At 44.4% G+C, this 57,671-nt stretch carries 59 protein-coding genes and 1 tRNA gene (1 of these 60 running past the window's edge); 47 read left to right on the top strand and 13 right to left on the bottom strand.

The window, feature by feature from the left end; translation table 11 throughout:
• Positions 1-55: 55 nt before the first annotated feature.
• The 8 genes from ACSQ8O_RS01245 to dnaA form a co-directional block, all read right to left on the bottom strand.
• Complete coding sequence (locus tag ACSQ8O_RS01245) at positions 56-1,123, bottom strand: HD-GYP domain-containing protein (RefSeq protein WP_436241918.1); 1,068 nt, start codon at positions 1,121-1,123, stop codon at positions 56-58.
• Between the two features lie 81 nt (positions 1,124-1,204).
• Entirely contained in the window at positions 1,205-3,697 is a 2,493-nt protein-coding gene (gene gyrA, locus ACSQ8O_RS01250; RefSeq protein ID WP_436240144.1) for a DNA gyrase subunit A, read from the bottom strand.
• A gap of 48 nt (positions 3,698-3,745) precedes the next feature.
• Positions 3,746-5,662, bottom strand: coding sequence for a DNA topoisomerase (ATP-hydrolyzing) subunit B (gene gyrB / locus ACSQ8O_RS01255; protein ID WP_236293043.1), 1,917 nt, complete (start codon positions 5,660-5,662; stop codon positions 3,746-3,748).
• A gap of 35 nt (positions 5,663-5,697) precedes the next feature.
• Positions 5,698-5,946, bottom strand: coding sequence for an extracellular matrix regulator RemB (gene remB, locus ACSQ8O_RS01260; RefSeq protein WP_056622698.1), 249 nt, complete (start codon positions 5,944-5,946; stop codon positions 5,698-5,700).
• Positions 5,947-5,951: 5 nt separating this feature from the next.
• Positions 5,952-7,070 carry a DNA replication/repair protein RecF gene (gene recF, locus ACSQ8O_RS01265; protein ID WP_436240145.1) on the bottom strand — a complete coding sequence of 373 codons (1,119 nt, stop codon included), beginning with the start codon at positions 7,068-7,070 and terminating at the stop codon, positions 5,952-5,954.
• Positions 7,071-7,097: 27 nt separating this feature from the next.
• On the bottom strand, positions 7,098-7,313 hold the full coding sequence (gene yaaA / locus ACSQ8O_RS01270; protein ID WP_056622694.1) for a S4 domain-containing protein YaaA: 216 nt from the start codon (positions 7,311-7,313) through the stop codon (positions 7,098-7,100).
• A 12-nt stretch (positions 7,314-7,325) separates the two neighbouring features.
• Positions 7,326-8,468, bottom strand: coding sequence for a DNA polymerase III subunit beta (dnaN, locus tag ACSQ8O_RS01275; protein WP_056622692.1), 1,143 nt, complete (start codon positions 8,466-8,468; stop codon positions 7,326-7,328).
• A gap of 180 nt (positions 8,469-8,648) precedes the next feature.
• On the bottom strand, positions 8,649-10,016 hold the full coding sequence (dnaA, locus tag ACSQ8O_RS01280) for a chromosomal replication initiator protein DnaA (RefSeq protein WP_056622690.1): 1,368 nt from the start codon (positions 10,014-10,016) through the stop codon (positions 8,649-8,651).
• A gap of 623 nt (positions 10,017-10,639) precedes the next feature.
• On the opposite strand from dnaA, the gene rpmH reads away from it, so the two are divergent.
• The 12 genes from rpmH (at position 10,640) to ACSQ8O_RS01340 (ending at position 21,567) form a co-directional block, all read left to right on the top strand.
• Positions 10,640-10,774 (top strand): 50S ribosomal protein L34, encoded by a 135-nt coding sequence (gene rpmH, locus ACSQ8O_RS01285; RefSeq protein WP_028557239.1) that lies wholly within the window; start codon positions 10,640-10,642, stop codon positions 10,772-10,774.
• 135 nt (positions 10,775-10,909) lie between these two features.
• Complete coding sequence (gene rnpA / locus ACSQ8O_RS01290; RefSeq protein WP_056622830.1) at positions 10,910-11,269, top strand: ribonuclease P protein component; 360 nt, start codon at positions 10,910-10,912, stop codon at positions 11,267-11,269.
• 71 nt (positions 11,270-11,340) lie between these two features.
• Entirely contained in the window at positions 11,341-12,114 is a 774-nt protein-coding gene (gene yidC / locus ACSQ8O_RS01295; protein WP_056622684.1) for a membrane protein insertase YidC, read from the top strand.
• The gene (gene jag, locus ACSQ8O_RS01300) at positions 12,111-12,728 is read left to right on the top strand and encodes an RNA-binding cell elongation regulator Jag/EloR (RefSeq protein ID WP_056622682.1); all 618 of its coding nucleotides are present in this window, start codon (positions 12,111-12,113) and stop codon (positions 12,726-12,728) included. Before yidC ends, jag begins: the two co-directional genes overlap by 4 nt.
• Positions 12,729-12,802: 74 nt before the next feature.
• Positions 12,803-14,179, top strand: a complete 1,377-nt coding sequence (gene mnmE / locus ACSQ8O_RS01305; RefSeq protein ID WP_436240146.1) for a tRNA uridine-5-carboxymethylaminomethyl(34) synthesis GTPase MnmE — start codon at positions 12,803-12,805, stop codon at positions 14,177-14,179.
• Between the two features lie 46 nt (positions 14,180-14,225).
• A complete protein-coding gene (gene mnmG / locus ACSQ8O_RS01310; RefSeq protein WP_436240147.1) occupies positions 14,226-16,121 on the top strand; it encodes a tRNA uridine-5-carboxymethylaminomethyl(34) synthesis enzyme MnmG in 1,896 nt (631 codons plus the stop codon).
• 4 nt (positions 16,122-16,125) lie between these two features.
• Positions 16,126-16,851, top strand: a complete 726-nt coding sequence (gene rsmG, locus ACSQ8O_RS01315) for a 16S rRNA (guanine(527)-N(7))-methyltransferase RsmG (RefSeq protein WP_436240148.1) — start codon at positions 16,126-16,128, stop codon at positions 16,849-16,851.
• 304 nt (positions 16,852-17,155) lie between these two features.
• On the top strand, positions 17,156-17,971 hold the full coding sequence (gene noc / locus ACSQ8O_RS01320) for a nucleoid occlusion protein (RefSeq protein ID WP_436239409.1): 816 nt from the start codon (positions 17,156-17,158) through the stop codon (positions 17,969-17,971).
• 164 nt (positions 17,972-18,135) lie between these two features.
• Complete coding sequence (locus ACSQ8O_RS01325) at positions 18,136-18,894, top strand: ParA family protein (RefSeq protein WP_056622827.1); 759 nt, start codon at positions 18,136-18,138, stop codon at positions 18,892-18,894.
• Positions 18,891-19,763, top strand: coding sequence for a ParB/RepB/Spo0J family partition protein (locus ACSQ8O_RS01330; RefSeq protein WP_056622671.1), 873 nt, complete (start codon positions 18,891-18,893; stop codon positions 19,761-19,763). The genes ACSQ8O_RS01325 and ACSQ8O_RS01330 overlap by 4 nt, the downstream gene beginning before the upstream one ends.
• Before the next feature lie 136 nt (positions 19,764-19,899).
• On the top strand, positions 19,900-21,060 hold the full coding sequence (locus tag ACSQ8O_RS01335; RefSeq protein ID WP_436240149.1) for an aminotransferase class V-fold PLP-dependent enzyme: 1,161 nt from the start codon (positions 19,900-19,902) through the stop codon (positions 21,058-21,060).
• 15 nt (positions 21,061-21,075) lie between these two features.
• Positions 21,076-21,567, top strand: a complete 492-nt coding sequence (locus ACSQ8O_RS01340; RefSeq protein ID WP_436240150.1) for a DUF4446 family protein — start codon at positions 21,076-21,078, stop codon at positions 21,565-21,567.
• Here the strand turns inward: ACSQ8O_RS01340 and yyaC are convergent.
• On the bottom strand, positions 21,542-22,165 hold the full coding sequence (gene yyaC / locus ACSQ8O_RS01345) for a spore protease YyaC (RefSeq protein WP_056622658.1): 624 nt from the start codon (positions 22,163-22,165) through the stop codon (positions 21,542-21,544). The two genes, ACSQ8O_RS01340 and yyaC, sit on opposite strands and share 26 nt — an antisense overlap.
• A gap of 96 nt (positions 22,166-22,261) precedes the next feature.
• On the opposite strand from yyaC, the gene ACSQ8O_RS01350 reads away from it, so the two are divergent.
• The 5 genes from ACSQ8O_RS01350 (at position 22,262) to ACSQ8O_RS01370 (ending at position 24,371) form a co-directional block, all read left to right on the top strand.
• Positions 22,262-22,504 (top strand): DUF3343 domain-containing protein, encoded by a 243-nt coding sequence (locus ACSQ8O_RS01350; RefSeq protein WP_436240151.1) that lies wholly within the window; start codon positions 22,262-22,264, stop codon positions 22,502-22,504.
• Between the two features lie 12 nt (positions 22,505-22,516).
• The gene (locus ACSQ8O_RS01355) at positions 22,517-23,371 is read left to right on the top strand and encodes a mechanosensitive ion channel family protein (protein ID WP_436240152.1); all 855 of its coding nucleotides are present in this window, start codon (positions 22,517-22,519) and stop codon (positions 23,369-23,371) included.
• 1 nt (position 23,372) lies between these two features.
• Entirely contained in the window at positions 23,373-23,588 is a 216-nt protein-coding gene (locus ACSQ8O_RS01360; RefSeq protein ID WP_436240153.1) for a DUF951 domain-containing protein, read from the top strand.
• A gap of 76 nt (positions 23,589-23,664) precedes the next feature.
• Positions 23,665-23,752: transfer RNA gene (locus ACSQ8O_RS01365), tRNA-Ser, on the top strand.
• Positions 23,753-23,930: 178 nt separating this feature from the next.
• The gene (locus ACSQ8O_RS01370) at positions 23,931-24,371 is read left to right on the top strand and encodes a hypothetical protein (RefSeq protein WP_436240154.1); all 441 of its coding nucleotides are present in this window, start codon (positions 23,931-23,933) and stop codon (positions 24,369-24,371) included.
• Between the two features lie 94 nt (positions 24,372-24,465).
• Here the strand turns inward: ACSQ8O_RS01370 and ACSQ8O_RS01375 are convergent, their stop codons facing one another.
• Entirely contained in the window at positions 24,466-24,657 is a 192-nt protein-coding gene (locus ACSQ8O_RS01375; protein ID WP_028557224.1) for a YjzC family protein, read from the bottom strand.
• 242 nt (positions 24,658-24,899) lie between these two features.
• Here ACSQ8O_RS01375 and rpsF point away from each other — a divergent pair, with 242 nt between their 5' ends.
• The 24 genes from rpsF to ACSQ8O_RS01495 all read left to right on the top strand — a co-directional run bounded on the left by rpsF (position 24,900) and on the right by ACSQ8O_RS01495 (position 49,480).
• On the top strand, positions 24,900-25,187 hold the full coding sequence (rpsF, locus tag ACSQ8O_RS01380) for a 30S ribosomal protein S6 (protein WP_056622648.1): 288 nt from the start codon (positions 24,900-24,902) through the stop codon (positions 25,185-25,187).
• A gap of 34 nt (positions 25,188-25,221) precedes the next feature.
• On the top strand, positions 25,222-25,704 hold the full coding sequence (ssb, locus tag ACSQ8O_RS01385) for a single-stranded DNA-binding protein (protein WP_056622646.1): 483 nt from the start codon (positions 25,222-25,224) through the stop codon (positions 25,702-25,704).
• Positions 25,705-25,729: 25 nt separating this feature from the next.
• Positions 25,730-26,017, top strand: coding sequence for a 30S ribosomal protein S18 (gene rpsR / locus ACSQ8O_RS01390; RefSeq protein ID WP_028557221.1), 288 nt, complete (start codon positions 25,730-25,732; stop codon positions 26,015-26,017).
• A gap of 224 nt (positions 26,018-26,241) precedes the next feature.
• Complete coding sequence (locus ACSQ8O_RS01395) at positions 26,242-27,249, top strand: metallophosphoesterase family protein (RefSeq protein ID WP_436240156.1); 1,008 nt, start codon at positions 26,242-26,244, stop codon at positions 27,247-27,249.
• Between the two features lies 1 nt (position 27,250).
• Positions 27,251-28,081 (top strand): metallophosphoesterase family protein, encoded by an 831-nt coding sequence (locus tag ACSQ8O_RS01400; protein WP_436240157.1) that lies wholly within the window; start codon positions 27,251-27,253, stop codon positions 28,079-28,081.
• Between the two features lie 37 nt (positions 28,082-28,118).
• The gene (locus ACSQ8O_RS01405) at positions 28,119-29,411 is read left to right on the top strand and encodes an ABC transporter substrate-binding protein (protein ID WP_436240158.1); all 1,293 of its coding nucleotides are present in this window, start codon (positions 28,119-28,121) and stop codon (positions 29,409-29,411) included.
• Positions 29,412-29,513: 102 nt separating this feature from the next.
• Complete coding sequence (locus ACSQ8O_RS01410; RefSeq protein ID WP_436240159.1) at positions 29,514-30,473, top strand: carbohydrate ABC transporter permease; 960 nt, start codon at positions 29,514-29,516, stop codon at positions 30,471-30,473.
• Between the two features lie 12 nt (positions 30,474-30,485).
• Positions 30,486-30,638: a hypothetical protein gene (locus ACSQ8O_RS01415; RefSeq protein WP_436240160.1), complete on the top strand. Its 153-nt coding sequence runs from the start codon at positions 30,486-30,488 to the stop codon at positions 30,636-30,638.
• Between the two features lie 12 nt (positions 30,639-30,650).
• Positions 30,651-31,481, top strand: a complete 831-nt coding sequence (locus ACSQ8O_RS01420; protein WP_171636283.1) for a carbohydrate ABC transporter permease — start codon at positions 30,651-30,653, stop codon at positions 31,479-31,481.
• Complete coding sequence (locus ACSQ8O_RS01425) at positions 31,481-32,179, top strand: GntR family transcriptional regulator (RefSeq protein WP_436240161.1); 699 nt, start codon at positions 31,481-31,483, stop codon at positions 32,177-32,179. Before ACSQ8O_RS01420 ends, ACSQ8O_RS01425 begins: the two co-directional genes overlap by 1 nt.
• Positions 32,180-32,215: 36 nt before the next feature.
• Positions 32,216-32,956 (top strand): tyrosine-protein phosphatase, encoded by a 741-nt coding sequence (locus ACSQ8O_RS01430; protein ID WP_436240162.1) that lies wholly within the window; start codon positions 32,216-32,218, stop codon positions 32,954-32,956.
• A gap of 190 nt (positions 32,957-33,146) precedes the next feature.
• Positions 33,147-33,458 (top strand): MazG-like family protein, encoded by a 312-nt coding sequence (locus ACSQ8O_RS01435; protein ID WP_056622632.1) that lies wholly within the window; start codon positions 33,147-33,149, stop codon positions 33,456-33,458.
• A gap of 6 nt (positions 33,459-33,464) precedes the next feature.
• Positions 33,465-34,379, top strand: coding sequence for a DUF2232 domain-containing protein (locus ACSQ8O_RS01440; protein WP_056622629.1), 915 nt, complete (start codon positions 33,465-33,467; stop codon positions 34,377-34,379).
• A gap of 18 nt (positions 34,380-34,397) precedes the next feature.
• On the top strand, positions 34,398-36,359 hold the full coding sequence (locus ACSQ8O_RS01445; RefSeq protein WP_056622626.1) for a DHH family phosphoesterase: 1,962 nt from the start codon (positions 34,398-34,400) through the stop codon (positions 36,357-36,359).
• Positions 36,356-36,805 (top strand): 50S ribosomal protein L9, encoded by a 450-nt coding sequence (gene rplI, locus ACSQ8O_RS01450; RefSeq protein ID WP_056622624.1) that lies wholly within the window; start codon positions 36,356-36,358, stop codon positions 36,803-36,805. The genes ACSQ8O_RS01445 and rplI overlap by 4 nt, the downstream gene beginning before the upstream one ends.
• A 134-nt stretch (positions 36,806-36,939) precedes the next feature.
• Positions 36,940-38,313 (top strand): replicative DNA helicase, encoded by a 1,374-nt coding sequence (gene dnaB, locus ACSQ8O_RS01455; protein ID WP_056622622.1) that lies wholly within the window; start codon positions 36,940-36,942, stop codon positions 38,311-38,313.
• 1,448 nt (positions 38,314-39,761) lie between these two features.
• The gene (locus ACSQ8O_RS01460; RefSeq protein ID WP_028557210.1) at positions 39,762-41,048 is read left to right on the top strand and encodes an adenylosuccinate synthase; all 1,287 of its coding nucleotides are present in this window, start codon (positions 39,762-39,764) and stop codon (positions 41,046-41,048) included.
• A gap of 151 nt (positions 41,049-41,199) precedes the next feature.
• Positions 41,200-41,877: a hypothetical protein gene (locus ACSQ8O_RS01465; RefSeq protein WP_436240163.1), complete on the top strand. Its 678-nt coding sequence runs from the start codon at positions 41,200-41,202 to the stop codon at positions 41,875-41,877.
• Positions 41,878-42,194: 317 nt separating this feature from the next.
• The gene (locus ACSQ8O_RS01470; protein WP_436240164.1) at positions 42,195-43,754 is read left to right on the top strand and encodes a peptidoglycan DD-metalloendopeptidase family protein; all 1,560 of its coding nucleotides are present in this window, start codon (positions 42,195-42,197) and stop codon (positions 43,752-43,754) included.
• A 184-nt stretch (positions 43,755-43,938) separates the two neighbouring features.
• On the top strand, positions 43,939-44,658 hold the full coding sequence (yycF, locus tag ACSQ8O_RS01475; RefSeq protein WP_056622616.1) for a response regulator YycF: 720 nt from the start codon (positions 43,939-43,941) through the stop codon (positions 44,656-44,658).
• A 2-nt stretch (positions 44,659-44,660) separates the two neighbouring features.
• Complete coding sequence (walK, locus tag ACSQ8O_RS01480) at positions 44,661-46,496, top strand: cell wall metabolism sensor histidine kinase WalK (RefSeq protein WP_056622614.1); 1,836 nt, start codon at positions 44,661-44,663, stop codon at positions 46,494-46,496.
• On the top strand, positions 46,493-47,779 hold the full coding sequence (locus tag ACSQ8O_RS01485; RefSeq protein ID WP_436240165.1) for a YycH family regulatory protein: 1,287 nt from the start codon (positions 46,493-46,495) through the stop codon (positions 47,777-47,779). The genes walK and ACSQ8O_RS01485 overlap by 4 nt, the downstream gene beginning before the upstream one ends.
• A 30-nt stretch (positions 47,780-47,809) precedes the next feature.
• Positions 47,810-48,625: a two-component system regulatory protein YycI gene (gene yycI / locus ACSQ8O_RS01490; protein ID WP_236292254.1), complete on the top strand. Its 816-nt coding sequence runs from the start codon at positions 47,810-47,812 to the stop codon at positions 48,623-48,625.
• Positions 48,626-48,679: 54 nt separating this feature from the next.
• The gene (locus tag ACSQ8O_RS01495; protein WP_436240166.1) at positions 48,680-49,480 is read left to right on the top strand and encodes an MBL fold metallo-hydrolase; all 801 of its coding nucleotides are present in this window, start codon (positions 48,680-48,682) and stop codon (positions 49,478-49,480) included.
• Here the strand turns inward: ACSQ8O_RS01495 and ACSQ8O_RS01500 are convergent.
• The gene (locus tag ACSQ8O_RS01500; protein ID WP_056622608.1) at positions 49,449-49,658 is read right to left on the bottom strand and encodes a hypothetical protein; all 210 of its coding nucleotides are present in this window, start codon (positions 49,656-49,658) and stop codon (positions 49,449-49,451) included. The genes ACSQ8O_RS01495 and ACSQ8O_RS01500 overlap by 32 nt on opposite strands.
• A gap of 221 nt (positions 49,659-49,879) precedes the next feature.
• On the opposite strand from ACSQ8O_RS01500, the gene ACSQ8O_RS01505 reads away from it, so the two are divergent.
• Entirely contained in the window at positions 49,880-51,109 is a 1,230-nt protein-coding gene (locus ACSQ8O_RS01505; RefSeq protein WP_436240167.1) for a S1C family serine protease, read from the top strand.
• Positions 51,110-51,239: 130 nt separating this feature from the next.
• Positions 51,240-51,407 (top strand): CxxH/CxxC protein, encoded by a 168-nt coding sequence (locus ACSQ8O_RS01510; protein ID WP_063795715.1) that lies wholly within the window; start codon positions 51,240-51,242, stop codon positions 51,405-51,407.
• 128 nt (positions 51,408-51,535) lie between these two features.
• Here ACSQ8O_RS01510 and ACSQ8O_RS01515 read toward each other — a convergent pair whose 3' ends face one another.
• Positions 51,536-52,411: a LysR family transcriptional regulator gene (locus ACSQ8O_RS01515; RefSeq protein ID WP_436240168.1), complete on the bottom strand. Its 876-nt coding sequence runs from the start codon at positions 52,409-52,411 to the stop codon at positions 51,536-51,538.
• A gap of 114 nt (positions 52,412-52,525) precedes the next feature.
• On the opposite strand from ACSQ8O_RS01515, the gene ACSQ8O_RS01520 reads away from it, so the two are divergent.
• A complete protein-coding gene (locus ACSQ8O_RS01520) occupies positions 52,526-53,839 on the top strand; it encodes a purine/pyrimidine permease (protein WP_436240169.1) in 1,314 nt (437 codons plus the stop codon).
• A 47-nt stretch (positions 53,840-53,886) separates the two neighbouring features.
• Here the strand turns inward: ACSQ8O_RS01520 and ACSQ8O_RS01525 are convergent, their stop codons facing one another.
• Entirely contained in the window at positions 53,887-54,531 is a 645-nt protein-coding gene (locus tag ACSQ8O_RS01525) for a TetR/AcrR family transcriptional regulator (RefSeq protein WP_436240170.1), read from the bottom strand.
• Between the two features lie 181 nt (positions 54,532-54,712).
• On the opposite strand from ACSQ8O_RS01525, the gene ACSQ8O_RS01530 reads away from it, so the two are divergent.
• The 3 genes from ACSQ8O_RS01530 to ACSQ8O_RS01540 all read left to right on the top strand — a co-directional run.
• Entirely contained in the window at positions 54,713-55,465 is a 753-nt protein-coding gene (locus tag ACSQ8O_RS01530) for an SDR family NAD(P)-dependent oxidoreductase (RefSeq protein ID WP_436240171.1), read from the top strand.
• A gap of 329 nt (positions 55,466-55,794) precedes the next feature.
• Positions 55,795-56,274 (top strand): 23S rRNA (pseudouridine(1915)-N(3))-methyltransferase RlmH, encoded by a 480-nt coding sequence (rlmH, locus tag ACSQ8O_RS01535; protein ID WP_056622595.1) that lies wholly within the window; start codon positions 55,795-55,797, stop codon positions 56,272-56,274.
• Positions 56,275-56,502: 228 nt separating this feature from the next.
• On the top strand, positions 56,503-57,671 hold the 5' portion of the coding sequence (locus tag ACSQ8O_RS01540; RefSeq protein WP_436240172.1) for an asparagine synthase-related protein. The gene runs 784 nt beyond the window's last position; the window shows 1,169 of its 1,953 coding nt (coding positions 1-1,169); the start codon lies at positions 56,503-56,505; the stop codon falls past the right edge of the window.

Genomic DNA, 57,671 nt, shown 5'->3' on the forward strand with positions numbered 1-57,671 from the left:
TTTTACACTTAAAAAAAACCTTCACTCTCGGCGAGTGAAGGTTGATTATAGCATTTTAAATATGGCCAATCACATCTTGAATAAATAGATTTCTTTCAACGGTTAAGTTAACAATTGTACCATTGACATTAACCCATGGTCTTGTAGGATGTGAGCGATCAGAGAACACGATCTCACCGACGCGGTTGTCACTTAGTTTCACAAGCGTTCCGTTACTAATTTGCGTAGATTTGTTCATAAAGACTTGAACGAGTGTAGGATCTACTTTACCGAAGGATTCGTTCAACAATTGCTCTAATACTGCATAAGGCGATATAGCAGGTTTGTAGTAGCGCTCATTCGTCATCGCATTATAGATATCAGCAATAGCAATAATTTTGGCATACACATGAATTTTGTCAGACTTTACGCCGAGCGGATAGCCTGAACCATCTTCTCTTTCATGATGTTGAAGAGCTGTTAATTTAACCCCTTCATTAATGCCAGACATATTCTTAAGAATCTGATAGCCAATCAGTGTATGTTGCTTAATCTCGTCCATTTCAGAAGCATTTAAAGGCGTCTTCTTCTCCAGCAGTGTGCGATCCACTTTGCTAGTACCAATATCGTGAAGTAAACCTGCCATTGCGATTTGAAGTAAATCCTTCTGCGGAAGACCTGCCCATCTGGCTAAGGAGTACGAGGTTAAGCTTACTAAAATACTTTTATGATAAATATACTCATGTAAATTCCGATTCTTAGGTGTGAAGGTGAGCACTTTATAAGCATCAATATGTCGAATAAGCGTTTCGAGGCCTGTCCGAATTTCTAAGATAGGAAGCTGTTGTCCGCCATTCGCAAGAAGAAATACTCTCTTGAGCAGTTTCACCATATTGTGATACTCCGCATAAAACGGATGAACAGCCTCAACTTCTTTCACTTTTGGCTCTTCACTCACTTGCTCCATTTCATTGCCGTTCTTGACTTCAATATAAACAGAAGGAATGAGAAATGCTTTCAGAATTTCGACTTCCCTCTCCTGAATGATTCTTCCTTTGTGAAAAAGCGTATTCCCCATCTTGGTTATTACAATATCGCCTAATCTTTCACCATATTTTAATTGCGAAACGGCTACTGTCGGCACGGTCATTCACTCACCTTACTATTTCGTATACTTCATATTGTAAAGTAAAAGGGATGGGTTTGTAAGCCCCATCCCTAGAATTTATTCTTCTGACTCTGTCGCTTCTGCTGACTCTTCCCAGTCGCCGTCTTCCTCAGACTCGTTCTGTTCTTCATTCTTCTGAACGCGAGCCAACGTCCCTACTTCGTCATCTTCACGTATGTTAATCAGACGAACACCTTGCGTATTACGCCCCATGACAGAAATGCCGTCCATACTAGTACGGATGACAGTACCCGATGCTGAAATAATCATCAGATCCTCATCTTCTTGCACCACTTTAAGACCGACAATCGGACCGTTCTTCTCCGTGACATTTAAAGTTTTGATCCCTTTACCGCCTCGTGATTGAATCCGATACTCGGAAACAGGAGTCCGCTTACCAAAGCCTTTGGAGGTTACGATTAGTACACTATTATCTTCATGAACAACGTCCATATCAATAACAGCATCCTCATCATCTAAGTGAATACCTTTTACTCCCGTAGCCGATCTGCCCATTGAACGCACATCACTCTCTGGGAAGTGAATGGACATCCCTAGCTTAGTCCCCATGATAATACCCTGGTTACCATCCGTAAGCTTCACACCAATGAGATCATCATCTTCTCGTAAATTAATGGCGATTAAACCACCTTTACGAATGTTTGAATAATCATCAATTGGTGTTTTCTTAACAACCCCTTGCTTGGTTGCAAAGAAAAGATATTGCTCTGTTTCAAAGCTTTCAACAGGAATGACCGCATTTACGGTTTCCCCTTGTTCGATTTGAATCAAGTTAATAATTGGTGTTCCACGAGCTGTACGGCTCAAATCTGGAATCTCATAAGCTTTCAAACGGTAGACTTTCCCTTTATTCGTAAAGAACATGAGATAATGATGTGTATTCGTTACGAACAAATGTTCCACGAAGTCATTATCTTTTGTATCCATACCGACGACACCGCGTCCTCCACGCTTCTGGTTCCGATACGTCGTAACCGGTAGGCGCTTAATATAGCCAGTGTGCGTTATCGTTATAACGACATCTTCACGTGGGATTAGGTCTTCATCCTCAATGCTTTCTTCACCAACTGTAATCTCAGAACGTCGGTCATCACCGAACTTTTCTTTAATTTCATTTAGTTCTTCACTAATGATCGCAAGAATCAACTGCTCATCGGCAAGAATCGCTCTAAGCTCAGCAATTCTCTTCATGAGTTCCGCATATTCCGCTTCAATCTTCTCACGTTCCAAACCAGTCAAACGCTGTAAACGCATATCGAGAATGGCTTGTGCTTGATCCAGACTCAGACTAAATGTCGTCATGAGTCCTTCTCTCGCCTCATCCGTTGTACGAGAAGAGCGAATTAGTGCAATGACTTGATCCAAGTGATCAAGTGCAATACGTAAACCTTCTAAAATATGCGCTCTAGCTTCCGCTTTACGCAGATCAAATTCGGTTCTACGACGAATAACTTCTTGCTGATGTTTCAGATAATAATGCAGCATCTCACGAAGATTCAAAACTTTTGGTTCTCCGTTGACGAGAGCGAGCATAATGATTCCAAAATTAGATTGCATAGCGGTCTGTTTGAACAAGTTATTCAGAACGACGTTAGGATTAACATCGCGTCGCAGCTCAATAACTACACGCATCCCGTTGCGGTCTGACTCATCTCGAAGATCCGTGATGCCATCGATCTTCTTCTCACGCACAAGCTCAGCAATTTTCTCTACTAATCTTGCTTTATTTACTTGATAAGGCAGCTCATTCACAATGATTCTAGCCTTATTATTATTTTCTTCAATGACAGTTCTAGCTCTCATCGTAACGGAGCCTCTACCTGTGGTATAGGCTGATCTGATCCCTTCGCGTCCAAGAATGAATCCAGCCGTTGGGAAATCCGGTCCTTTGATCGCTTGCATTAATTCCATAGACGTGACATCTGGATTCTCGATCATCATCTGAATACCCTCGATAACCTCTCTTAGGTTATGTGGAGGAATATTCGTTGCCATACCTACGGCAATCCCTGAACTACCGTTAACGAGTAAGTTCGGGAAACGAGAAGGGAGAACGACGGGTTCATTTTCTTCGCCATCGTAGTTTGGTTTATAATCGATTGTCTCTCGGTTAATATCACGAAGAAGCTCCATAGCAATCTTTGATAAACGAGCCTCGGTATAACGCATGGCTGCTGCCATATCACCGTCGATGGATCCAAAGTTCCCATGCCCATCAACAAGCATATAACGCAGGGAGAAATCTTGTGCCATCCGAACCATAGTTTCGTACACAGCGGTATCACCGTGTGGATGATACTTACCGATAACTTCACCAACGATTCTCGCTGATTTCTTATGTGGCTTATCTGGAGACATACCTAGTTCAGACATCGCAAACAAGATACGACGATGAACCGGCTTCAGACCGTCTCTAACATCTGGCAGTGCGCGACTGACAATGATACTCATCGCATAGTCTAAGAAGGATGTACGCATTTCGGTCGAAATGTCAATTTCTTTGACTTGCGAATGTAATTCTTCGCTCATGAATGTTCCTCCTGAAAGCTTACATCGTTTGCAACGTCTCGGACGACGTTAGATATCTAAATTTTTCACGTATTTCGCATGTTCCTCGATAAAATCACGTCTAGGCTCTACATTATCGCCCATCAATGAATCAAAGAGTGTATCCGCTTCTATAGCATCTTCGATCGTCACTTGGAGTAGTGTACGGCTTTCCGGATCCATGGTTGTTTCCCATAACTGGCCCGGATTCATCTCGCCAAGTCCTTTGTAACGTTGGACATTGACTTTCACGCCTTCACCAAACTCTTGCATAATGACTTCACGTTGCTTCTCGTTATACGCATATCGAATCGTTTTATTACGCTCAAGCTTAAAGAGTGGTGGTTGTGCAATATACACATAGCCAGTCTCAATTAGTTTTTTCATGTAACGGTATAAGAAGGTAAGCAGCAAGGTACGAATATGCGCACCATCCACATCGGCATCCGTCATGAGGATAATTTTGTGATAACGTGCCTTGGAAATGTCGAAATCATCGCTGATTCCTGTACCGAAAGCTGTAATCATAGCACGGATTTCGGTATTGGATAAGATACGATCCAAGCGTGCTTTCTCTACATTCAAAATTTTACCGCGCAGAGGCAGAATCGCTTGGAAGTGACGATCACGTCCTTGCTTAGCTGAACCACCTGCAGAATCACCTTCTACAATGTAAATCTCACTGATTGAAGCGTCTTTGGAAGAGCAATCTGCTAGTTTACCTGGCAGGGCACTAACTTCAAGCGCACTTTTGCGGCGAGTCAATTCTCTGGCTTTACGCGCAGCTTCTCTTGCTCTAGCAGCTTGAATACCTTTTTCAAGGATTTTGCGAGCTACAGCTGGGTTCTCTTCAAGGAATTCTTGCAGTTTCTCTGCGAAAAGGGATTCCACAATACCACGAACTTCGCTGTTACCAAGTTTCGTTTTTGTTTGACCTTCGAACTGAGGCTCTGGAATTTTCACAGAAATAATCGCAGCAAGACCCTCGCGCACGTCATCTCCAGATAGATTCGAGTCGCTTTCTTTGATCGAATTATTTTTACGGGCGTAGTCATTCAGAATCCGCGTCAGTGCGCTTTTGAATCCTGATTCATGTGTTCCACCCTCGTGTGTGTTGATATTATTGGCAAAAGAGTAAATGTTCTCGGTATAGCTATCGTTATACTGGAGAGCAATCTCGATCGAAATGTTATCTTTCGCACCTTCTACATAGATCGGGACTTCATTGACGACCTCACGGTTGCGATTTAAATGCTGCACAAATGACACAATACCGCCCTCATACATATGCGTTGCTACAGTATCCGTACGCTCGTCAATCAAGTTAATTTCGATGCCTTTATTCAAGAAAGCAAGCTCTCGAATTCTGGATTGCAGCGTATCGAAATCGTATTCGGTCGTTTCTTTAAAAATCTCCGGATCCGGATGGAACGTAACCGTGGTGCCCGTTTCTTCGGTTTCACCTATGACTTTCACATCATATTGCGGCGTTCCGCGGCGGTATTCTTGTTGATGAATTTGACCTTTATTCTTTACTTGCACAGTTAAGTGCTCAGACAGCGCATTAACCACGGAAATACCTACACCGTGCAAACCACCGGATACTTTGTAACCGGAATCCTCGCCACCGAATTTACCACCTGCGTGGAGTACGGTAAGTACAACCTCGAGTGTTGGTCTTTTCAGTTTTGCATTTTCACCGACAGGAATTCCGCGCCCGTTATCAATAACAGTAATGCCATTATCTTTATGAACGATTACATCAATTTTCGTACAAAATCCGGCCAAAGCCTCATCGATACTATTATCTACAACTTCCCAAACGAGATGGTGCAGTCCTCGGGCACTAGTAGAACCAATATACATACCCGGTCTTTTGCGAACGGCTTCTAAACCTTCCAGAACCTGAATCTGACTGTCATCGTACGCATTTTGATTCACAGACATGCTACTCTTCACCTGCTTTTTTATATTAAAAGAAGTTAATTCGTCAATAACTGATTAGCTCTTTTTTTGAGCGTTGTTGAGGAGATAGGGGAATAATACACCTTACTTTTCGTCACGACCAGTGATTTGCAATCTTCCTCACCGATTTGCTCGGTTCTCTTATCTTTGACTGCTTGCCCAATGAACTGCTTTGATATTTTAGATGACTTCTCAATCGAAATATCAAATATAGCAATCAATTCAGACGCTCTAATGATTTTCTCTCCACCCAAATGAATAAACATGCTTCTCAGCTCCTGCCGTTTACATTTCCTTTCAAAACATGAAACACGGAAGCATGATCCAGTTGATCCAAATGAACACTCTCTAGACCTGTTGTCGTAATAAACGTTTGGACTTTCTGCTGAAACGTGCGAATTAACTGTGTCTGTCTATATTCATCCAGTTCCGATAGGACATCATCTAGTAATAGCAGAGGATACTCGCCGACTTCTTCATGAATGAGCTCAATTTCTGCTAGCTTGAGTGATAGCGCGGTTGTACGCTGCTGACCTTGGGAACCGTACGTTTGGACTTCTTTGTCATTTATGAAAAAGAGAAGATCGTCACGATGAGGGCCTACTAAAGTTACACCTCTTCGGAATTCCTGATCTTTCACCAAAGATAACTTTATCATAAATTGGTTTAATAAAACAGATTCATCTTCAAATGGCTCCATGTCAAAAGAAGGGGAGTAGCGAATCACTAACGATTCACTGTCGTTCGTTATCCCTCTGTGGATATTCTCCGCCCATTTTTGAAGCTTCTTTATGAAGTTTTGACGCTTTTTCATAATTTTAACACCATACTGTGCTAATTGTTCATTCCAGATGTCCAACATGGCGTCAGGTGTGCTTTTTCCTGGGTAATTTTGCTTTAAATAATTATTCCGTTGCACCAAGATTTTCTGATATTGAGATAAGTCGTGAATATAGGAGGGCTGTACTTGGCCGATTTCCATATCAAGAAAACGTCGTCTTATGCCAGGCGTTCCTTTGACAATCTCTAAATCCTCTGGAGCAAACATGACAACGTTCAATGCACCAATAAAATTACTGAGCTTTTTTTGCTCAAGACCATTAATCTTCGCTTTTTTCCCCTTGGAAGAGATGGAGAGATCCAGCTTACAGTTCCCGTACAATTTCTGAATCTCTGCATGCAGCAGCGTTTGCTCACCGTTCCAGCCAATCAGTTCTTTGTCCTGGTGGGTACGATGCGATTTGGTCATGGCCATCACATAGATGGATTCCAGCAAATTTGTTTTACCTTGTGCGTTGGGTCCAACGAAAATATTCACGTTATTCGATGTTGTTAATTCAACATGATCGTAATTTCTATAATGACTGAGTACGAGTTTATTTAGAAACATTGCCGATCATCCCCCTGGGTATTCCGATCAGGAGCTTATGACCTCGAATTGTCCAAAACCTTCTACCTTGACGATATCCTGCGGCACAAGTTTCCGACCTCTGCGATTTTCAGCTTGCCCGTTCACTTCGATTTTGGTTTCCACAACAAAAAATTTAGCTTGTCCACCTGTGGATATGCAGTCCGATAACTTCAAAAATTGCCCAAGTGTAATATATGCAGTGTTGATAACTATTTGTTTCATACGAGCGCTCCCTTAATTCGTTGTTCGGTATGGCAAAATTAACTGCAAAATATTCGTCGAATCTTGCGGTTTCATAATGATCGGTTGCATAGCTCCCGTAAATCCAATTTGAATAAATTCGGAGTCGAGTACCTTCAGTGCATCCAACATATATTTGGAGTTAAACGAAATCTTAAGTAAGTCACCAACAATATGCTGCAGGGCAATTTGTTCAGTTACTTTACCTAGCTCGGAGGAACTCGACGAAATTTCGATGGTTTTGTCTTCAAGCATCATCATTTTAACAATATTCGTTTTGTCCTCTTTGGAGAGAAGGTAGGCACGGTCGATCGCTTCAGCCAATTCCTTTGTTGGAACAACCATTTCCGTTTGAAATGATTGCGGAATGAGCTTAGACGTATCTGGGTAAGTCCCATCTAAAATACGCGAATAAAATAAAATCGATTGAATTTTGAATAAAACTTGGTTGTCCGCAATAACTATATCTATAAGGGTGTTTTGATCAGGCAAAATTTTGCTTAACTCATTCAGTGTACGTCCTGAAATAACGATATTAGGCAGGTTTTGTGCTTGTTCGTTATCAACTGTGACTTCTCTACTTGCCAGGCGATGACGATCACATGCGATAAATTTCAACTTATCACCTGAAATGTTCCAAAGAACTCCTGTAAGAATAGGCGTTGATTCATTGGTGGATACAGCATAAGACGTTTGTTTAATCATTGTTTTAAGCAAATCACTTGGAAGGCGAAGCATTTTGCTTTCTTCGATTTCAGGAAGCAGTGGATACTCATCTGGATCTAGGCCCATGATTTGAATTTCGGAAGAACCTGAACGAATAATCGTTTGGAAGTTAGCTTTTACTTCAATTTCGATTAGTTGTGCTGGCAGCTTACGAATGATTTCAACGAAAAATTTAGCGGGAAGTACAACACTCCCAGCTTGAATAAGTTCAATAATTTTAATGGTGCTGTTTTCACTTGCTGTAAAGCTTTGAATGGAAATGTCGGTATCACTAGCTGTTAGCGTAACACCGCTTAAGGTTGCATCTATTTTGATCCCTGTAAGAATGGGTATCGTTGTTCGAGAGGATATGGCTTTGGAAACGTGACCAATGGATTCGATTAAATGGTCTTTTAGGATAGTTAATTTCATGACTTCACTCCTGCAGTTCTTTTTTTACGGTGCGTTAGCATAATCATTATATAATAACATTCTTTATTAGTAATAGCAGTAGGGGCTCTGGATATGTGGATATGTGGATGAACCTGAGATAGAGCAAGCCTATCCACATGTGAATAGATTGTGCATAGGCTTATGGAAAAAGTGATGTTATTAAGAGGGGTTTTTGATGCGTTCCGTTAAGTTATGGACAATCTTATATAATTCTTGATCCACTTTGAGCTGCTGCACAATTTTCTCATGCGCATGTATGACGGTCGTATGATCGCGACCTCCAAAATTATCTCCGATTTTCGGCAAAGAGAAGTCTGTGAGTTCCCGTGCAAGGTACATCGCTACTTGCCTTGGGAATGCCACGGCTTTTGTTCGTTTACGCGCTTTGAAATCCTCGAGCTTTAAACCATAGAATTCTCCAACTCTTGCTTGAATATCCTGTATCGTAATGACTCTTGGTCGGTTCGATGGGATGATATCCTTCAACGCTTCAGCCGTTAAATGAACACTAATATCTTGATTAATAAGGGACGAGTACGCAACAACACGTATTAACGCACCCTCCAGCTCTCGGATATTCGTATCAATTTGGTTCGCGATATAGATCATAGCTTCATTCGGAATCTCAAGATTCTCAGCTTTAGCCTTTTTGCGTAAAATAGCGATTCGTGTTTCTAAATCTGGCGGTTGAATATCTGTGATAAGTCCCCATTCAAATCGTGAACGTAACCGATCTTCCAGGGTTGGAATCTCTTTAGGCGGACGGTCACTTGAGATAATAATTTGTTTTCCTTCCTCATGAAGCGCGTTAAATGTGTGGAAGAACTCTTCCTGCGTTCCTTCTTTCCCCGCAAGGAATTGAATATCATCGATGAGCAGTACATCAATGGTTCGATACTTGTTACGAAAGCCTTCCCCGCGGTTATCACGGACTGCATTGATAAATTCATTCGTGAACTTTTCGGAGGATATATATAGAACCCGAGAGCCAGGGTTATGTTCAAGTACATAATGTCCGATCGCATGCATGAGATGTGTTTTACCTAGTCCAACGCCCCCGTATAAAAAGAGGGGATTATACGCTTTGGCCGGCGCTTCAGCTACGGCGAGAGAAGCAGCGTGAGCAAAACGGTTACCAGATCCAATGACGAAGGTATCAAATGTATACCTAGCGTTCATCATACTTGTAAAGTTTTCTTCACCAGCAACAATGGCTGGACCTTTGGGTGGAATGACAACGGGTTGAATGGCTTGCATCGATTGTGACTTCTGATCTTCGGTTTCGATAATGAATTTAACGGATACATGCTTTCCCGTAAAATCGTAGATCGTTCCTTCGATTAGCTTCGTGTATCTACTCTCAAGCCACTCCTGCGCAAAATTATTAGGAGCGCAAATAATGACTGTTGAATCGTTGAATACAGTAGCTTTCGTCGATTTGAGCCAGGTGTCGAAACTTGGTTTACTGAGCTTCGTTTGAATAATCGTTAAAATTTGTTGCCAAAGGTCCGTAGAATGGCCTTCCACAGTACTTCACTCCTTTTGAATCAAACATGTGGCATAGGCCAGGAGAACATGGTTATGATTTATGGATAAAACGTGAAACAAATAACTCACGTTGGAATCTCGATGAATTGGTAGTTAGCATTTAGTATGCCCAAATACCGTCTAAAAGAATCTAGTGTCTGGTGGGGTCAAAAAAGGATGACTTTTGTCGGTTTTATCCACATTACTAAGGATCCGCAGAAATGACTTATTCTTGTAGAGGGAAGTTTGTGCACATTATTATCCACAGGTTGTTGATAACTCGGAGGATTAGTGGTGTATATCCACAGCAGAAACATTACTATCTTAACAAAAGATACCTTGTTAATCAACGGATTGTTTCGCATTATCCACAATAACAACAACTTGTGGGTAGAAATTGTTCACAACACTAGATATTGTTGATATTCTGTTGATTTTCGACAAAGTTTGTTCTTTCTCGTCAAAACTTTATACACAGCTTGTTCTTTTTGCCGTTATCGAGGTTTTCCGCCATCCAAATACTGCACACTTGGGTAGGTTGACTTTCTTCTGTGAAAATGATTTAATGAGTAGTAGAAATTTTGTAGGATGGATATCCTCAGCCAGGTAGGGAGGTGCTATAGATGGGTCCAACATTTAACCCGAATACGAGAAAGCGTAAGAAGAACCATGGTTTCCGTAAAAGAATGAGCACGAAGAACGGTCGTAAAGTTCTACAAGCTCGTCGTCTTAAAGGAAGAAAAGTTCTTAGCGCGTAAGAAGAGGCTCCGAAAGGGGCTTTTTTTTTTGCATTTGGAACGTCGGTTTACATTGAACTGGTTTTGTTAAAACTAGATTAGATATGTAGTGTCCTTTCAACTAATGAATGTGATCTGTCTGGAGTGTACATGGCTGTGGAGAAACTATATCGGTTAGCAAAAAGAGAAGACTTTAGTAAGGTGTATCGCTATGGGAAATCGATGGCCAATCAGCAATTCGTTCTATACTATTTGCCGCAGCCGAAAGCAGAAGCGTTTCGTTTCGGTGTATCGGTTTCCAAGAAAATAGGAAATGCAGTTGTACGTAATCGTTTGAGACGAATGATGAAAGAAATTATTCGGTTGAAAAAAGAAAACATGACGCCTCAATATGACTACATTCTGCTGGCTAGAAAACCGGTTGTTGATATGGCTTACGCAGACATGGAGAAGAGCATCTGGCATGTCATTCGTAAAGCTTCTTTATATAAAAAAAATGACGCATTAAAAAAGTGACGCAATATTTCCTTGCGGACTGAAGATGTGTTATAGTTTATCTTGGAAAAGACATTTAGGAGGATCTCATTTTGACTCGTCGAATTTATATGCTAGTAGCACTGTCTTCGGTGATTTTACTTTTGTCCGGATGTAGCCCGTCAAGTGCAGCATCAGCGCCAATCGATCCGAACACGGCTAATTTTTTCACTAAGTACTTTACGTACCCGCTTTCACAAACGCTTGACTGGTTCGCCGATCATCTATGGGGTCAATATGGATTATCCATCTTGGTTGTTACATTGATTATTCGATTGATTATTTTGCCGCTTACGCTTAAGCAATACAAAAGTTCTAAACGGATGCAGGATCTGCAGCCTGAAATGAAAAAGCTTAAAGAGAAATATAAAGATGATGCGAAAAAGCAACAAGAAGAAACGATGAAACTATTTCAACAAAATGGTGTAAATCCGTTAGCTGGTTGTTTTCCTATCATTGTTCAAATGCCAATTCTAATCGCTCTTTATCAAGCGATTATGCGTAACCAAGAAATTCATGAGCACACGTTCCTGTGGTTGAATCTTGGTAAGCCGGATCACCTATACATCTTACCGTTGATTGCCGCGGCTACGACGTTCATTCAACAAATGTTTATGTCTTCCCAAATGAATCAACAAATGAAAAGCTTAATGTACATTTTCCCGGTCATGATTTTTGTAATGTCCATGAATTTTGCATCAGCGCTTCCGTTATACTGGATTTACGGTAACATTTTCACAATCGTTCAGTCTTATTTCATCTATGGTGCTCCTGGTTCACAAAAAAAGCCTGGATCTCAAAATAATAAGGGTGGCCTGTCGAAATGAAGAAAATCGTGGTGACTGGAAAGACAATTGAACTAGCAGTTAAATCTGGTCTAGATCAATGGCAAGTTTCGGAGGATCGAGTACAAATTCATATTTTGGAACAGCCCTCACGAGGGTTGTTCGGGTTTATTGGATCCAGAGTTGCGAAGGTTGAGCTCGAATTGATACCCGATCCACTTGAGGAAGCGATAGCTTTCTTACAAGATATGTTCGAAGCGATGCAAATTTCCATCACCATAGATACACATAAAGATCGTGAAGGCTATATCTTAAACATGAGTGGCTCGGAATTAGGTATTTTGATCGGAAAAAGAGGACAAACACTTGATGCGCTTCAGTATTTAGTTAATATTGTTGGTAATCGGTATGCGAATTCTCATTTCCGTATCATCTTAGATGCGGAAAATTTCCGTGATCGACGGAAGAAAACGTTGGAAGAGCTGGCGTTGAGACTGGCTAATCGCGTGATTAAGTCGAAAAAAGAAGTTATTTTGGAGCCGATGAATTCGCAAGAACGTAAAATCATTCATGCGGAATTACAAGGGCATCCGGTTATCAAAACATACAGTAAAGGCGAAGAACCGAATCGTCGGGTTGTCATCGCTGTTAAATAACACAGATCGCAATGACTTGGTTCATATGTCATTGCTTTTTCTTTAAGATGAGGTAAATTCGAGGTGCAAATACTATGTTAAATGATACGATTGCTGCTATTTCTACACCGCTTGGAGAGGGTGGGATAGCGGTTATTCGTGTGAGCGGCGAGGATTCTGTCACATACGTTGAACGTATTTTCCGCTCAAAAACGAAATTATCTGTTGCTGACACGCATACGGTACATTATGGATTCATTATAGAACCTGCTTCCACCGAAAAGGTAGAGGAGGTTCTAGTTACGTTAATGAAAGCTCCGCGATCCTTCACCATGGAGGATGTTGTCGAAATTAGTTGTCACGGAGGGATTGTCTCCGTTAAGAAAGTACTTGATTTATTACTAGTACAAGGGGTTCGCTTAGCTGAGCCTGGTGAGTTTACAAAGCGAGCTTTTTTGAACGGTCGTATTGACTTAACACAGGCAGAAGCGGTTATTGACTTAATTCGGGCTAAATCCGATAGAGCTTTCAAGGTAGCTTTGAAGCAGGTGGAAGGCAATTTATCCAAACAGATTAAGCATTTACGATACATCCTGGTGGAGTTAATGGCTCATGTTGAGGTGAATATTGATTATCCTGAACATGATGTAGAGGAAATGACTAATGTGTTCATCAAGACGAAGTGTGATACGGTCATGTTGGATATTGATCGTTTATTGGTGACTGCAGAACAAGGTAAAATTTTGCGTGAGGGCATTGAGACAGCAATTGTCGGCAAACCTAATGTTGGGAAGTCTTCCTTGTTGAATGAATTAGCCCAAGAGAATCGGGCTATTGTTACTGATATCCCAGGAACTACGAGGGATGTCATTGAGGAGTTCGTTAATATTGGCGGTATTCCGTTGAAGCTGCTTGATACGGCTGGTATTCGCGAAACTTCAGATATTGTCGAACAGATTGGTGTGGAGAGGTCTAAGACTGCTTTAGCCGAGGCTGATCTCATTTTACTGGTACTGAATAGTAACGATGAGCTTCAACTCGACGAGATTGCGTTGATGAAGCAGTTGGCGGATAAACAAACGATCGTTATTTTAAATAAGATTGATTTGGATCGCAAATTAGATGTGGAACAGGTTCTCAGTTATTTCCCGCAAGAGCGTATTGTGGAACTGTCCCTGATTGAGAATAAAGGTATTGAGGATTTGGAAAAAGCGATCGCGGCGATTTTCTTTGAAGGAAAGCTTGAATCCAGTGATTTGACATATGTGAGTAATGTTCGCCATATTTCTTTGTTGAAGCAGGCCAAACGTTCTTTACAGGATGCGTTGGATGCCAATGAGCAATATGTACCGATTGATATGATTCAAATTGATATCCGGGCTGCTTGGGAGCAGTTAGGGGAGATTATCGGCGATTCCGTAGGTGAATCCCTAATCGATCAAATTTTTACACAATTCTGCTTAGGAAAATGAAAATCGACAGCATTTGCGTTTTCATAAAAGAGGGAGGGACGTTTCTATGGGATATCACGCAGGGAATTATGACGTTATCGTTATTGGTGCCGGACACGCAGGTTGTGAGGCAGCTTTAGCTTCAGCTCGCATGGGTTGTAATACGTTGCTATTAACGATCAATTTAGACATGGTTGCTTTCATGCCTTGTAATCCATCCATCGGTGGTCCAGCGAAAGGACACGTTGTTCGTGAGATCGACGCGCTTGGTGGTGAGATGGGTCGCAATATTGACAAAACTTATATTCAACTTCGTATGTTGAATACAGGGAAGGGACCAGCTGTTCATGCGTTGCGTGCTCAAGCCGATAAATTTTCGTATCAGCATAAAATGAAAGAAACGATTGAAGCTACACCTAATTTGACACTTCGTCAAGGAATGGCAGAGGAGCTTATCGTTGAGAATGGTGTTTGCAAAGGTTTGATTACAAAGACAGGCGCTGAGTATTATGCAAAATCTGTCGTTTTGACCACCGGTACGTATTTGCGCGGTAAGGTCATCATGGGCGAACTGATGTATGAGAGTGGTCCCAATAATCAGCAACCATCCGTTAAATTATCGGAGTCCTTGCGTAAGCTAGGCTTTGACTTGGTTCGATTTAAAACAGGAACGCCACCGCGCGTTCATGGAGATACGATTGATTTTAGCAAAACAGAAATTCAGCCAGGCGATGAGCAACCGAAGTTTTTCTCGTTCGAAACGAAGTATGGTTCTAATCATAATCAACAATTGCCTTGCTGGTTAACTTATACGTCTGCAGAAACTCACCAAATTATTAATGATAATCTCCATCGCGCTCCGATGTTCTCTGGTGCTATCGAAGGGACTGGACCGAGGTATTGCCCTTCTATTGAAGATAAAATTGTTCGTTTCGCTGATAAGGCAAAGCATCAAATCTTCCTAGAGCCAGAAGGTCACAGTACGTCGGAGTATTATGTTCAAGGTCTTTCTACGAGTATGCCGGAAGATGTGCAGTTGGGCATCCTACGTTCTATTCCTGGACTAGAAAAAGTTGAAATGATGCGTACGGGTTATGCCATCGAGTATGATGCGGTAGTACCAACGCAATTGAAGCCTTCGTTGGAAACGAAGCTGGTTAGTGGGTTATTTACAGCTGGACAAATTAATGGGACTTCTGGATACGAAGAGGCAGCTGGTCAAGGGGTTATGGCTGGGATTAATGCCGCGCGTAAAGTGCAAGAGAAGGAAGCTATTGTATTGGATCGTTCGGAAGGTTATATCGGCGTTCTCATTGACGATCTTGTAACAAAAGGAACTAGTGAGCCATATCGCTTGCTTACTTCACGTGCAGAATATCGCTTGTTGCTTCGTCATGACAATGCGGATCTTCGCTTGACGCCGATTGGTCATGAAATTGGATTGATTTCTGAAGAGCGCTATGCGAAATTTTTGAACAAAAAATCGCTTGTAGAGCAAGAAATTGAACGTTTATCTGAAGTGAAGGTGAAACCTGAGCCTCACGTTCAAGAATTGCTTCGAAGCTTGGAAAGTGTGGAATTGACGAATTCGGTTCCAGCGATTTCCTTATTGCGTCGTCCTGAGATTGAGTATGCACATATTGAACAAATGACGATGTCTCCTTTTGACCTAGATGAAGATATGAAGGAGCAAGTTGGCATTCAAGTAAAATATGCGGGTTATATTGAAAAGCAAAGTAATCAAGTTGATCGTTTGCGAAAAATGGAAAAGAAAAAGATTCCGGATGATATTGAGTATAGTGAGATCCATGGAATTGCCACAGAAGCGAAACAGAAGCTCGCAAAAATCCGTCCAATCTCGATTGGGCAAGCATCTCGGATTAGCGGGGTTACACCTTCGGACATTTCTATCTTGCTTGTTTATCTCGAACATTACAATAGAGTCATAGCGGCTAGAGGTTAAAGATATGGATGCTATACAGCAACAATTCACAGAGTTATTAGCCCAAGAAAATATCACTCTTTCTACGGAACAGTTAGATCAGTTTGAACAGTACTACAAGACACTCGTAGAGTGGAATGAGAAAATGAATCTAACAGGTATCACAGAGAGAGACCAAGTTTATCTTAAACATTTCTATGATTCTCTTTCTGTGGCTTTCAATTACGACATGGGGAAGGTTAAATCTCTTGCTGATATTGGCTCAGGCGCGGGATTCCCAAGTATACCTCTTAAAATTGCATTTCCTCATCTTCATGTTACTATTGTTGATTCTTTGAATAAACGGATTCTATTTTTGAAAGAAATTGTCTCTCAACTCGGTTTGACGAATATGGACTGTGTACATGGTAGGGCAGAGGACATTGCTAGACTTCCTCGTTATCGTGATCACTTTGACCTCGTAACTGCTAGAGCGGTTGCGAGACTGCAAGTGCTAAATGAGTTTTGTCTTCCATTTGTCAAGAGTGGAGGGACTTTCATTGCAATGAAGGGTTCCGAAGTGGATGATGAGATTAAAGACTCTTCCTATAGTTTAGTAGAGCTGCGAGGAAAAGTAACGAAGGTTAATCGTATGATTCTACCTATCGAAGAATCCGTAAGACATTTTGTGGAGATACAGAAGACAGCTGCTACACCAGCTAGATATCCTAGAAAAGCAGGGATCCCTTTAAAGGAACCACTTTTCAAATAATAGGAATGTTTCACGTGAAACATTTGGCAGCATACCTGTTGTAGAGAAGGATTATGGCCTTCGATGGAGAATACCTATATAAGGTGAAAGCCCGTCATATACTGGCTTCGCCTTACCTTTTATTTGTGATGTTGTGGTTGGATATTCGCAATTGATAGATTAAATTTACTAGAATCAGACAGCATGAATGACATCGTCTCGGAATGGCGAAAAGATCTTTTTACCTTGTACAGGGCGTTGTATCCGTTTATTGTAACTGTACTGATCGCTTAAACTACGGGAAGAGTTGGTGGTAAGTTTTCCTATGAAAGAACAAATATCGAAGCTATTTGGCCTTGCAGATCGTTCGACGACGGATGAGGTCAAAAACATACCCGTAAATAGTATTATTCCAAGTCCCTATCAGCCAAGAACATTATTCGATGATGATCGTATTGATGAACTATGCCAAACCATTCGAACACATGGTATTATTCAACCTATCGTTGTTCGAGTCAAAAATAATACATTTGAATTGATTGCAGGCGAACGACGCTTGCGTGCGGTGAAAAAGTTAGGTCTTGATACGATCCCAGCTATTGTTCGGGACTTTAATGATTCACAAGCAGCATCCATTGCACTTATTGAAAATCTGCAGCGTGAAGGACTTACTGCGATTGAAGAGGCTGCAGCTTATCATCAATTGATCGAGATGCATGATCTTACGCAGGAAAGCCTTGCACAGCGTTTAGGCAAAAGCCAATCCACAATTGCCAATAAGATTCGTTTATTGCAATTATCCGAACCTGTTAAAATGGCTTTGATGGAACGTAAGATTACGGAGCGTCATGCTCGGGCTCTATTAGCTTTAGATCAAGAAGAGCAACAGGTCAAATTACTAGAAGAGATTATCACGAAAGAATTAAACGTTAAACAAACGGAAATCAAAATAAGTTTCCTGAAGGAAGCGGCGAAGATTAAGAAGTCACGTCGTGTATCCTTTACGAAGGACGTTCGACTTGCTCTCAATACCATTCGACAGTCGGTTGAAATGGTTTCAAGTTCGGGCTTACATATTAATACATCAGAACAAGATCATGAAGATCATTACGAAATTATAATTAAGATTCCTAAGCGATAATTTAGGCATTTCTGCTACCTAAAACGGCGCAAGCCGTTTTTTTTGCATCTAATGGCACGAATCTATCAAATATTCATAAGGTAACTGATTGATAGATATGGTAAGATAGTACTACTGCTTGTTAAATAGCATTATGGAACATAAGCGATAGAGGTGAAATGGTTTTGTCTAAAATTATTGCAATAACGAATCAGAAGGGTGGCGTCGGCAAGACGACGACTTCTGTGAATCTAGGCGCTTCATTAGCTTCGCTTGGTAAACGCGTTCTTTTGGTCGATATTGACCCGCAAGGGAACACAACAAGTGGTATTGGTGTGAATAAAGCTGATGTTACAAATTGCATTTACGATGTATTGATTAATGACGTACATCCAAAAGATGCAACAGTGGAAACAAATGTACCGAATCTTAAAATTGTTCCGGCAACGATTCAACTAGCTGGTGCGGAGATTGAATTGGTTCCAACCATTTCAAGAGAAGTTCGATTAAAGAAGTCACTTCAACTTGTCAAACACTTATATGATTATATTTTGATAGATTGCCCTCCATCACTTGGCCTTTTAACGATCAATTCTTTAACTGCCGCGGATTCCGTAATCATCCCTATTCAGTGTGAATACTACGCCTTAGAAGGTTTAAGCCAACTTCTGAACACAGTGCGATTGGTGCAAAAGCATTTAAATACAGGACTTCAAATTGAAGGTGTCCTATTGACGATGTTTGATGCAAGGACGAACTTAGGTATTCAGGTTATTGAAGAAGTTAAAAAGTACTTCCAAACAAAGGTTTATCAAACGATTATTCCTCGTAATGTACGTTTGAGTGAAGCGCCGAGTCATGGGCAATCCATTATTACGTATGATCCTAGATCAAAGGGCGCGGAAGTTTATTTAGAACTTGCTAAGGAAGTGATCTCAGTATGACCAAAGGCCTCTCTAAAGGTTTAGGTAAAGGATTAGACGCATTAATAACGTCCTTGCATATTGATGAGAGCGATAAAGTCATTCAGATTCCACTGGCTCAATTGAGAGCCAATCCGTATCAGCCTAGAAAGCATTTTAATGAAGATAGTATTAAGGAACTTTCAGAGTCGATCAAGGAGCATGGCGTCATTCAACCTATCATTGTTCGGAAGGTTCTTAAGGGCTACGAAATCATTGCGGGTGAACGTCGTTTCCGTGCATCACAAGTTGCAGGAACGCCAACCATTCCGGCTGTGGAAAGAATTCTTTCCGATCAACAGGTAATGGAGATCGCATTGATTGAGAACGTGCAGCGTGAGGATCTTAATGCGCTTGAGATCGCTTTTGCTTACCAAGGTATCATTGATCAATTCTCTTTGACTCAAGAAGAGCTGTCAGCGAAGGTTGGTAAGAGTAGATCTCATATTGCCAATTTCCTAAGATTGCTTTCCCTTCCTGAATCAATTAAACAATATGTTTCACGTGGAACATTATCCATGGGGCACGCGAGAGCAATTGTTGGTGTGAAGGACGATAAGATTAAGAAAGAACTTGCAGAGTCAACGATCTCTAAACAGTGGAGTGTTAGAGAGCTTGAAGAGGCAATTAAGATGCTAGAAGAACCACCTGGCCCTGAAAAGGAAAAGGCAAAACAAAAAGAAAAAAATAGAGATCCGTATATTAATCAAGCAGAAGAGCAATTGCGAGACATTTATCGGACATCCGTGAAAATTAAGAGTCAGCAGGATAAAGGGAAGATCGAGTTGCTCTACTATTCAAAAGACGATCTCAACCGACTGCTAGAATTATTGCAAGGTAAAATCTCTTAGAAATTGCTAGCATACCTATGTTTTTCTTTCGAACAGAAGGAACAAACTAAGGTATGCTATATTTTTGACCATATATAATTGGAAAAGGTAGTTTCAAGTAATGCGGGGAAGGGATTTCTCGAAAGGGGCTGGACATATGAAAGACGTTATGTATTTTGACCAAGCAGCATCCTCGTGGCCGAAGCCGCCAACGGTTATGGATGCGATGATGCAATGCATGCAGGAGTATGCAGCTAATCCTGGCAGAGGCAGTCATCAGATGGCTGTGAAGGCAAGTCGTACGTTGTTCGAGACGAGAAAGAATCTAGCCAAATTATTCGGTGTGAGAAACCCAAATGATATTTCATTTGCATTAAATACGACACATGCACTAAACCAAGCGACCAAAGGCTTTGTAAAGCCTGGCGATCACGTGATCTGTACGAATGTTGAGCACAATTCGGTGAGAAGACCGCTAGAATATTTAAAAGCCTCAATTGGCGTTGAGCTTACTTATTTGCAACATGATGAGCAGGGGAATGTGCAATTAAATGATTTGAAAGAAGCGTTTCGCTCAAATACAACACTTGTCGTTGTGAATCATAGTTCCAATTTACTTGGCACCATTATGCCAATTGGAGAGATTGGGGAGCTCTGCAGAAGTCGCGGCGCCAAGCTGCTCGTAGACGCGGCTCAGAGCGCGGGTGTACTGCCTATTCATGTCGTAGACATGAATATCGACATGCTCGCCTTCCCAGGTCACAAGGGGCTTCTGGGGCCTCAAGGGACGGGCGGATTATATATCCATCCGGACATTGAACTAGAACCGTTACTGCACGGCGGGACGGGCAGTCAGTCGGAGGCTATCCACCAGCCGACAGTACGGCCTGATCGTTATGAAGCAGGGACTCAGAACACGCCAGGCATCGCTGGTTTGAATGAAGGCGTGAAGTTCGTCCTAGCGGAAACCGTGGACAAGATTCATGCGAAAGAATGGGCACATACACAGCAATTAATGGAAGGGCTACTGGGAATTGAAGGGGTAACGATTCTAGGGCCAAAGCTTGGACAAAATAAAACAGGAATCGTTTCCTTTAACATTCAAGATGTGGATTCATCGGAAGTTGCTTTTATCCTCGACCAGTCGTTTCAAATTGCCGTGCGATCTGGTTATCATTGTACACCGCTTGCACATGAAGTTGCCGGCACATTGGCCAAGGGAGCCGTGCGGTCGAGTATCGGGTATTTTACAACGGACGAAGAGGTATCGGCACTGATTGAAGCTGTCAAAGAGATTCGAGCGCAATATGCGAAGTAGAAAGAGGGATAGGGCATGGGGGAACTGTTTGGCTTGAATGCAGAATACGTGATGTTAGTCTGTTTCGCATTCATTCTGGTGTTATTGGTTATGGTCATCATTATTTCAATTCGATTGTCATCCTTGCGGAAACGATATACACGGATGATCAATGGTACAAGCGCTGAGAATATGGAACAATTACTTATTGATATGCAGAACGCTTTGAACGAGCAAAAGGCCGAATCCGTTAAGGCTTCGACCCAAATATCTAATATCCATCAGTCCATAAAGAAGATGACATCGAACATTAAAGTTCGTCGATACAATGCCTTCAATGAAGGTGGTAGTGATCTCAGTTTCTCGTTGGCGATGCTGAACGAAGAACAGGATGGTGTGATCATTACAGGAATACATAGTCGAGAGCAAATGTATGTATATGCGAAGCCGATCGCGAAGGGGCAATCCAGTTACACGTTAAGTCCAGAAGAGAAGGAAACACTTACTCAAACTTTAAAGCAGTCGTAGCACTCGGTGCAAAGGATTGCGTTCGTCTGATCGAAGCGTAGAGGGCATCACCAATAACGGTAGCCATATTCATGACGAGGCTGAGCCGCGTATTTTGCAAAACGAAGTATTCCATGAAGCCGCCAACATTAACGATACCAGTTACATGAATATCACCAACGGGAGGCAGATCTTTATTAACACCCGCACCTGGCTTGAGTGGTCCATGAGCGACTTGAATGCAGCCGACACTGGCAACTTGCCCTAAACAAGCATCAACAGCGACGATGAAAGGGTTCTGAAATTGCTTGTGAATGGTTTCAACGGTTTCGGCTAAATTCATAGCGTGGACAGGCTCATCTAAGGTGCCGAACAAATGAAGATTGCGGAGCGTAGTCGTACGATTTAGATGGGAGCCAACGAGAGGGCCTAAAGCATCGCCTGTAGAACGATCCGTTCCTACGCAAATGACGACGATAGGTTGATAGGTTGGTAGTTTACTGAAAATCGATTGCAAATGCTTGGCGAGAAGATGAGGTGTATTGGAATCGGTATGTTGAATTTTCAAAGGTTCTTGCACTGGGGTTTTATCGCCGTCGAATCCGAAATGGAATTTCATGATATCCCTCCAAAGTAGTAAATCTTTTTTACTAGTATATGGAGATAGAGGTACATTTATACGTAGAGAGGAGAGCTTTCTCTGGAATTTTCTATCATGTTGCTAGCTTTCGATTCTACCCAACAAGCACTAAGAGCTGAGATGCTGCTAGAGTATGCGGATATTGAGATCGATATCAGACCTACGCCGAAAGAGATTACAGCGGGATGCGCACTTTCTATTGAATTTCCAGGAGCAGATCTTGCGCAAGTTCAAGAGATTATAGAGAGCGAGAACATCGAGATTAGAGGCATATATTTTAAAAAAGAAGATGGATATGGTACCATAGTAGAAAAGTAAGGAGGCTTACTAGTGTCTTTTGAAACACAATATTTCCAAGATTTGATGCATTGGATTCGGGAGCATATCAGTAAACCTGAAATCATTGCCTCCATATTCTGGATCACTATCAAAATCGTACTCATCTATGTCATTGCTAGAGTTATCATCAAAATTGCAGACAAAACAATCGCGCATATGGTTATTGCGAGAGAGAAGTCACCGCTCAAAATTGATAGACGAAGATCGAATACCATTTCTATTCTCGTACATAATCTTATCGCATATACAGTAAATCTAGTTGCTATCATGTTGATTCTCGGTCAAGTAGGATTAAATCTTGGACCCTTACTAGCGGGTGCAGGTGTTCTTGGATTGGCGATAGGTTTCGGAGCACAGAGTTTGGTGAAGGATGTTATTACAGGTTTTTTTATCATTTTCGAAGACCAATTCGGCGTTGGTGATGTTATTCAGATTGACCAATTCAAAGGGACCGTTGAGGAAATTGGCATTCGCGTGACTCGTATCAAAAGCTGGACCGGTGAGGTTCACATCATCCCTAACGGAAACATTAAGCAAGTGACCAACTTTTCCACTTATAACTCTATTGCTATCGTCGATGTATCTATCGCCTATGACGCTGACATTGATCGTGCGATGGTCTTATTAAATGAAGTTGTTGCTGAAGTGGATGAACGCACAGAGAGTATCGTTAAGGCGCCACAAGTACTCGGTGTGCAAATGATTGGGAACACGGACTTGAAGATACGAGTTATTGCGGAATGTAAGCCGAACAAACAAGGCGAAGTCAGCCGTATTCTAAATGCAGAGATTAAGAAGTATTTAGATACCCATGGCATTAAACAAGAAAAGGTGGAGGGGAACTAAGATGGAAAAGAAAGAATACCAACTTGGCGATGTTGTACAGATGAAAAAGCCCCATCCATGCGGAACAAATGAAATGGAAATTATTCGAATGGGGATGGACATTCGGATTAAGTGTGTAGGGTGTAAGCACAGCGTCTTAGTGCCAAGAACGAAGTTCGAGAGCAAGCTCAAAAAAATATTGCGCAGCAATGCGGTGGCAGAAGAAGAGTCGAGCTAAACTTTTCATAAAAAATAGTAAAACACTTGCGAGAGACAGACTTTTTTGATACAATAAGTCCTGTTCTCATTTTCTTGGAAAGGTACCCAAGTGGTCCAAGGGGGCTGACTCGAAATCAGTTAGGCGTCGCGAGGCGTGCGTGGGTTCGACTCCCACTCTTTCCGTACTAGAACACACCAGATGAAAGCCGTTTATATCCTTCGGGGATATGGGCGGCTTTTTTATTGTCCTGTTTCGACATGGTGATATTGGTTTATAAGAAATAGGAGGGATAAAAAGTAAAGATCTGAAGCAACCTAACAGTTAGGTTATGGCAAATAGCTACGTAGGAGGACGAGATAAATGAATAAATGGATTCTAGCCCTAGCAGTGCTTGCTGTGATGGCCTCAGGCTGCTCTAAGAAGGATGATAAGAGTACAGTTAGTCCTACAGCAAGTGTGACGGTACAGCCCTCAGCAGGGGCTTCAGCGACGCCTAGTGGGACGAGTGCAGGAGGCGCTGCAGGTGGGACAGTGACGGCAACACCTACACCAAAGGGAACAACCGGTGGCGGAGCCGCAGAGACACCTTCTACGCTAACGAAGGAACAAGTGGAGAAAATTACTTTGACGAGTACCTACGATGATTTAGTTAAGCAAACGGGGTCCAAAGGGAAGCTCGTGAAAGAGGAGAATGGCAAACGAACCTATGAATTTGCGATCTCTAATCAAGCAGGATATTATGCGGAAATCGTCTATTTTAACGATGGGAAGATTTCAGAGAAGCGTGTGTTCCAGAAGTAGTCTGGGATAAAGGTAGATAAGAAAGAGCATTGTGGAAGAAAGGAACACCTCTCATTAAAACTGAGGGGTGTTCTTTTCTTTTCATATAGAAGAACTACATCCGCTTGCCGCCTTTTTTGTGCCATTTGCGATTATGATTGCTTGTTGCTGGAAAGGTGTCCCCTTTACGAAGGGTAACTGTCTTGGGATTGTTAATCCCCATATGGAAGGCATTCTCGCCAATTTCCATATATTCGCCATCGTTAGGAACATGATCGCCTTCATTAAAATGTGTCCATTCACCCACGATTGAATCACCTCTTTGTAAGAATAACAATCACAGTTATAATGCCCGCAGGAGAGGGAAGCATGTACCTGATGAGCTTCCAGCTTCCACCTGTGCGAAGCGTGCGATAAAAACTTGTAATTTGCCGCATGATTTGCTATAGTATTCAGGTGCGAGTTTTGAAAAGAATCCTCGCTCCTTGCTCCTTCGCTTGCCTAGCAAGTTAGAATAGGAGCCGCTTAGTCCAAAAGGAGGTGAAATACATGCGCAAATATGAATTGATGTACATCATTCGTACTGACGTTGAGCAAGAAGTTGTTCAATCTACGGTAGAAAAATTTCAAGGCATCATCTCGAACGGTGGGGGAGAAATCTCCAAACATGACCTGATGGGTAAACGCCGTCTTGCGTATGAGATCAAGAAGTTCCGTGACGGGCACTACGTGCTTGTACACTTCAACGCAGAACCTGCTGTTGTAACTGAACTTGATCGCGTACTTAAGATTTCGGACGAAGTTATTCGTCACTTAATCGTAAACGACGTAGCTTAATCAATGCCAGTATTTTCGTCAGGAGGGTTATTCCATGTTGAACCGTGTTATTCTAATCGGTCGATTGACCAGAGATCCAGAACTTCGTTATACACCAGCTGGGGTAGCAGTTACCCAATTCACACTTGCTGTAGACCGTCCTTTCACGAGCGGTGGCTCGAAAGAACGTGAAGCGGACTTTATCAATATCGTCACGTGGAGGCAGCTTGCCGAAACCTGCGCGAATTACTTGCGTAAAGGTCGTTTAACAGCAGTTGAAGGACGCATTCAAGTGCGTAACTACGACAACAATGAAGGAAAACGTGTTTACGTGACCGAAATTATTGCCGACAATGTACGTTTCCTTGAATCTAGCGGCGGCGGGAATCGCGAAGAGGGCGGATCCTCTAATGCAAATGCAGGCGGCTATAGCGGCGGCGGAAGCAGCAATCGTGGCGGTGGATCGCGCGAGCAGCAGGATCCTTTCATAGATGACGGAAAACCGATCGATATTTCAGATGATGATTTGCCATTTTAAACGTAGAAAGGACTGAAGAGACACAATGGCTTTCCAAAAAAGAGACAATAATGGTGATGATCGTGCTGATCGCAAATTTGCTCCTCGTGGCAAAGGCGGTAAAGGCAAACGCCGTAAGGTTTGTTACTTCACTGTAAACAAAATCAAGCATATTGATTATAAAGATATCGAGACTCTTAAAAAGTTCATCAGTGAGCGCGGGAAGATTCTTCCTAGACGTGTAACTGGAACTTCCGCTAAGTACCAACGTGCTTTGACGATCGCTATCAAGCGTTCCCGTACAATCGCGTTGCTTCCTTACACAACGGAATAGGTTTCGGAATAAAGAGCAATCGGGCAACCGATTGCTCTTTTTATATTTGAGGAGAAGCGAGCCCCCGCGGGCTCGCTTTTTTGTCGTTGGTTTGCTTTGCCGCAGCCAGACCCAAGGATACCTAGATTAATAATATCTATAAATCAAGCTAATATTCTGCTTACATACAACCTGCATACTGAGGATAAGAACAAGCTTTCACCAATAGAAGGGAGATAGGAACCATGCAAACTGTACAGCTTGATGAAAAGAAGAACGTAACGATCTTTGAGGATCAGCTAGTGACCACAGAGAAACGTCCTTGGTTTGGGAGCATGCCTAGTCAACTGGGAGAAGACTTTTCGTTTGTTGTAATGGGGGATCGTTGCGGGATGGCGACGGAGGGTGTTTTTGAGAAGGCGCTGGACATGGTGAAGGATTTGAAGCCTGACTTTGTCTTGGCGGTAGGTGATTTGATCGAAGGTTATTGGAAAAGCGCCGCGGACACGCATCAGGAATGGGATGACATTGACGACAAAATTGCAGCGATGGGACTTCCATTCTTTCCAGTCATCGGCAATCACGACTATGGCAATCAAACGATGGCAGAGGTATGGCGCGAGCGTAAAGGCTTGGACTACTACGCGTTTCGTGTAGGAGATACGCTCTTCCTTTCTTTAAATACGGAGCATACACCAGATGAGTTCTCAGATGCCTTTATCGACATCATCAAACGGATAACAGCAGACGTGAAACGCGAACCTGAACGCGCCAATGAACACATGAGTGCTTTTGTTGATGAACTGAAGGGAACACTTTCACCTGAGGAACTACAAGGTTTTGGCAAGATTAAGCTGAGTTTTGGCGAGGAGCAACTTGCTTACTTTAGACGCGTATTGGCAAACAATGCGGATGCAAAATGGACGTTCGTCAACATGCATAAGCCAGGTTGGAAATCAGAAAGCGAAGAATACCAAGAGCTCATTCAGATGCTAGGGAATCGCTCTTACACCATTTTTGCTGGGCATTTGCATGCGATGGAGTACGCTCGAGCAGGTAATGCGGAGTTCATACAGCTTGGTAGAACTGGTGGTCTTGCACATGGGGATGGCACGAATCCTAGTGACGAGAATGTCGTGTTATGGGTAACCATGCGCGGAGGAATGCCTACATATCGCGTTATTCATCTTGATGGTGTCAATGATTTAACAGCTTATCAGCCTCATCAACACATTCACGGGGAGAGTGTATAACATGACGACGAAGGAACCGATGTTCTTCATACAATTAACGGATATTCACATAAGCGCACCAGGGAAGAAACCATTGTTCGGCCTCGAAATGTCAGATAAACTGCGCGCTGCTTGTGCTGAAATTCGCACATTGGAGGCGAAGCCATCTTTTGTGGTGATTAGCGGCGATTTGACGCATGATGGCAATTTGGAAGACTATCGTTTTCTGAAAAGCCTGCTGGACGAAGAAGAAGCGCTTCTCGGAATTCCGATTCATGTCGCGCTGGGTAACCATGATTTCCGCGAGCCATTTCGCGAAGGTTTCCTAGGGGAAGAGCCATCGAACGAATCCTATTATTATAGCTTCATGGCCGATGGCCTCCGCATCGTGATGTTAAATACACAAGTACCAGGTACCCATGGCGGTAGACTAGATGACGTGCAGCTCGCTTGGCTTAAACAATTGCTAGCTGAGCCGGCACCATCCGGAACGATAATTGTGCACCATCATCCAGTTGTGAAAACACCTACGGGAATGATGGATGATCATTTATTGGAAAACCCGCAGGATTTGGCAAGCGTCATCGAAGGAACTGACGTGATTGGCTTATTATCGGGGCACATTCATTATCATAATATCGGTATGTTAAATGGCATTTTGTGCGCAGCCGCAGATGGACTTGCCTTCGGTCTGGATCCGTCTGCTTCGACGAATATGCGATTCATCGATAGATCCGGTTACAACTTGATCACGGTGAAGGACGGACAAATGATCGTACAACCAATGACCCTGCCTGGGGAACAACGCTTGCTCTATGAACTGAATGTATCCAAGATTCATGCTGAGGTCTAATCCTACCCATAGATCGATAATAAGAAGGAGCTGTGACATGTCACGAGCCAAAACAAAGATCATCATGTTGCTTTCATTAACTGCACTGGTAACAGCAGCATGTGGAAATGGCAAGGAGAGCACATCAACCGGGCCAGTTACGATTTCGTTCTATAGCTACAACTTAGCGATCGCTAGCCAAAAGGAAGGCACGCAGCAATTGATTACGGAATTCGAGGCAGCGCATCCGAACATTAAGATCGATGCGATTCCGGTTACTTCAACGGAAATTAATACGAAGGTACAGGCAGATATCGCGGCTGGTTCGCGACCTGACGTTGCGCAGCTCGTATTTGATGGTTTGGACTATGCTGTTCAGAATTACAATGCGAAGGCATTGGAAGATATTGTGCCTGCTGACGAGCTGAAGAAGAACTTCGCAGGCTTTTCTCCGAATGGACTAAAACTAGGACAATTGAAAGGCAAAACCTACGGACTTCCTTTTACATTCAGTACACCGGTCTTATTCTATAACGCAAAGCTATTCAAGGATGCGGGTCTTGATCCAGAAAACCCTCCGAAAACATGGGAGGAAGTGAAAACTTATGCGCTGCAGATCGCAGCTAAAACGAAAGCTTCAGGTGTGCATGTAGGCGGTGCTGCCGGAGCGGACTGGATTGTTCAGGCATTGATCGGCAGTAACGGCGGCAAGGTCCTGTCGGATGACCGCAAAACGATCCAGTTCGGTGAACCCGCAGCGATTGGCGCAATCAAGATGTGGCAGGATCTCGTTCAAAGTGGCGCAAGCGACAAGATGAACGACACGGAAGTGATTCAAGCGTTCAGCGAATCGAAGGTTGGGATGTTGCTGTATACAAGCGCATTACAGAGCGCTTTGCTCAGCGCTTCTAAAGCTGGTGGCTGGGATCTGAAAGCGGTACAGATGCCATCCTTCGGAAGTAAACCTACAACACCAGTTAACTCAGGCAGTGCCTTGTTCGTGTTATCTGATGATAAAGCGAAACAGCAGGCAGCATGGGAATTCCTCAAGTTTGTTACCAGTGAGCGGGGTTACACGATCATTACGTCCAAAATCGGGTACCTGCCGCTTCGCCCAGCTATTGTAGATGATCCGAAGTATCTGAAGGACTGGGTGGCAGCCAATCCGTTGGTGAAGCCGAATCTAGACCAGCTGACTCGCTTGCAACCTTGGGTGTCCTATCCGGGTTCGAAATGGAGCCAAATTGAGACGATCTTGCTCGAAGGTGTGCAGAAATCGATTCAGAGTTCAGGAGATGCCACGTCCATCATGCAGGATGCTCAGAAACGTGCACAATCACTAATGCCATAATTGGTACGAAGACAGGAGGTGGCTATATCCTTCTGCCTTCTGCCATGAATCGGTCATTCGATGATCGCCGAGAGATCGTTCTAAACAATCAGGAGGGATACCATGAATAGCAATGCAATCACGAGGACAGTTTCTAAGGCTCGTCCGAAGTCGGTGCAGCAGGTAAAAAGACCGTTCCCCTATAAAAAGTTGATCCCTTATTTATATTTGTTACCAGTTATGATATCGATTGGTTTCTGGATCTATCGTCCTTTAATCGAGACCTTTCAGCTCAGCTTCTACGAGTGGAACATGCTGCCGACATCCCCGAAGGAATTCATGGGATTGGATAACTTCGAGAAGCTAGTTACCCTGCCCGAGATGAGTAGAGCCTTATTGAACACTTTGTTTTACACAGTTGGCGTTATGCCATTTTCGCTACTTTTACCGCTACTGATTGCGATTGTCACGGACAATATCGGGCAGCGTACCCGCAATGCGTACCGTGCGTTAATTTTCGTACCCATGATCATGGCACCTGTTGCGGTATCGGCCGTGTGGAACTGGATTATGAACCCGATGGGCGGTATTCTCAATAAAACGTTGCAGGCTGTGCTGCATATTCAGGAACCAATACGCTTCTTCACCGACGAGCGGTGGGCGATCTGGTCGATCACCTTCATCACGGGTTGGAAGCTGCTCAGCTTCAGTACGTTGATTTTCTCCGCAGCAATGACAGGGATTAATAAAGATTATATAGAAGCGGCTAGAATCGATCGGGCGAATCGTTGGCAGATCATTTGGCACGTGCTGCTGCCGCTTTTGTCGCCAACGATAATGTTTATGGCGATGCTCAGCACGTTGTTTGCAGCAGAATGGAGCTTCTCCTATGTCAATGTATTGACGCAGGGAGGGCCACTCAATTCAACGACAAACATTTATTACTTGCTATGGACGTACGGTTTCAAAACATTCTCCGTAGGTTGGAGCTCGGCGGCTGCTGTATGCGTGTTTCTTGGTTCTGGACTTATTTCATTAGGCTTCATGAAACTCTCGAAAAAGCTCTCGTTTTACGATAATTGAAGGAGGATCAGCATGAAGAATCATTACTTGCTATGGACGTACGGTTTCAAAACATTCTCCGTAGGTTGGAGCTCGGCGGCTGCTGTATGCGTGTTTCTTGGTTCTGGACTTATTTCATTAGGCTTCATGAAACTCTCGAAAAAGCTCTCGTTTTACGATAATTGAAGGAGGATCAGCATGAAGAATCCGCGATTGAATGGATCCCGCAGCGCAACCGTCGGTAAACATACCGTGTTGATATTGCTTAGTTTTCTTGCGATTTTCCCATTCTACTGGATGTTAAACACATCCTTTAAACCAGCAGGTGAAGTGTACTCCACGTCACTGCTTCCCACCCACTGGACGTTCGATAACTACGTGCAGGCATGGCATGCGATTCCTATGGCACGTATGATGACGAACTCGATTATCGTTGCTATTAGTCAAACAGCAGCCCAATTGCTCACAAGCATTCTGGCGGCATATGCGTTCACGCGCTGGGATTTTCGCGGCAAAGGTTTCTTCTACGGCTTAATTTCATTGACATGGCTGGTTCCATTTCAGGTCATCATGATTCCGAACTATGTAGTCATTAGTGGTTGGGGGCTGCGAAATTCCTTGATGGGGTTAATCATCCCTAACATCGTGTCCGCATTCGCGGTACTCCAGCTGTACAACACTTTCAAATCCTTCCCGCGAACTTTAATTGAAGCCGCTCATCTGGACGGGGCATCCGATTGGAGTGTGCTGTGGCGGACTATTTTCCCGAATTTACGTGCATCCATTGCCTCTATTGGCGTACTATTATTCATTTCCTCATGGAATGACTACTTCTGGCCGTTGTTGGTCACGAACAAACCAGAGCATGCCACTCTCCAAATCGGGTTGCAATCGTTTATGTCCACAGACGCTAATCTGTGGGGACCGATGATGGCGGCGACAACGATGGCGAGTTTGCCAATTCTTCTGCTTTATTTTATCCTACAGCGTCAAATTATTGATTCGTTCGTCAAAGGCGGTTTGCGTTAATGAGTTCATTATTTACACAGCAAAGGCAACTGCTTCAAATGAAAAGCATGGCCAAACCATCACTAGAAAAGAAAGCCTATCAAGAAATTCGGAATCACATTATTCATGCGAATTATTTGCCTGGTACCCTTTTGTCAGAGAATGAATTGGCAGATCAACTGAACATGAGTCGAACGCCGATTCGGGCGGCTATCTCTTTATTAGAGCAAGAAGGATTCGTGGAATCGGTACGTGGCCGGGGCGTTTTTGTTAAAAATATTTCGTCCAAAGAGTTCTGTGACATGTTTGAAGTATTAGTTTCTATGCAGATTTATGCATTCGATGTTGCTGAAAAGCGAGGACTTTCCTTCGATTTGACGTCGTTACGTGACCATCTTGATCTTCAAATTGAAGCGGCTGACAACGGTGACCATTGGCTCTATTATGAAAGTTCGTTGCTATTTATAGAGACGATTCTAACTACAGTTCACAATCAGAACATGATGCAGATTCTGGAGCAAATAAAAGGTAAATATATGTGCAAAGTTGTTTCCTATCGAACAATGAATCCGCAGTCTCTATCCAATCCGAGACAGGGGAGAAGAATCAATTCCCGGATCTATGAGGCTCTTAAGCAAGGGAACATCCAGGATGCGAAAGAAGCGATCTATGAAGTGAATGAGATTTTGCATCAGCAATTGAAACAATTCGATATTTGACGTATACCAAAATTGAATAAAGGCGGATGAATAATCATGACGACACATATGGCCAATGAGCAGAGGGTCTTACAGGTCGAAGGCGCATATAACTTGCGTGATCTAGGAGGCTACAAGACGAAGGACGGGCGGATGACGCGTTGGGGTGTACTATTTCGAGCGGATGGCTTGCACATACTTAGTACGGATAGCCAACAAGATTTGGTGAACAGAGGTGTACGGACGATTATTGATTTGCGAAATGCGCATGAGCTTGAGGAAAAGAAAAACGTGTTCGCAGATTCCGAGCAAGTGAGCTATCATAATGTAAGTTTGATCAATCCAGCCACATCGAGTCTTACACAAATTCGCAATCTAGGTGATTTATATATTAACCTGCTTGAAACTTCGAAAGCTGAATTGTTGCGTGTGTTCAGTTTGCTTGCAGAGGGAGCCATACACGGAAGTCTCTTCCATTGCGCGGCAGGTAAAGACCGTACTGGTGTCGTTTCAGCCCTCTTGTTAGACCTAGCAAATGTTCCACATGGAACAATTATGGAAGACTATGTGCTAACGAATGCCTGTATTACGCCAATCATGGATGAACTGCGCAAGGGAAAACCAGCGAGTGTGCCCGATGAAGTGTATGAGAGTTTCTTAGGTTGTGATCCAGCCTATATGGCGGCTCTGTTATCCCATTTGGAGCTTAGGTACGAAAATGCGGAACGCTATTTACTAACGATTGGTATAACGGAAGGGCAGATTCTAGCGTTGAAGGAGCAGTTAATTACAAATTGAAGGAGTCATCGGGATCCCTAATCTCGCACCATTTTTCCTAAAAGAATACAATTTCCCAACAAGGCAGCTGTCAAGATCAGCTGTCTTTTTCTACGGCATCGGAGAGCTCGATTAGAGGCTTTCTTTTCTAGTACCTTTTTGTGGTATAATTGATCAATATCGTTTCTGCGGGGATGAGGAGTGATGACGGTTGCTGAATAGGGATAAAGAAGTTGACCTAGCCAGACGGGCCAAAGTCATTGAGTGGCTCAAAACAGAAGTCGTAGATCATGTAGCTCACTTGCTCAAAGGCATGTGGGAAGGTAGTCATGTAAAAATGGTCGATGGATTAGCCAGTTTGATTTCGAGTGGCTATATTTTAGGCCGAAGACTGGGGATTTCTTATCGCAGTTTGGACGAAGCTATTGTTGAGAAAATGAAGAAGCACCGCCAAGAGGGCCATCAACTTGAGGACTGGTACGGCGACATTTCATCGCTCGAAGAACATTTACGTAAGAGGTGAGCCCGGTTGGGGAATCGAAGTTGGCAGAGTGTCATTTGGAGCGTTGTTATGATTATTTCATTGCTATCGCTGATGACACCATTTATTATTTTTACATGTAGTTTTCTGTTGGTACCCGTTCTTATGTTATACGTCAAATCAAGTACGAAGCGTTTCGTCGTAAGTTACGTACTCAGTTTGCTCGTTGTCTACCTACTTACCCAGTGGATAGGTCTCTATTTAATAACGATTGCGTTGTTCATATTACCACCCGTGTTAGTGATGGGGAACCTGTACAAACGCAAAGCGGCAGCAAGATCCGTATTAACTGCGGGTATCGTTACCGTCTTGGCTGAATCATTATTAAGTCTGCTTCTAGGCTTTGCTTTAGGTCTTGACCCGGTTACTAAGTTCAAGCAATTCATGATAGATAGTATTGCAACGATGCCGAGTAGCATTCAGGAGATTTTACCTAAAGATCAGGACTGGTACGTTGGATTCATCGTGCAAGTGATACCGTTGTATTTGATTTTTGTGGCGTTGTTCATTACCTTTGTAACACATGGGGTAACGCGGTGGTTCTTGAACAAAACAGGAGAAGGTATCCCTGGTTTGCGTCCAATGAGAGAGTGGAAGCTGCAAAGATCACTTGTTTGGATTTATTTAGTAGCTTTTGTTTTAGATTTATTCTCAGTACCCGATTCAAGCTCACTCATTTCAACACTGCTGATGAATGCGATGCCGCTGTTGATGCTCGTATTCGCAGTTCAAGCGATAGGCTTTTTGTTCTTTGTGGCGCATGCAAATAAGTGGAAACCGATTTTGCCAATTGTGGCCATTATCATTCTAATCTTTATGCCGCCACTATTTATTGTGTATAGCTTGTTAGGGGTATTTGATGTTGCGTTTCCAATCCGTGAACGGTTCAAGAAAAATTTATAGGATTAGGAGCTAGTTCGAATGCCGAAGTTCCTTTTGAAGCGGTGGCACGGTCAACATATTGTGTGGATGTTTGTTCTGCTCATCGCCTTGACAGCCATTATCTATATGTTCAAATGGTGGCTGGGCCTAACGGCTTTCTTACTCTGCGGAGTAATGGCGTATTTTACGCTGCAAGCGGAGACAGCTTTTCGCCGAGAATTGAATACGTATGTCGGAACGATAACCCATCGGGTGAAAAAAGCCGGCAATGAAGTCATGAGCGGGTTGCCCATCGGCATTATTTTATATAATGAAGAGAAACGCATAGAGTGGCACAATCCTTTTGTAGCGAAAATGCTAGGGCAAGACTCGGTGATTGGTGAGTCGCTCTTTGATTATTTCCCCGATCTCAAGAATAAGAAAGACAAGGCCGAAACACTGGAACTTAAAGTTGGCCAATTTATTTATCAAGTCTGGTCCAAACCTGAGGAGAGACTCCTCTATCTGCGTGAAATTACGGAGCATGCTTTGCTGGCGAAGAAATACGAAGATAGTAAAACGGCGATTGGTATCGTGATGATGGATAATTTGGAAGAAGCGACCCAAGGATTAGATGATCAGGCACGCAGCCTTATGCTGGCCAAGGTTACTGGTGAAATTACGGAGTGGGCTCAAAAGAATCAGCTGTACTTACGCCGGACTTCATCAGATCGCTTTCTAATTTTGATGGATCAGAAGGCATTGCGTCAGTTAGAACAAACACGCTTTGAACTTCTAGACGATGTTCGCGATCTCACGATTGAGAATAAGCTGCCTTTAACGCTTAGTATCGGGATCGCATCTGGGGCTGAACAGCTCACTGAACTTGGTCAAATGGCACAAATGGGGCTGGACATGTCGCTCGGCCGCGGTGGTGACCAGGTAACGGTGAAGGTCGGACAGCGACTGTCTTTCTACGGTGGGAGAACGAACGCGGTCGAGAAACGTACACGAGTTAGAGCTCGGGTGATTTCACATGCACTGCGTGATCTGATGAAAGATAGTGACAAAGTCGTCATCATGGGTCATCGATTTGCAGATATGGATTCCATCGGCGCGGCGATTGGTGTGCTCAAAGCTGTCCAAGTCGTCGGTAAAGAAGGCTATATTGTACTGGAGGGCGTAAACCCAGCCATTCAGAAGGTGATGGAGACGATTTCAGCTGATGAACGGCTGCATCGTTGGTTCATTACACCTGAGCAGGGCATGCAGATTACGACGCAGCGAACACTTGCCGTCGTCGTGGATACGCACAAGGCATCCATGGTCGCTGAGCCTAAGCTGCTACAGCTGACGCACAGGGTCGTCGTGGTCGATCATCACCGTAGGAGTGAGGAGTTCATCCATGATGCTACACTCGTCTATATGGAGCCGTACGCGTCCTCAACGTGCGAGCTAGTGACCGAGCTGCTGCAGTATATTAACGAGAAGCTATCGATGGAGGTTCTAGAGGCCACGATGCTGCTCGCAGGAATAGTTGTAGATACGAAAAGCTTCAGTCTTCGGACTGGCGCAAGAACCTTCGAAGCCGCGTCGTACCTGCGACGCAATGGGGCAGATTCCGCTCTCATTCAGAAGTTAATGAAGGAAGATTTGGATTCTTATATTGAGCGTTCCGAGATTATTAAGCACACAGAAACCATCTATGAACACGTGGCTTTGGCAGTGGCTGAGCCTTCACGTAAATATTCTCAGTTGATGATCGCGCAAGTTGCTGATACATTGTTAAATATGACGAATATTATGGCTTCCTTCGTAATTGCCGAACGACCGGATGGATTAATTGGGATCAGTGCGAGATCGCTCGGCCAAATGAACGTCCAAGTTGTGATGGAGCGTCTGGGCGGCGGAGGGCATTTAACCAATGCAGCGACGCAAACAGACTGTACATTAGAAGAAGCGACGAATCGCTTAAAACAAGTACTAGCCGATATGCAGGAAGAGGAGGGACTTTTCGAATGAAAGTAATTTTACTCAAAGACGTTAAAGGCCAAGGTAAGAAGGGCGAAGTGAAGGAAGTATCCGAAGGGTACGCACAAAATTTCCTAATCGCACAAGGACTTGCAGCTCCAGCTACTCAGGGCACAGTCAAAGTGTTAGATAATCAAAAGAAAGCCGAGCAACGCCGCAAAGATCAAGAGAAGGCAGATGCGCAGGCGTTAGGCGAGAAGCTTAGTGAAATGACCGTTCAAATTAAAGCCAAGTCTGGTGAAGGTGGACGTTTGTTCGGAGCTATTCCTAGTAAGCAAATCGCGGAAGTGCTTGAGAAGCAATATAAGATCGTGATCGATAAGCGTAAAATCGTGCTGGAAGAGCCGATTCGTACCCTTGGTGTAACGAAGGTTCCAGTTAAGCTTCATGCGGAAGTAACAGCTAGCTTGAACGTACAAGTAACGGAAGAGAAGTAAGCTTCAGGGCATAGAATATTGCGATTTGAATAGCAAAAAGTAACGAACGAGAGTCCCAGTCCGGGGCTCTTCTCTCTTGTAGACACAAAACTAGTAAACTATGAATAGTGAAAATGAAAGGCGGGCACAGTAGCATGAGCAACGGAGATAATATGTTTGTGGATCGTGTTCCGCCTCAAAATATAGAAGCTGAGCAAGCCGTCCTAGGTGCGATTCTGATTAATGCTGATGCCTTGATCACCGCGATGGAGCGGATAACTAGCGATGATTTCTATCGCGGCGCTCATCAGCGCATCTTCGAGGCGATCGTTGAGCTTGCTGAGGATCAAGAGCCTGTCGATCTTATTACATTAACAGCACTTCTCCAAAACAAGCAGCAGCTTGAGGAAATCGGCGGCGTAACGTATTTATCGGAGCTGGCGAATGCAGTGCCAACGGCTGCCAACATCGACTATTACGCGGCGATTGTCGAGGAGAAGTCGATGCTTCGTCGTTTGATCCGGACAGCGACCCAGATCGTCACCAATGGCTATGCCAATGAGGATAATGTTGGGGCGATGCTCAGCGAGGCGGAGGCGAAGATCCTCGAGATCTCGCAGCGTCGTAGTTCCAGTGGTTTCGTCGTCATTCGCGACGTGCTGATGGAAGTGTTCGAGAAGGTTGAAAACCTCTACTCGAACAAGGGCGGGTCAACGGGAATCCCGTCTGGATTCATTGACCTAGACAAGATGACGTCTGGCTTCCAGCGTTCAGACTTAGTCATTCTGGCCGCCCGACCTTCTGTTGGTAAAACCGCGTTCGCACTAAACGTGGCGCAGAATGTCGGCGTTAGGGCCAAAGAGACCGTCGCGATCTTCTCGCTCGAGATGGGTGCCGCACAGCTCGTACAACGTATGATCTGCGCCGAGGCCAACGTCGATGCGAACCGCATGCGGACGGGTTATCTTGAAGGCGACGACTGGGAGAAGCTGACGATGGCGATTGGCGCCTTGTCAGAGGCGAATATCTATATCGACGATACCCCGACGATTACGGTCGCGGATATCCGGGCGAAGTGCCGTCGTTTGCAGCAGGAGAAGGGCCTCGGCATGATCCTCATCGACTACTTGCAGCTGATTGCCGGCCGTGGCGGTAAGGGTGGCGACAACCGTCAGCAGGAGGTCTCTGAGATCTCCCGTACGCTGAAGCAAATTGCCCGTGAGCTGAATGTACCGGTCATCGCGCTCTCGCAGCTGAGCCGGGGCGTTGAGCAGCGTCAAGACAAGCGTCCGATGATGTCTGACCTTCGGGAATCCGGTTCCATTGAGCAAGATGCCGACATCGTAGCGTTCCTCTACCGGGACGATTACTACGATAAGGAATCCGAGAAAAAGAACATTATCGAGATTATTATTGCCAAACAGCGGAATGGTCCCGTAGGCACCGTCGAGCTGGCCTTCCTGAAACAATTCAATAAATTCGTGAATATGGATCGCAGTCATCAAGAAGCAGCAGCCGCGCAGTATTGACGGCTGTTTTTTTGTTTGTAGAGGGGGCAGGAGGGCGCTACAATGTTGTCAGGTTAGGAGTCGAGTGGCATTCCGGCGGATGAGCTGTTGCTGGCGTAGCGGGGTGCTGCAGACGTGGGGGCGAGCGAGTGTTTGTAGAAGCGGAGACAATGTGGGTTTGCCGGCAGGGTAGTCGTAGCTATGCGGTTTGTGAGCACGTTTGTGCTGGCGGAGTACTGGTAGGTGTTGCACTTCCGAGGTTGGTTGAGGCAGCGCGGAGTGTTGGATTGACCAAACTTTCTCTACTTCCTCTCTCATCTCTCACAAAAATGCAAAAATACAACCTTTTTTACAAATCTATGGTTGGGATTGGTAAATACGTGTAAATAGGCAACCTTTTTAACGTATTTCATGTTGATCTCCTGAAATCACTCCCAATTGATGCCTATTTGCATCAATTTCCAATAACGAAGGAGGAAACCCATTTGAAAAGTGCTCTTTTGCATTTTTGACAGGGGGAGAGGACTTGGACTTGAGAGTTCTTAGATAATCAACGACATTCCTCCATCGGGAATACATTTATTATCTCCACTACTTTGCTCCACATTCTCCTCCTACTTCACTTTACTCCACTTTCCGCCACATTCTTCTCTTTATCCTCACTACTCTCCAACTACTTTACTTACACTCACAACTCCATTTTACTGTCCTTATTACTCACTACTCATATGGGGGGAGAGTCAGGGCGGGGGAGCCGTCGATGCGCTGTAAGCATGAAAAACATCACTACAGTCGGTGGAATCCGAGAAAGTGTCGCAATAGTGATGAAAAACATGGTTACAGCTCAGTTTCAGGTCAGAATATCTCGGTTACACATGCTGTAAGGATGAAAACACCACTACAGCCTACAGCCGTGGTTACGCCTATAAAGTGTTTTTCTCCAGCAACAGACATAAAATATGCCCACAAGAGGAATCTTATGGAGAACAGAATGTATATGAAACTGGCAAAGACAGAGGTTTCCCTTCTTTTAGTAGCAGCAACGAAATAGTTTGCGTAATTTCCGAACAATTATACAGACACCCCTATAATCGTTCGTTTTTCATTGACTTTGGCATGGGGGACTGCTAAACTAAAGACGGTGAAAAAACCTTGATCGACAAGCCGGCCCCAGGCAGGTAACTCGAAATAAGGTCGTTTTTTCATGCCGAAGGGTGGGTTTCCTTCCTGCAGATCACTGCCGAAAGAGACCAGATGTTCCTTTGCGGTGAGTAAGTGAGAGTTAGCTCTCTTGTCTGTTGCCGCGTGTAGCAGTGAATAGAGGTAGTTGCATCACCAGAATCGCCAGAGGGAAAGTGCAATGGACGCTGAACGCTTTAGCGCTTTAATGAAGTCCAACTTTCCTCTGTGGTCTTACAGCCATAACGGCTCATTATGGGTGACTAGTCACCGTACGGAGGTAAGTGCATATGTCAACGGTTGTTGTTGTCGGTACGCAATGGGGAGATGAAGGGAAAGGAAAAATCACGGATTTCTTAGCGGAATCTGCTGAGGTTGTTGCGCGTTACCAAGGTGGTAACAATGCAGGCCATACGATCATTATCAGCGGGAAAAAGTATAAGCTGACGATGATTCCTTCCGGTATTTTTTACAGAGATAAAGCTTGTGTGATCGGGAATGGGATGGTTATTAATCCGGCTGCACTCATTGAAGAAATTAATTACATTCATGATAATGGATTTACAACAACGAACCTGAATATCAGTGATCGCGCGCATGTCATTATGCCGTATCATTTGGTGCTTGATGGTCTGGAAGAAGATCGCAAAGGTGATAGCAAAATCGGTACGACCCGCAAAGGGATCGGCCCTTGTTATATGGATAAAGCAGCTCGTAACGGTATTCGTATCGCGGACTTGATGGATGCGGAAGAGTTCGAATTGAAGCTTCGTCGTATCGTTGCTGAGAAAAACGTATTGATCGAGCAAGTCTATGGTTCGACAGGGCTTGATGTGGAACCAATCCTCAAAGAATACCTGGCGTACGCAGAAATCATTCGTCCATACGTGAAAGATACATCCGTTATCCTTAACGAATATATCGATCAAGGTCGCAGAGTGTTGTTCGAAGGTGCGCAAGGCGTTATGTTGGATATCGATCAAGGGACATACCCGTATGTTACTTCTTCCAACCCAACAGCTGGCGGCGTGTGTATCGGTTCAGGCGTAGGCCCGACGAAGATTCACAACATCATCGGTGTTGCTAAAGCCTATACGACACGTGTCGGCGACGGTCCTTTCCCAACGGAATTGGATAATGAAATCGGCGCTTGGATTCGTGAAAAAGGCTTCGAGTACGGTACGGTAACAGGTCGTCCGCGTCGTGTTGGCTGGTTCGACAGTGTTGTTGTGCGTCACGCAAGACGCGTTAGCGGCATCACGGGCTTGTCCTTGAACTCCATTGACGTTCTGACAGGTCTAGAAACGGTCAAAATTTGCACAGGCTACATGTACCGCGGTGAGTTGATTGAGCACTACCCAGCGAGCTTGAAGGCTATCTCCGAGTGCGAAGCGGTATACGAAGAGCTTCCAGGTTGGACAGAAGATGTCTCTGAAGCTCGTACGTTGAGTGATTTGCCAGAGAACGCAAGACACTATGTAGAGCGTGTATCTCAGCTTACAGGCATCCCGATCGCAATCTTCTCCGTAGGCCGTAACCGTGAACAAACGAATTTGGTTCGTCCTATCTACGCTTAAATCATAGATAACCTAAACAATCCTCTAGGCTGCTTTCGCAGCATAGAGGATTTTTCTTTTTGCTTACAGGGATATAATGGCAGGGTTTTCGTCCATACTGGGAGGAGAAGCATATCTAGCCGTAAGCAATGTTAGGAGTGATATAAATCGTATGAAACTATTAACTTGGTTAAGTAAAATCGTCATAAGTACCGTCCTTATTACATCAATTACGATGTTTACAACATGGTACGTGGTAAACATGTACGTGGAGGATATATTTCGACAATATCAGCTACCAGCGATGGGTAAAAAGATTCAATTTGGTGAATTTGCGTCAAGATTGGCGGGAGAGCTGAATATAGTTAAGGGGAAAGACGGGGGGAAGACGGCTGCAGCAGGAGAAAGTCCAACGACGAAGCCTTCGCCAACTCCTAGTCCCAACCCGTCAGGGGCGTTTCCAAGCCCGAGTTCAAGTCCAAATCCGAATGATCAACAACCTGTAGGCGGAATTAGTTCGTCAAGCGGCGGTGTAAACACACCGACTGTGAATCAAGATGATGCGATAGCCGTGATGGGAAGCGCTCGAACGGAGGAGAGCGAGAAGAAGGAGCTTGTCATGTCCACAGAGGATTTTGCGAAAAAGAAAGAAGCACTCTCAAGCGATGATAAAATGAAAATATTTTCACTTGTTGTCGCTAAGCTGCCGCAGACCGAGGTGCAGACGCTATCCGCGATCCTGGAAGATGGGATTACTACGCAAGAACTTGATGAAGTAAATGCGACACTTAAGAAATATTTGAGTGACAAAGAGCTATCACAATTAACAGATATATTAAATAAGTACTAGGTTCAGGGAAGTTGCTGACCAATGGATCTCACTCCGTAGCTTCCCTTCTAAGTTTCATGCCTTTTCGTCATTTCTCTTAACTAGCAGGCAAATCAGTTGGGATTTCGAACAAAAACATAGACTTTTGGCGACTTCTTTTGGTGGTGGACACGAATCTATCACATGGTGATCGAGTATTTTGTTGAAATAGGCACGGAAAGTGTGTTAAATTTAACAAAAGAAAGACAACATAATGGATATTATGTCTAATCAAGGTTTATTTATGCATCTACGAGTAGTTACGCTAGAGATGCAAAACCGTTCAAAGGGAGAAGATCATGACAGGTTTCAGGGGAATGCGTTTTGTCATGGATCTCGTTAAGAGATTCACGCCTAAGCGAGAAAGCTTGACCGGAAATGAATCATTATCAGACAAGCAGCTAGAGGAAGTTCAGCCAGTCGATGTTCAGACATCCACGACACTAACGGTAATCAAACGACATAAATGGTCTCTTGCAGTAGGCGTAGGAGTTATTGCACTTACGGGAGTGATTACGTTTGCCGGACATGAGTATGTAGAAGCGGGCATGGACGAAGTGTATCATGTGATGCTTAACAATCAAGAAGTGGGTATCGTAAGCGATACTAAGATAATTGATGAATATAAGAAGAACAAACCGTTAGATGTTCAGAAGAATTTTCCAGATGTTCATGTCGTGCTCAAAACAGACGGAATCACCTACACGTCTGAAAGGGCTTACAATATGAAAACGGACGATTCTGCTGTTATTTCCTCCTTGGATCAATTGCTCATACCGCAACCTGTGGGTGTGGCACTGAAAGTAGATGGCAAGACGGTAGCGATTGTGAAGGATCAGGCAACAGCCGATCAGATTCTGAATCAAGTCAGCGAACCATTTACACCCAAAGGGAAGAATAGCGAAAAAGTAGCTGCCTTATCTACCGGTCTAGGTGAGGATATCTCAACAGCACCATCCGAGCTTGAAAAGGTGGAGTTCGTTCAAAAAATCGATAAAGAGGAAGTTCCTATCGATCCAACGGAGTTAGCCAAGCCAGAGGATGTCGTGAAGACCTTGCAAACTGGCAATGTTGCACCGGCGAAGTACACCGTTGTTGAAGGTGACTGTGTTTCTTGTATTGCGAAGAAATTAGGCATCACCAAGCAATTTATTTATGATAATAACCCAGGTATTCAAGATGATAAGCTTAAAATCGGGAATCAACTGGACGTTACCGTACTGAAACCAACGCTTTCTGTGAAAACGACGGAGAAAATCGTAAAGAATCAAGAGATTCAGTACGATACCGAGTATGTGAAAGACGATTCGATGCGCTTAGGCGTCGTCCAACCGATTTCGCCAGGAAAGAATGGGCTTAAGAAAGTAACCATTCAAGTGACGAAGGTCGATGGTTTAATGACCGAAGAGCAAGTCGTGAATGAAGAAATTATTGATCAACCTGTCACCGCCAAGGTGAAAAAAGGGACGAAAGTCATCAAAGGTGAAGGTACAGGGAAATTCGCATGGCCTGTCATCTCGCCTAGTATCTCAAGTACATTCGGTTATCGTTGGGGCAAGTTACATAAGGGCATCGACATCACAGGTAACAGAAATATTATGGCTGCAGACAATGGCAAAGTTGTCGAAACGGGTTATAAGTCAGATTACGGCAATTATATTATTATTAACCATCTCAATGGATATGAAACACTTTATGGACATTTAAGTCAAATTACTACGAAGTCAGGCACCATCGTCGAAAAGGGCGAGAAAATTGGAATTATGGGGAGCACAGGCGACTCTACTGGTGTGCATTTGCATTTTGAAATCCACAGCAGCGGAAGCTTGGAAAATCCTTTGAAATATTTGAACCGTTAATTTAGAGATAAGAGGCAAGGTCGAACCGGACAACTCGGGGGCCTTGTCTCTTTTTCATTCAATGTATGTTAAAATAAAGAAGAGTATGTAGGAAATAACTGGGCTGAAAAAATGGATCTAACTCTGGCAGTGGCACGCAATCAGGCGTGTCAGCGTCAGTTACTTTATAGTAGGCGGTGGTCACATGTTTGGGAAAATTCTCGTGGTGGATGACGAACAACCAATTGCAGATATTTTGAAGTTTAACCTGGAGAAAGAGGGCTATCAGGTCATCTGTGCGTACGATGGTGGAAGCGCTGTAGAGCTTGCGTTCTCGGAACAGCCAGATCTCATCCTGCTCGATCTTATGCTACCTGTGAAGGATGGCATGGATGTATGCCGTGAGGTGCGTTCTAAGCTCAATACGCCGATAATTATGCTGACAGCGAAGGATACGGAGCTGGACAAGGTGCTGGGCTTAGAGATGGGCGCAGACGACTATGTGACGAAGCCATTCGGCACCAGAGAGCTGCTGGCCCGTGTGAAGGCGCATCTGCGCAGACAAACGAAGGTGCAAACGGCACCGAACGAGCCGGAGGCGCAACGCAATGGGATGCGCATTCATGCGCTCTTTATCGATAACGACATGTACATGGTTTACAAGGATGGAACACCCCTTGATCTGACACATCGGGAGTTCGAGCTCATTCAATATTTGGCCAAAAACTCAGGCAAAGTGATGACCCGTGAGCACCTGCTGCAAGCGGTGTGGGGATTTGAGTACTTCGGCGACGTACGGACCGTCGATGTGACGATTCGCCGCCTGCGCGAGAAGCTGGAGACAGATCCAAGTCGTCCCGAATATATCATGACGCGCAGGGGTCTCGGCTATTTGATGCGCAGTCCTAAAGCCGGAGGCTTCTAATCATGAAGGGCATCCGCTTCTTTCAATCGATTCAAGCGAAGCTAATTATTATTTATGTTCTGCTGATTCTGATCGCGATGCAGCTCATTGGGGTGTATTTCTATAAGACAGTAGAAACATATTTTAAAAATGATTTCCTAGCATCCCGCAATAGTCAGGTCACGCTGCTTGCTGGCTTCGTTGAATCGTATTTGACGGGGGACCAGGAGAGCAAGAATGCGACCGAGGGTAAGAAAACCTACGCGGATTTAAATGAATTCGTGAGCAATCTTTTTTCCATTAATAATGCGGAAATTCAAATCATTGATGCGAATGGTAACGTGATCAGCACGTCGGTCGCGAGTCATTTGAAGCAAAAAAATACACAGCCAGAAGTCATTCGGGCCCTACAAGGGATTAAGGATAATCAGCGGATCTTCACGGACGAGGATGGGTATCGGAAGGTTATTATTGCGAAGCCAGTCGGCAGCGGTGCTCGTGTCTTAGGAGCGGTGTACATCATTGCCTCCATGGAAGATGTGTACAAGACGATACGTTCTATTAACCGAATTCTCATTTCGGCGACGTTGATTGCGCTGGGCTTGACTGCTTTATTAGGTGTTCTCTTAACGAGCACGATTACGAACCCTATTAAAGAGATTACGAAGCAGGCAACAGCTGTAGCGGAAGGGAATTTTGATCAACAGGTCATTATTCAAGGGACCGATGAGATCGGGCAGCTGGGGCAGACCTTTAATTTTATGATGAATCGACTGAAAGAGGCGCTCTCGCTCAATGAAGAAGAGAAAGAGAAGCTTGCTTCCATTCTAACGAATATGAATGATGGCGTTATTGCTACGGATGATAGAGGACAAGTCATTGTATTGAACCGCCGGGCGAAGCAGATTTTGCAAGTGGAAGAAGAAACAACGCTGGGATTGGATATATCCGAAGTCATCGGGATTCCGATAGATACGATCCGCGGCTTGGTCACCGGGCAAGTGAATACAACATTGCTAGATATTCAGCTGCCTGACGACGAGGATGAGCAACTGTCGGTTCGAATTACGTTTACGCCGATTCATAAGCGAGGCGAGGGCCAGCACGGGATCATTGCGGTGCTGCAGGACGTAACGGATCAGGAGAAGCTGGAGCAGGCCAGACGAGAGTTCGTAGCGAACGTGTCGCATGAGCTGCGCACGCCGCTGACGACGATCAAGAGCTACCTCGAGGCGCTCGATGACGGAGCGATCGAGGAGCCGCAGCTCGCCTCACGCTTCATCAGCGTGACACGCAGCGAAACCGAGCGGATGATCCGCTTGGTGACGGATCTCTTGCATCTGTCGCGACTGGATTCAAAGCAGTCGATGATGAGCAAGTCCTCGACGCTCGTCAGCGAAATGCTGGAGGAGGTTGCGGACCGGTTTTCTTTTCAGCTGCAGCAACGGAAAATTCGAATTATGTTACACGTGGAACATGGCGTAACCAGTTTACTGCTTGATCGGGATAAGATTGATCAGGTGCTCGATAATTTGGTATCCAATGCGATTAAATATACCGGTGATGAGGGTACCATTCGCTTGGAAGCTCGCAAGATTGATAAAGAGATACTGGAAATATCCGTGCAAGATAACGGAATGGGGATTCCGAAGAAGGATCTTTCTCGGATTTTCGACCGGTTCTATCGCGTGGATAAAGCACGCTCTCGCAACATGGGAGGCACAGGCTTAGGCCTGTCCATTGCCCGGGAAATAGTGAAAGCGCATGGTGGAACGATTGCATTAGAATCAGAGCTAGGTCAAGGAACGCGCGTCGTATTTACGTTGCCAATTAGGCAGGAAGAGGAGGGTGAAGTATGATAGAGAGCCTGAAATCGGTCCTGCTCGTTCTATTGATTGGAACAAGCTTGTATCAGAGCTTTATCCTAGCTTCTTACAGCCCTCCGAAGATCGAACCGATTAGGCAAAGCAACTATGTACAGACAGAGACGCTCGGTAAGCAAGCGGAGCTATCTGACATGCTATTCCCGGATCAATTGATCATTCACTTAGGAAATCAGCAGCATTCCGTGTTGTACCCAAGTAATTACTACTACACCAGATTGCTGGATAATATTAAGCAACGTAGCTTCAAAGGCTTCCGCAAGACGTCTATGTATCTCGTCAATGTGAACTGGGAAGAAGTTCGGACCAAACAGCTTGGTGTGGAGATTCGATTCCGGGAAGGAATTCCGTTCTCGATTTTGCAGCAACTGTTCCGAATCGAAGGCGAAATTCCCGTTGAGAACGACAAAATCACGAAGATTTGGATCTACTCCAAGGGGACGAATGATGAGGTTCGCGCATTCTTTTTCACGGATTCGCCTGGTGTTGGTTATGAAGTCATTGGGGCGGATTTCACGAGTAAAGACGTTGAGAATTTCGTGGCCTATGGGGAGCCAAGCAATTTATACAAGACGATGAATGGCGGCGATTATTATCTACCGTTGAAGCCGCTGCATCTACCTAGCTTTACGTTCACGTATTCCCAACTTACGGCAGATCAATTGAAGCAAAGCTTGTTCGTAGACCCCGGCATTACGCGCTATTTGAAAGAACGGGATGGCTCGGAGATTTACACGGATAGCAAGCGTGGCTTCCAACTGAATCGAGACCAACGGTGGGTGACGTATTTCGATCCGGTAGCACCAGCGGCTAGTAAAACCGAGGTGTTGGAAGATTTGATGGCTGGCATCAAATTTATCAATCAGCATATTGGTTGGGACGGCAAATATATGGTAGCCCACACCCCAGAGAAACAACTGGACAACCAGACGTTCATATTCCGCCAGTACTATGAATCACTTCCGATTGTAACCGCACAGCCAGAAGGTTTTGGAACGATGAACATGCAAGTACAGAAAGGTGTTATCTCAGGATTCGAACGATCCATGGTGATTCCTGATCTGAAATCAGGGCAACGCAAAGAGAATGAATTGATGTCAGGCGAAGCCATAGAGCAACGCTTACAGTACTATCAACGTCGATCCAGCATCGTTTCTATATTCCCAGCGTATCGTCCGGTTATTTTGGAAAAGACATTAACATTAACGAGTACGTGGGCCATAGAGCTGCGTGATGGTACGTATGATTTTATTGAATAAACAGAATGACAGGGATTGGTTGGTGAGATTATGAATTGGAGTAGGGCCAAGACGATTTTGATCGCTTCATTTTTACTGTTGAATATGATTCTCGGCTTCCAGCTGTGGTCCACCAATCGTTCCAATCAGACTGGCGTATCTTTGGATCCATCTAGTACTGTGGAGGATTTGAACCGTGCGCTCCGCAATAAAAATATTCGGCTTACAGACGAGCTTCCATCAGATCCGCCTAAGTTGAAAGTCATCACGGTGAAATATGATGATAGTATCAAGCCGGGCGAGGAGAAAACGCTCAAAACACCAATATACATGAGTGCGCTGCTCGGTAAAGGTGCAAGTAAGGAAGTTCAGACGCTTTCTGAGATTCCAAATTTCACGATGTATCAGCTAGACTCAGCGATTAGTCGAGACGGAATCTATGTTTTCTCGCAATTGTATGGCAAGATTCCACTTTTTGATGTGATGGTCGAGTTGAATGAGAAAAATGGAGAAATTACCAGTTACCGACAAGCTTTCGTTGAAGTAGAATCAGAGGTAGAACAGACGGAGCAGAAGATGATTTCGGCCCAATTAGCGGTCCGCAGCTTGGTGGACAATTATTTAAGCGATGGTTCCATTATTACCGAGGTTCGGTTGGGGTATCACGGACAACCTTATAACTCGCAAACACAGCCTATGTATCCGCACTGGCGGGTAACGATTGATAACGGAGATATTTATTATTTACAAGCCTTCAATGGTGCGGTGGAGAAGGGGGCTGCTCTTACCCCCTTTGGCCTGAAAGGTGATGGAGAGGCATCCACTGCTTCTCCAGCCACAGGTGCAAAGAACACGCCGAAGAAGTAACAGTAGCAAGGAATAACCAACTGGCACACAGGTAGGCATAGAGGAGTAGGGAAGATGGGAATTCGATTTACGGTGTTATCAAGTGGTTCAACGGGGAATGCAACGGTTGTCGATAACGGTGAGGTTAAGCTGCTAGTTGACGTAGGCTTCAGTGCGAAGAAGATGGAGCTGTTAATGAAGGAGCGGGAACTCGCCGCGAGTAGTATTGACGGCATTCTTGTCACGCACGAGCATTCTGACCATATTAAGGGACTCGGTGCGTTCGCTCGGAAATATGATGTGCCGATATACGCCAATGAGAAGACATGGGTGGAGTTAGATCGCCAAATTGGTGTGATTGCCGATGGCAACAAGCGTGTGATGGACACAGGCGGCGTAGAGGAGTTCGGTTCTATGAAAGTGGAATCCTTCGGGATTTCTCATGACGCGGCGGAGCCGGTGGGTTACGTCTTTTATGAAGGCGAACAGAAGTTAAGTGTTGTAACGGATCTCGGATATATGAGCGAAAAGGTGAAGGAAAAGATCTCGGATTCGGATGCCTTGGTTCTGGAAACGAACCATGATGTGGACATGCTGCGCGTGGGGCATTACCCATGGAGCATTAAGCGACGCATTCTCGGAGACAAGGGACATTTATCCAACGAAGCCGCAGGGGAAGCGCTCTGTGATATCATGACGAATAAGACGAAATCTGTCTATATGGCGCACCTTAGCCGTGATCATAACTTAATGGATTTGGCCAGGCTAACCGTGAATAGCATAGTACAAGAGCGAGCGCCCGAGGCGAAACAGCTGCGGCTGATGGATACGTATTTTGACCGTTCTACGAAATGGGATGTATTGGATTCGGAGTAAGAGCAGCGTCGAGTTCCTGGGACTTGAGCTGGATTTCTTGTGCGGTGATAAGACCTTTATCAATTAACACCTGAATGAGAGATGAGAGGACGAGCGACTGGTGATAGTGGCTTTCCTTAAGGTCTGCAAGCTTACCAATCATATTAATTTCTTCAAAATGGGATGGAATACGGTTCATAGTGGCATTCTCCTTTAAAATAAGGTCTAGTAAAGTTTCCTAATACTCTAGTAATTCGGTGAGAGATTTGGTTTACTATTATTGTAGGCAAGAAGCGAGTGAAACATTCCTATTATTTGCAATAAACCAATCACAAGGCGATGTGTTCGAGAACCCATCCATGGATTGAAATAAAGCAAGGCGAGTGAGCTTCAAACCCCGTCAGCGAGGAGGGACCTGAAATGAGTTTGTTTGATGATGATTTTTATTCGACCAAAAGGTCCAGAAGGCGCGAGCCGGTCTGGCGTCCCAAAGGGACAGGGAATTTCACGAGTTTCACAAGCTTCGCTGGTCGAAGACGGTATGTAGCCCTCATCGCAGGATTCATTGGGGCAATAGGCATGCTCATCGTGGTAGGAATCGTTCACGCTATTGGCGGAGGTACCTCATCAGAAAACGCACTTGCGATTCCTGTAGTAGCCAAAGCAGATGTACATCCGATGAATAGCAATGATTCGGTTGTTGCGGCAACGGACAAAATAAAACCAGCCGTGGTCAGTGTTATCTCTTCGAAGAAGGAAGACGCGGGGCAAGAAACGGGCATTGGTATTGGATCAGGCGTCATGTTTGCACGCAGCGGGGATAAAGTTCGCATTGTGACGAATAGCCATGTTGTGGAGAACGGGAACCAGTTCGAAATCGTGAACTTCGAAGGCGAGCACCGCAAAGCTACGTTGGTTGGCCGCGATCGGATTACCGATTTGGCCGTACTAGAGGCGGATGGTAAAGATGTGAAAATACTTGCTGAATTTGGCGATTCCGATAAGCTAAGAGCGGGCGAGATGGCGATTGCCGTGGGCAATCCGCTAGGCCTTGGCTTCTCACCAACCGTGACGCAAGGCATCGTTTCTTCCCCGAAGCGGACGATACCTGTCTCGCTTTCACGTGAAGGTACTGACTATGACTGGGAAATGGACGTCATCCAAACGGATGCCGCGATTAACCAAGGCAACAGCGGGGGACCGCTGGTCAATATCGAGGGCAAAGTGATCGGCATCAATTCGATGAAGATTTCGGACACAGGCGTCGAAGGATTAGGATTTGCAATCCCGATTAATAGTGTGACACCGATTATTGATAGTCTCATCAAGGACCACAAGGTGAAACGACCGTTGATTGGTGTGTCGACGCAGGAGCTGCAAGCTTTTAAAGGGACGGATGTATTAAAGCTGCCTGCAGATGTCAAAACTGGAGTTATCGTCTTCGACGTCTCCGGCCCCGCGAAGGAAGCGGGATTGAAGGCGCAGGATGTTATCGTGCAGTTGGATGATCGCAAGATTGAGAGCACGATTGGGTTGAGAAAGTATCTTTACAACGAGAAGAAGATCGGCGATAAGATCAACGTGGTGTACTATCGCGGCGGGAAGAAGCTGACGACGGTGTTGACGTTGGTTGAGGCGACGGATAAGTAAGAGATCGACTGAAAAGATGGATCCAGAGATGCGAGACCTGGAAGAGTTCAGGCCCAGATCAAAAGAAAAGAAAAGATCAAGTGATAGAATAGAAATCTACAGAGCCGCCAGCGGATGAGAGGTACTAAACATGCATGTCGTTTGTAAAGATCATGTGGAAATAGCCATAGATGAATTTGTTGATGAGTATGAGGAAGCGCCAGACGTGGTGGATTTGCAGAAAACCCACTTTGCCCACTGGGCACCGCCTGAGCACTGCGAGCATTGCCAGTCATTATCACGTTTTCTAATCGTATGAGGGAGGCCTAAGGGCCTCTTTTTTCTTTGTCGAATTTATAAGTTTTGGGGTAAGTGCAGCTTACCTCATGGAAAAAGCAGGACATGGGGGGAGGGGAAGTCGGAACCGCCCAAATAAACACGCTACTGTTATTTGGTTTCTTGCATAAGCTCGATAAAATGCTGGGCCGCTTTGGAAACATGGCGATCTTTCAGCCATATTAATCCGGTTGCTAATTTGAGCTGACTGTCTGCGATTTCATAAGCTTGGAACGCATATTCGCGATGCAATTTAACAATGGACTCCGGTACAATCGTTGTTGCATCCCCAGAGGATACCCAGTCCAATAGCGTGACCATATCGGAACATTCCCCGATGACGTTAGGCTGCAAGCCGCGTTCGGTGAATTGATCGATGATACTATGATACAGCCCAAGCCCCTCTGTACTAGGCAAAATGAGCGGATAACGCTGAATATCAGCGTAAGTGAATGCCTGTGATTCCGACGCGAAGGACTTAGCTGTAACGAAATAAAAAGGTTCAGATTGCAGCTGGATGACTTCAAAGTCACTTAATTCCATTGGGAGCCGGATGATAGCAAGCTCGATGGTATGTTCTCGAATAAGCCGAAGCAGCTGCGCGGATTCATTTTGTTGTATTTTATACGTAACCTCTGGATAGCGGGTTTTAAAAATACGCAGCAGTTGCGGTAGTTGGGCCGAGGACAGCGTGTTAACGCCTATTCTTAACTTGCCGCGTGTGCCCTTGCCGATCTCTTTTACATCGTTCTCGGCTTCCTCTATAAGCTTCGTCAAATGTAGGGCATGCTTATATAAAGCCTGTCCGGCTTCTGTCAGTTCGATGACTTTACCTGTTCGTAGAATAAGCTCGACGCCGAGCTCTTGCTCCATGAGCTTCAATTGTTGTCCTAGCGGGGGCTGTGTCATGTGCAATCTTTGGGCAGCTGCCGTAATTTGCTTCTCTTCAGCGATTGCGATGAAATAGCGAAGTTGGCGAATATCCATTGTAGCGATGCTTCCTTTCCAAACGATAAAAGTATGAAAACCAAAGGATATAGATATTATTCGTATGCTTATCGATATGATACCATAGAAGCCGACAGAAAAGGGGGAGCCTTTATGCTTCGAAAGTATCATTCCAATCCGTATTTACATGTTCTACAATGGTTTATTTTTATGACCGCTAGTTCCGTGGCACTTCCTATCGTAATTGGTGCTTTGTTTCATTTGTCTCAAGACGAAATTGCCTCGTTGATGCAGCGCACTTTTTTTGTAGTTGGGCTCAGTTCAATGCTGCAAGCAGCACTCGGGCATCGATTTCCGATCGTGGATGGTCCAGCGGGTTCATGGGTAAGCGTGTTTGTCATGATGGCTGGTATATCCGCTAACCAAGGTCACACGGCCAAAGAAGCGCTGCAGGTTCTAGAAGGCGGGCTGATAATGGCCGGTGTGCTGTTGTTTTTACTGGGGATAACAGGTCTCTTTTATAAACTACTTAATCTATTTACACCACTCGTGACGAATTTATTCTTGTTCATCTTGTCTTTGCAGCTGAGTGGTGTGTTTCTGAAAGGCATGTTCGGCTTGAAAGCAGGGCAAGGGGCCGTAGATTATGGAACGATTCTGATCTCGTTAGGGGTATTCGGTGGCGTAGTGTTCCTGAATGTAAAAGGGAAAGGATGGACGCGTAACTATGCCGTACTGCTAGGGATTACCGGCGGTTGGGTGCTTCAAGCATTGGCCGTCGGAGGGGTTTTTAGTGCTGGTTCGGCTTCCGATACTTGGATTAAACTTCCCGATATATGGGCATGGGGATTCCCCCAGTTGAATCCAGGCATGGCTTTAACGGCCGCGCTATTTACACTAATCCTTGTTTCAAATCTGGTTGCAGCTATTACAGCGGCTCAGCAGGCCGTCCCGAGGAAGGAACTCCCTGGCAAGGATGTTTACAACCGGGCTAGCCTAATTGCAGGCGTTTCTCACGTACTTTCGGCTTTATTTTCCGCTGTCGGTGTCGTTTCGCTTCCGGTTACGGCGAGTTTTATCAGAATGACGGGGCAAACGAGAAGAATGCCGTTCATCATCGCCTGCTTGGCGCTCTCGGCAATTGCTCTTGTCCCTTCGATCGTTCATTTCCTTGCTCAGCTGCCTACGTCCGTAGCTAGTGCGGTCTCGTTAGCGACTTTCGTGCAAATGACCAGTAATTCATTCTCATCCTTATCGCGCGTCGTTCAAACACAGCGCCAGTTGACGATTCTGGGAATCGGAATTCTTGTCGGCGCAGGGTTCACCCTCATATCGGCTTCACCCTTGCCTGAGCTTCCTGTAGTTATGCAGTATGCGTTTGGAAACGGGTTGTTAGTTGCCACTATAGTGGTCATGGCCCTTGAGCGGTTCTGGCAGACGGACCCGAAATTAATCGTTACTAACTAAGAAAAGAGCCAAGTTCCTCTACGGGGGAAACTGGCTCTTTGTGCTTTTTATCGAGCTTTCAGGTAATCAATCAGAATGTTCTTGAGAATAGTCAACTGCTGCTCGTTTTCCAGATCGGACTCCAGTAGGAGAATGTTCTTCTGCAGTGACAGTTTTTTGGAAAAGAGACCGAAGGTGTTAATGATAGTAGTCAAGGTCTCCTTAACCGGAAGGTCGGAACGAATTGAGCCGTCTTCGATGCCATTTTGAATAATCCTGCCATACTCACGTGAGATCTTACGGTTCAAGGCATTGAAGTCGAGAATACCCTCCAACGGCTCCAGCGAGTGGGATGCGTAGCTTTCAAAATCCACCATGAATTTGATGCTCGAATCGTTCTGATCTTCGATAAAGGAATCGAATAAATGTTCAAGCTTTTCAAGACAAGACAGGGGCTGGTCAGCGACATATTGAAAACGATGAAGCATCGGTTCAAGCAATTTGGTAGCTACGGCAACGATCAGTTTTTCTTTTTTGGGAAAATACCGAAACAAGGTTGCGATGCCGATATTCGCGTCACTGGCGATATCCTGCATGGTGGTTTTTTCGATTCCCTTCAGCGTAAATACACGCTCAGCTGCTTCGAGAATGAGATATAGTCGTTGCTGCTTGCCGTCAAACCGTTCTTTCTCGTATCTTGCTTTCGGATCCATGAGGGTTATTAACCTTTCAACTTAGGTATTTCAATACAAGTATTATATCGACTGGGTATTCTTTCAGCAAGTGGAAGTTGAGTTCATAATACCATGGTGATATAATAAGTATTGTAGTGATAGTGATACTATCATTTATGTAATAATTTTAAAATTTCATTTTATAAAAGGAGAGATCGCAATGACTCGTCTTACTAATAAAGTTGCCATCATTACTGGAGCAGGTAGTGGTATGGGGCGTGAAGAAGCACTTTTATTTGCCAAAGAAGGGGCTATGGTGGTAGCAACGGACATTAACGAAGCTGCTGTACAAGCTGTTGTGAAGGAGATTGAAGCTGCCGGGGGTCAAGCCACGGCTTATCCTCACAATGTTGTTTCTGAAGAAGAATGGATCAAAGTAGTGGAGGGTGCTATTGCGACTTACGGCAAAGTGGACATCTTGGTCAATAATGCGGGTATTTCCCTTGCAGTAGGACTGCTGGATACGACGATTGAACAATGGAATAAAGTCATGAGTATTAACCTGACGAGTACGTTCCTTGGCATGAAGCACGTTATTCCACATATGCAAGTGAATAAGGGTGGATCCATCGTCAACATTTCCTCAATCGCGGGACTAACTGGCAGTAGTGGAGCGGGTGCATACACGGCTTCCAAAGGTGGCGTCCGCATGCTAAGCAAGGCGGCCGCAGTAGATTTCGGCAAGGATCATATCCGTGTCAATTCAGTTCATCCTGGGTTTATCGAAACGCCGATGAGCTCTGAATTTGTAAATAATAAGCAGATGCTGCAATGGTTCTTGTCTCAGACTGCACTGCCAAGAGTCGGGCGCGCCTCTGAGGTAGCAGAAGCTGTATTATTCCTGGCTTCTGATGAGTCAGCTTATATTACAGGTGTTGAACTGCCGGTCGATGGCGGCGTCACAGCCAAATAAAGATTCGTATGCAATCAACGAAGGGGGAATCGATATGAGACGCGTGGAAGGCAAAGTAGCGTTAATAACGGGAGGAGCCTCCGGTATTGGCTTATCATCAGCCACTTTAATGGGCCAATCCAAGCATAGCGGAATTTAATCAGTTTTTGGTGCAAGTTTAATTTAAATAAATGAGTAAAGGGGGCCTAGAGATGGTATAACTCTAGGCTTTTTGGTATGAACGAGTGCTATTGGTAAGCCTATGCATCAAATGGTATGATGGGAGGAATGAATGAAGAATGAATGATTGAATGGATTAAAAATGATTGAGATAAGTAAAGGGGCATGTTATGCATATACAGATACTGACCGTTGGAAAATTAAAAGAGCGCTATCTCGTAGACGGGATCGCGGAGTACGTGAAGCGTCTTGGCCCGTATGCCAAGATGCAAATGATTGAGGTACCGGATGAGAAGGCACCTGAGAACATGAGCCCTGCTGAGGAGCAGCAGGTGCGGGATCGTGAGGGCGCGCGGCTGCTGGCTGCGCTGCGCCCGGATGTGTACGTCGTGGCGCTGGCCATCGACGGCGAGATGTGGTCGAGCGAGCAGCTGGCGAGCTCGCTCGATAAGTTGGCCACCTATGGGCGGAGCCAGGTGGCTTTTGTTATAGGAGGCTCGCTGGGGCTGTCCAGCGAGCTGCTGCGCCGTGCGGATATGCGGCTGAGCTTCGGCCGCATGACGCTGCCGCACCAGCTGATGCGGCTGGTGCTGGTGGAGCAGATTTATCGCGCGATGCGGATAAATCGGGGGGAACCTTATCATAAGTGACGCAAATCATAAATAAACAAAGGTATTACAAAAACCGACATGCCGTTACAGACAACGCAAAGAACGGTTTCACAAGTAAATGAAACTAACATAAATTGCCAGTTGACATCAATAGAAATAGGTTGTAATTTATAAGTATGTTCTTTATAAAGAACAAAATCAAAAGTAATAACGAACAGTGCAACATTGTCCATTTTTTGCAATCAAAAATATAAGGTGGGAAAATGCTTGAGCGCAATCAGTGGCATTTATTATATGGACAATGAGACTATGAAAATAGAAGATGGCGCAATTTTAATGAAAGGTTTAAGGCAATATCCATCCGACGATATTCAAATTTGGCACAGTGACAACATTTTTTTTGGCTGTCATGCACAATGGATTACTCCTGAGTCGGTTGGTGAGAGGTTACCTCGATTTAGTGAAGAAAAGCATTTGGCGATTACCGCAGACGCGATTATTGATAATCGACAAGAATTGTTTGAAAGACTTCAAGTAGATCATACATCAAGAAAGAATATGACAGATAGTGAATTGATTTTACTAGCCTATTTAAAGTGGGAAGAGGAAGCTCCAAAGTATTTAATTGGTGATTTTGCCTTCATGATTTGGGATGTGAGGAAAAAGCTACTTTTTGGGGCTAGAGACTTTTCAGGGACTCGGTCACTTTTCTTTTATCGGGATCCCAATCGCTTCGCTTTTTGTACAACGATTGAACCTCTGCTCAACCTTTCATATGTTTCAAAAAGTATAAATGAGCATTGGTTTGCCGAATTCCTGGTTATACCAAGCATGGTTGATGCCGTAGATACTTCATCTACCGCTTACAAAAATATTGAACAAATTCCTCCTTCGCACAGTATCACCATATGTGATGGGAAAGTCAGACTTTCAAGATATTGCAAAATATCATTTCAAGAGCCGCTGAAGTTCAAGAAAAATGAAGAATACGAAGAAGCATTTAAGGCGGTATTCCAAGAGGCTGTTAAAGCTAGAACTCGTACTCATGGCGAGGTTGGAGCACAATTGAGCGGAGGACTAGATTCTGGCGCAGTAGTAAGCTTTGCAGCAAAAGCATTAAGTGGGAGAAATAAACAATTACATACCTTTAGCTACATACCAGAAGATCATTTTAAAGATTGGACCACCCATAGTTATGCAGCCGATGAAAGACCTTTTATAAAAGCAACGGTAGATTATGTAGGCAATATTTCAGATCATTATCACAATTTTGCAGGGGACAATCCCCTAACTGATCTTGATGATTCCCTGGAGCTTATGGGAGCGCCGTATAAGTTTTTCGAAAATTTTTTTTGGTTAAAAGGAATTCATGAGAAAGCCCATCAAAAAGGGGTAAAGGTACTGTTAACCGGAGCAAGAGGCAATTACTCCATTTC

This window comes from Paenibacillus sp. LjRoot56, assembly GCF_964253335.1.
In the GTDB taxonomy this organism is placed as follows: Bacteria; Bacillota; Bacilli; order Paenibacillales; family NBRC-103111; genus Paenibacillus_E; species Paenibacillus_E allorhizoplanae.

Excerpts from the sequence above, each read along its gene's own strand:
- gyrA (WP_436240144.1), bottom strand. The coding sequence starts at position 3,697 with ATGAGCGAAGAATTACATTCGCAAGTCAAAGAAATTGACATTTCGACC.
- gyrB (WP_236293043.1), bottom strand. The coding sequence starts at position 5,662 with ATGTCTGTGAATCAAAATGCGTACGATGACAGTCAGATTCAGGTTCTG.
- remB (WP_056622698.1), bottom strand. The coding sequence starts at position 5,946 with ATGTTTATTCATTTGGGTGGAGAGAAAATCATTAGAGCGTCTGAATTG.
- recF (WP_436240145.1), bottom strand. The coding sequence starts at position 7,070 with ATGTTTCTAAATAAACTCGTACTCAGTCATTATAGAAATTACGATCAT.
- yaaA (WP_056622694.1), bottom strand. The coding sequence starts at position 7,313 with ATGAAACAAATAGTTATCAACACTGCATATATTACACTTGGGCAATTT.
- dnaN (WP_056622692.1), bottom strand. The coding sequence starts at position 8,468 with ATGAAATTAACTATCCTAAAAGACCATTTAATCGAATCCATTGGTCAC.
- rpmH (WP_028557239.1), top strand. The coding sequence starts at position 10,640 with ATGGGTCCAACATTTAACCCGAATACGAGAAAGCGTAAGAAGAACCAT.
- jag (WP_056622682.1), top strand. The coding sequence starts at position 12,111 with ATGAAGAAAATCGTGGTGACTGGAAAGACAATTGAACTAGCAGTTAAA.
- mnmE (WP_436240146.1), top strand. The coding sequence starts at position 12,803 with ATGTTAAATGATACGATTGCTGCTATTTCTACACCGCTTGGAGAGGGT.
- mnmG (WP_436240147.1), top strand. The coding sequence starts at position 14,226 with ATGGGATATCACGCAGGGAATTATGACGTTATCGTTATTGGTGCCGGA.
- rsmG (WP_436240148.1), top strand. The coding sequence starts at position 16,126 with ATGGATGCTATACAGCAACAATTCACAGAGTTATTAGCCCAAGAAAAT.
- noc (WP_436239409.1), top strand. The coding sequence starts at position 17,156 with ATGAAAGAACAAATATCGAAGCTATTTGGCCTTGCAGATCGTTCGACG.
- ACSQ8O_RS01330 (WP_056622671.1), top strand. The coding sequence starts at position 18,891 with ATGACCAAAGGCCTCTCTAAAGGTTTAGGTAAAGGATTAGACGCATTA.
- ACSQ8O_RS01335 (WP_436240149.1), top strand. The coding sequence starts at position 19,900 with ATGAAAGACGTTATGTATTTTGACCAAGCAGCATCCTCGTGGCCGAAG.
- ACSQ8O_RS01340 (WP_436240150.1), top strand. The coding sequence starts at position 21,076 with ATGGGGGAACTGTTTGGCTTGAATGCAGAATACGTGATGTTAGTCTGT.
- yyaC (WP_056622658.1), bottom strand. The coding sequence starts at position 22,165 with ATGAAATTCCATTTCGGATTCGACGGCGATAAAACCCCAGTGCAAGAA.
- ACSQ8O_RS01350 (WP_436240151.1), top strand. The coding sequence starts at position 22,262 with ATGTTGCTAGCTTTCGATTCTACCCAACAAGCACTAAGAGCTGAGATG.
- ACSQ8O_RS01360 (WP_436240153.1), top strand. The coding sequence starts at position 23,373 with ATGGAAAAGAAAGAATACCAACTTGGCGATGTTGTACAGATGAAAAAG.
- ACSQ8O_RS01370 (WP_436240154.1), top strand. The coding sequence starts at position 23,931 with ATGAATAAATGGATTCTAGCCCTAGCAGTGCTTGCTGTGATGGCCTCA.
- rpsF (WP_056622648.1), top strand. The coding sequence starts at position 24,900 with ATGCGCAAATATGAATTGATGTACATCATTCGTACTGACGTTGAGCAA.
- ssb (WP_056622646.1), top strand. The coding sequence starts at position 25,222 with ATGTTGAACCGTGTTATTCTAATCGGTCGATTGACCAGAGATCCAGAA.
- rpsR (WP_028557221.1), top strand. The coding sequence starts at position 25,730 with ATGGCTTTCCAAAAAAGAGACAATAATGGTGATGATCGTGCTGATCGC.
- ACSQ8O_RS01395 (WP_436240156.1), top strand. The coding sequence starts at position 26,242 with ATGCAAACTGTACAGCTTGATGAAAAGAAGAACGTAACGATCTTTGAG.
- ACSQ8O_RS01400 (WP_436240157.1), top strand. The coding sequence starts at position 27,251 with ATGACGACGAAGGAACCGATGTTCTTCATACAATTAACGGATATTCAC.
- ACSQ8O_RS01405 (WP_436240158.1), top strand. The coding sequence starts at position 28,119 with ATGTCACGAGCCAAAACAAAGATCATCATGTTGCTTTCATTAACTGCA.
- ACSQ8O_RS01410 (WP_436240159.1), top strand. The coding sequence starts at position 29,514 with ATGAATAGCAATGCAATCACGAGGACAGTTTCTAAGGCTCGTCCGAAG.
- ACSQ8O_RS01415 (WP_436240160.1), top strand. The coding sequence starts at position 30,486 with ATGAAGAATCATTACTTGCTATGGACGTACGGTTTCAAAACATTCTCC.
- ACSQ8O_RS01420 (WP_171636283.1), top strand. The coding sequence starts at position 30,651 with ATGAAGAATCCGCGATTGAATGGATCCCGCAGCGCAACCGTCGGTAAA.
- ACSQ8O_RS01425 (WP_436240161.1), top strand. The coding sequence starts at position 31,481 with ATGAGTTCATTATTTACACAGCAAAGGCAACTGCTTCAAATGAAAAGC.
- ACSQ8O_RS01430 (WP_436240162.1), top strand. The coding sequence starts at position 32,216 with ATGACGACACATATGGCCAATGAGCAGAGGGTCTTACAGGTCGAAGGC.
- ACSQ8O_RS01445 (WP_056622626.1), top strand. The coding sequence starts at position 34,398 with ATGCCGAAGTTCCTTTTGAAGCGGTGGCACGGTCAACATATTGTGTGG.
- rplI (WP_056622624.1), top strand. The coding sequence starts at position 36,356 with ATGAAAGTAATTTTACTCAAAGACGTTAAAGGCCAAGGTAAGAAGGGC.
- dnaB (WP_056622622.1), top strand. The coding sequence starts at position 36,940 with ATGAGCAACGGAGATAATATGTTTGTGGATCGTGTTCCGCCTCAAAAT.
- ACSQ8O_RS01460 (WP_028557210.1), top strand. The coding sequence starts at position 39,762 with ATGTCAACGGTTGTTGTTGTCGGTACGCAATGGGGAGATGAAGGGAAA.
- ACSQ8O_RS01465 (WP_436240163.1), top strand. The coding sequence starts at position 41,200 with ATGAAACTATTAACTTGGTTAAGTAAAATCGTCATAAGTACCGTCCTT.
- ACSQ8O_RS01470 (WP_436240164.1), top strand. The coding sequence starts at position 42,195 with ATGACAGGTTTCAGGGGAATGCGTTTTGTCATGGATCTCGTTAAGAGA.
- yycF (WP_056622616.1), top strand. The coding sequence starts at position 43,939 with ATGTTTGGGAAAATTCTCGTGGTGGATGACGAACAACCAATTGCAGAT.
- walK (WP_056622614.1), top strand. The coding sequence starts at position 44,661 with ATGAAGGGCATCCGCTTCTTTCAATCGATTCAAGCGAAGCTAATTATT.
- ACSQ8O_RS01485 (WP_436240165.1), top strand. The coding sequence starts at position 46,493 with ATGATAGAGAGCCTGAAATCGGTCCTGCTCGTTCTATTGATTGGAACA.
- yycI (WP_236292254.1), top strand. The coding sequence starts at position 47,810 with ATGAATTGGAGTAGGGCCAAGACGATTTTGATCGCTTCATTTTTACTG.
- ACSQ8O_RS01495 (WP_436240166.1), top strand. The coding sequence starts at position 48,680 with ATGGGAATTCGATTTACGGTGTTATCAAGTGGTTCAACGGGGAATGCA.
- ACSQ8O_RS01500 (WP_056622608.1), bottom strand. The coding sequence starts at position 49,658 with ATGAACCGTATTCCATCCCATTTTGAAGAAATTAATATGATTGGTAAG.
- ACSQ8O_RS01505 (WP_436240167.1), top strand. The coding sequence starts at position 49,880 with ATGAGTTTGTTTGATGATGATTTTTATTCGACCAAAAGGTCCAGAAGG.
- ACSQ8O_RS01510 (WP_063795715.1), top strand. The coding sequence starts at position 51,240 with ATGCATGTCGTTTGTAAAGATCATGTGGAAATAGCCATAGATGAATTT.
- ACSQ8O_RS01515 (WP_436240168.1), bottom strand. The coding sequence starts at position 52,411 with ATGGATATTCGCCAACTTCGCTATTTCATCGCAATCGCTGAAGAGAAG.
- ACSQ8O_RS01520 (WP_436240169.1), top strand. The coding sequence starts at position 52,526 with ATGCTTCGAAAGTATCATTCCAATCCGTATTTACATGTTCTACAATGG.
- ACSQ8O_RS01525 (WP_436240170.1), bottom strand. The coding sequence starts at position 54,531 with ATGGATCCGAAAGCAAGATACGAGAAAGAACGGTTTGACGGCAAGCAG.
- ACSQ8O_RS01530 (WP_436240171.1), top strand. The coding sequence starts at position 54,713 with ATGACTCGTCTTACTAATAAAGTTGCCATCATTACTGGAGCAGGTAGT.
- rlmH (WP_056622595.1), top strand. The coding sequence starts at position 55,795 with ATGCATATACAGATACTGACCGTTGGAAAATTAAAAGAGCGCTATCTC.